General features: G+C 68.6%; 40 protein-coding genes and 2 pseudogenes (1 of these 42 running past the window's edge). 21 read left to right on the forward strand and 21 right to left on the reverse strand.

Annotation, left to right across the window (positions count from 1 at the left end; genetic code table 11):
* Positions 1-337 precede the first annotated feature (337 nt).
* On the forward strand, positions 338-523 hold the full coding sequence (locus F9C41_RS16615; protein WP_155387714.1) for a hypothetical protein: 186 nt from the start codon (positions 338-340) through the stop codon (positions 521-523).
* Complete coding sequence (locus F9C41_RS16620; protein WP_155387715.1) at positions 520-1683, forward strand: hypothetical protein; 1164 nt, start codon at positions 520-522, stop codon at positions 1681-1683. The genes F9C41_RS16615 and F9C41_RS16620 overlap by 4 nt, the downstream gene beginning before the upstream one ends.
* A 401-nt stretch (positions 1684-2084) precedes the next feature.
* On the opposite strand, the gene F9C41_RS16625 is transcribed toward F9C41_RS16620, so the two are convergent.
* Both F9C41_RS16625 and F9C41_RS16630 read right to left on the reverse strand, forming a co-directional pair.
* Positions 2085-4502: an NB-ARC domain-containing protein gene (locus F9C41_RS16625; RefSeq protein ID WP_155387716.1), complete on the reverse strand. Its 2418-nt coding sequence runs from the start codon at positions 4500-4502 to the stop codon at positions 2085-2087.
* Between the two features lie 331 nt (positions 4503-4833).
* The gene (locus F9C41_RS16630; RefSeq protein ID WP_155387717.1) at positions 4834-5007 is read right to left on the reverse strand and encodes a tetratricopeptide repeat protein; all 174 of its coding nucleotides are present in this window, start codon (positions 5005-5007) and stop codon (positions 4834-4836) included.
* Between the two features lie 229 nt (positions 5008-5236).
* Between F9C41_RS16630 and F9C41_RS16635 the strand changes: the two are divergent.
* Positions 5237-5536: pseudogene (locus F9C41_RS16635) on the forward strand (IS6 family transposase); the annotation flags it as partial.
* Positions 5537-5569: 33 nt separating this feature from the next.
* On the opposite strand, the gene F9C41_RS41295 reads toward F9C41_RS16635, so the two are convergent.
* Positions 5570-6172, reverse strand: a complete 603-nt coding sequence (locus F9C41_RS41295; protein ID WP_230689665.1) for an integrase core domain-containing protein — start codon at positions 6170-6172, stop codon at positions 5570-5572.
* 615 nt (positions 6173-6787) lie between these two features.
* Entirely contained in the window at positions 6788-10825 is a 4038-nt protein-coding gene (locus tag F9C41_RS16645; protein ID WP_155387718.1) for a P-loop NTPase fold protein, read from the reverse strand.
* Between the two features lie 306 nt (positions 10826-11131).
* Between F9C41_RS16645 and F9C41_RS16650 the strand changes: the two genes are divergently transcribed.
* The 3 genes from F9C41_RS16650 to F9C41_RS16660 all read left to right on the forward strand — a co-directional run bounded on the left by F9C41_RS16650 (position 11132) and on the right by F9C41_RS16660 (position 15875).
* A complete protein-coding gene (locus tag F9C41_RS16650) occupies positions 11132-12685 on the forward strand; it encodes an ISL3 family transposase (RefSeq protein WP_456236817.1) in 1554 nt (517 codons plus the stop codon).
* A 482-nt stretch (positions 12686-13167) separates the two neighbouring features.
* A complete protein-coding gene (locus F9C41_RS16655; RefSeq protein ID WP_155387719.1) occupies positions 13168-15048 on the forward strand; it encodes an outer membrane protein assembly factor BamB family protein in 1881 nt (626 codons plus the stop codon).
* Positions 15045-15875 (forward strand): hypothetical protein, encoded by an 831-nt coding sequence (locus tag F9C41_RS16660; protein WP_155387720.1) that lies wholly within the window; start codon positions 15045-15047, stop codon positions 15873-15875. Before F9C41_RS16655 ends, F9C41_RS16660 begins: the two co-directional genes overlap by 4 nt.
* On the opposite strand, the gene F9C41_RS16665 is transcribed toward F9C41_RS16660, so the two are convergent.
* From F9C41_RS16665 to F9C41_RS16685, 5 genes are all read right to left on the reverse strand, one after another.
* Entirely contained in the window at positions 15857-16639 is a 783-nt protein-coding gene (locus F9C41_RS16665; protein ID WP_155387721.1) for an RsiV family protein, read from the reverse strand. The two genes, F9C41_RS16660 and F9C41_RS16665, sit on opposite strands and share 19 nt — an antisense overlap.
* A gap of 456 nt (positions 16640-17095) precedes the next feature.
* Positions 17096-17752 carry a hypothetical protein gene (locus F9C41_RS16670; protein ID WP_155387722.1) on the reverse strand — a complete coding sequence of 219 codons (657 nt, stop codon included), beginning with the start codon at positions 17750-17752 and terminating at the stop codon, positions 17096-17098.
* A 588-nt stretch (positions 17753-18340) separates the two neighbouring features.
* Positions 18341-19258 (reverse strand): restriction endonuclease, encoded by a 918-nt coding sequence (locus F9C41_RS16675; RefSeq protein WP_155387723.1) that lies wholly within the window; start codon positions 19256-19258, stop codon positions 18341-18343.
* Between the two features lie 201 nt (positions 19259-19459).
* Positions 19460-20416: a DUF6615 family protein gene (locus F9C41_RS16680; protein ID WP_155387724.1), complete on the reverse strand. Its 957-nt coding sequence runs from the start codon at positions 20414-20416 to the stop codon at positions 19460-19462.
* A 1154-nt stretch (positions 20417-21570) separates the two neighbouring features.
* Positions 21571-22407 (reverse strand): IS5 family transposase, encoded by an 837-nt coding sequence (locus F9C41_RS16685; protein WP_155387981.1) that lies wholly within the window; start codon positions 22405-22407, stop codon positions 21571-21573.
* Positions 22408-22630: 223 nt separating this feature from the next.
* Here F9C41_RS16685 and F9C41_RS16690 point away from each other — a divergent pair.
* A pseudogene (locus F9C41_RS16690) lies at positions 22631-23611 on the forward strand (LLM class flavin-dependent oxidoreductase); the annotation flags it as partial.
* Positions 23612-23676: 65 nt separating this feature from the next.
* Here the strand turns inward: F9C41_RS16690 and F9C41_RS16695 are convergent.
* The 4 genes from F9C41_RS16695 to F9C41_RS16710 form a co-directional block, all read right to left on the reverse strand.
* Complete coding sequence (locus F9C41_RS16695; protein ID WP_155387726.1) at positions 23677-24252, reverse strand: YceI family protein; 576 nt, start codon at positions 24250-24252, stop codon at positions 23677-23679.
* 1103 nt (positions 24253-25355) lie between these two features.
* Positions 25356-25709 carry a hypothetical protein gene (locus F9C41_RS16700; RefSeq protein ID WP_155387727.1) on the reverse strand — a complete coding sequence of 118 codons (354 nt, stop codon included), beginning with the start codon at positions 25707-25709 and terminating at the stop codon, positions 25356-25358.
* 95 nt (positions 25710-25804) lie between these two features.
* Entirely contained in the window at positions 25805-27403 is a 1599-nt protein-coding gene (locus tag F9C41_RS16705) for a hypothetical protein (protein WP_155387728.1), read from the reverse strand.
* A 389-nt stretch (positions 27404-27792) separates the two neighbouring features.
* Positions 27793-30921 carry a putative bifunctional diguanylate cyclase/phosphodiesterase gene (locus tag F9C41_RS16710; RefSeq protein WP_155387729.1) on the reverse strand — a complete coding sequence of 1043 codons (3129 nt, stop codon included), beginning with the start codon at positions 30919-30921 and terminating at the stop codon, positions 27793-27795.
* A 188-nt stretch (positions 30922-31109) separates the two neighbouring features.
* Between F9C41_RS16710 and F9C41_RS40710 the strand changes: the two genes are divergently transcribed.
* From F9C41_RS40710 to F9C41_RS16750, 8 genes are all read left to right on the forward strand, one after another.
* Positions 31110-31337 carry a hypothetical protein gene (locus tag F9C41_RS40710; RefSeq protein ID WP_196279806.1) on the forward strand — a complete coding sequence of 76 codons (228 nt, stop codon included), beginning with the start codon at positions 31110-31112 and terminating at the stop codon, positions 31335-31337.
* Positions 31334-32113: a pirin family protein gene (locus F9C41_RS16720; RefSeq protein WP_155387730.1), complete on the forward strand. Its 780-nt coding sequence runs from the start codon at positions 31334-31336 to the stop codon at positions 32111-32113. Before F9C41_RS40710 ends, F9C41_RS16720 begins: the two co-directional genes overlap by 4 nt.
* A 142-nt stretch (positions 32114-32255) precedes the next feature.
* Entirely contained in the window at positions 32256-33917 is a 1662-nt protein-coding gene (mdcA, locus tag F9C41_RS16725) for a malonate decarboxylase subunit alpha (protein WP_155387731.1), read from the forward strand.
* Between the two features lie 4 nt (positions 33918-33921).
* Positions 33922-34785 carry a triphosphoribosyl-dephospho-CoA synthase gene (locus tag F9C41_RS16730; RefSeq protein WP_230689666.1) on the forward strand — a complete coding sequence of 288 codons (864 nt, stop codon included), beginning with the start codon at positions 33922-33924 and terminating at the stop codon, positions 34783-34785.
* 1 nt (position 34786) lies between these two features.
* On the forward strand, positions 34787-35128 hold the full coding sequence (gene mdcC / locus F9C41_RS16735; protein WP_155387733.1) for a malonate decarboxylase acyl carrier protein: 342 nt from the start codon (positions 34787-34789) through the stop codon (positions 35126-35128).
* Positions 35125-36936 carry a biotin-independent malonate decarboxylase subunit beta gene (gene mdcD / locus F9C41_RS16740; protein WP_155387734.1) on the forward strand — a complete coding sequence of 604 codons (1812 nt, stop codon included), beginning with the start codon at positions 35125-35127 and terminating at the stop codon, positions 36934-36936. Before mdcC ends, mdcD begins: the two co-directional genes overlap by 4 nt.
* Positions 36933-37592 (forward strand): malonate decarboxylase holo-ACP synthase, encoded by a 660-nt coding sequence (locus F9C41_RS16745; RefSeq protein WP_155387735.1) that lies wholly within the window; start codon positions 36933-36935, stop codon positions 37590-37592. Before mdcD ends, F9C41_RS16745 begins: the two co-directional genes overlap by 4 nt.
* Positions 37589-38536 (forward strand): ACP S-malonyltransferase, encoded by a 948-nt coding sequence (locus F9C41_RS16750; protein WP_155387736.1) that lies wholly within the window; start codon positions 37589-37591, stop codon positions 38534-38536. The genes F9C41_RS16745 and F9C41_RS16750 overlap by 4 nt, the downstream gene beginning before the upstream one ends.
* 93 nt (positions 38537-38629) lie before the next feature.
* Here the strand turns inward: F9C41_RS16750 and F9C41_RS16755 are convergent, their stop codons facing one another.
* Positions 38630-39529, reverse strand: coding sequence for an alpha/beta fold hydrolase (locus tag F9C41_RS16755; protein ID WP_230689668.1), 900 nt, complete (start codon positions 39527-39529; stop codon positions 38630-38632).
* A gap of 419 nt (positions 39530-39948) precedes the next feature.
* On the opposite strand from F9C41_RS16755, the gene F9C41_RS16760 reads away from it, so the two are divergent.
* Both F9C41_RS16760 and F9C41_RS16765 read left to right on the forward strand, forming a co-directional pair.
* Positions 39949-41367 carry a cytochrome P450 gene (locus tag F9C41_RS16760; protein ID WP_230689669.1) on the forward strand — a complete coding sequence of 473 codons (1419 nt, stop codon included), beginning with the start codon at positions 39949-39951 and terminating at the stop codon, positions 41365-41367.
* A 207-nt stretch (positions 41368-41574) separates the two neighbouring features.
* A complete protein-coding gene (locus F9C41_RS16765) occupies positions 41575-45795 on the forward strand; it encodes a CHAT domain-containing protein (protein ID WP_155387737.1) in 4221 nt (1406 codons plus the stop codon).
* 839 nt (positions 45796-46634) lie between these two features.
* Here F9C41_RS16765 and F9C41_RS16770 read toward each other — a convergent pair.
* From F9C41_RS16770 to F9C41_RS16780, 3 genes are all read right to left on the reverse strand, one after another.
* A complete protein-coding gene (locus tag F9C41_RS16770) occupies positions 46635-47453 on the reverse strand; it encodes a peptidase (RefSeq protein WP_230689670.1) in 819 nt (272 codons plus the stop codon).
* A complete protein-coding gene (locus F9C41_RS16775) occupies positions 47453-48733 on the reverse strand; it encodes a VWA domain-containing protein (RefSeq protein WP_407924704.1) in 1281 nt (426 codons plus the stop codon). The genes F9C41_RS16770 and F9C41_RS16775 overlap by 1 nt, the downstream gene beginning before the upstream one ends.
* 80 nt (positions 48734-48813) lie before the next feature.
* A complete protein-coding gene (locus F9C41_RS16780; protein ID WP_155387739.1) occupies positions 48814-49035 on the reverse strand; it encodes a hypothetical protein in 222 nt (73 codons plus the stop codon).
* A 38-nt stretch (positions 49036-49073) separates the two neighbouring features.
* On the opposite strand from F9C41_RS16780, the gene F9C41_RS16785 reads away from it, so the two are divergent.
* Complete coding sequence (locus tag F9C41_RS16785) at positions 49074-50321, forward strand: DUF11 domain-containing protein (RefSeq protein ID WP_230689671.1); 1248 nt, start codon at positions 49074-49076, stop codon at positions 50319-50321.
* 362 nt (positions 50322-50683) lie between these two features.
* Positions 50684-51085 carry a membrane protein insertion efficiency factor YidD gene (gene yidD, locus F9C41_RS16790; protein WP_230689672.1) on the forward strand — a complete coding sequence of 134 codons (402 nt, stop codon included), beginning with the start codon at positions 50684-50686 and terminating at the stop codon, positions 51083-51085.
* A gap of 250 nt (positions 51086-51335) precedes the next feature.
* On the opposite strand, the gene F9C41_RS16795 is transcribed toward yidD, so the two are convergent.
* Positions 51336-51815 carry a P-loop nucleotide/nucleoside kinase family protein gene (locus F9C41_RS16795; RefSeq protein ID WP_196279807.1) on the reverse strand — a complete coding sequence of 160 codons (480 nt, stop codon included), beginning with the start codon at positions 51813-51815 and terminating at the stop codon, positions 51336-51338.
* A 176-nt stretch (positions 51816-51991) separates the two neighbouring features.
* Positions 51992-52366, reverse strand: coding sequence for a low affinity iron permease family protein (locus F9C41_RS16800; protein WP_155387741.1), 375 nt, complete (start codon positions 52364-52366; stop codon positions 51992-51994).
* 105 nt (positions 52367-52471) lie between these two features.
* Here F9C41_RS16800 and F9C41_RS16805 point away from each other — a divergent pair, with 105 nt between their 5' ends.
* On the forward strand, positions 52472-52933 hold the full coding sequence (locus F9C41_RS16805) for a low affinity iron permease family protein (RefSeq protein ID WP_230689673.1): 462 nt from the start codon (positions 52472-52474) through the stop codon (positions 52931-52933).
* Positions 52934-53137: 204 nt separating this feature from the next.
* On the opposite strand, the gene F9C41_RS16810 is transcribed toward F9C41_RS16805, so the two are convergent.
* Positions 53138-53764 carry a hypothetical protein gene (locus F9C41_RS16810; RefSeq protein ID WP_155387742.1) on the reverse strand — a complete coding sequence of 209 codons (627 nt, stop codon included), beginning with the start codon at positions 53762-53764 and terminating at the stop codon, positions 53138-53140.
* Between F9C41_RS16810 and F9C41_RS16815 the strand changes: the two genes are divergently transcribed.
* Positions 53754-54521, forward strand: a complete 768-nt coding sequence (locus F9C41_RS16815) for a hypothetical protein (protein WP_155387743.1) — start codon at positions 53754-53756, stop codon at positions 54519-54521. The genes F9C41_RS16810 and F9C41_RS16815 overlap by 11 nt on opposite strands.
* Positions 54522-55521: 1000 nt before the next feature.
* Here F9C41_RS16815 and F9C41_RS16820 read toward each other — a convergent pair.
* Positions 55522-57671: the 3' portion of a BTAD domain-containing putative transcriptional regulator gene (locus tag F9C41_RS16820; protein WP_155387744.1), read on the reverse strand. 985 nt of this gene lie beyond the right edge of the window; only the last 2150 of its 3135 coding nucleotides appear in the window; its start codon lies off the right edge, out of view; its stop codon occupies positions 55522-55524.

Genomic DNA, 57671 nt, shown 5'->3' on the forward strand with positions numbered 1-57671 from the left:
CGGTGTCGAACTCGATCACGTCACCGTGTTGGTGGCGCAGCGATTCACGCCTCTGCTGTACGACGCACCAGAGTTTCGCCGGTGCCGTAACATGTGTATGCTTCACATCGGCCGGCAGGCGGCCTGGTTGCGGAGATTTACCCGGATCGGTCTCCGGAGCAACCGAAGGGTTCCGACTCCCTCTGCTTTCCCTAATGACACGATGCGTGTTTCCGACTGTTCGCCGACCGGGCGGTGAAGGACGGACTCCGCCGTGCTCCTCGCAAGCTTCGTCAACGCTGTCGCCACGCTCCTCGCCCGAAAACCGGGCGTCCCCCTCGTTGTTCAACTGGCATCGGTGCTGACGGTGGTGCTGGCCTTCGCTCTCATGGCACTGATCTTCTGCGCCTATCCGCTCTGGCACCACTCGATCTGCTGGAGCAGGTCGCAGTGCCCCTGCAGCCTGCTCACCGTGGTGCGCGAGCTGCGCGGTTGGAGCCGTGACGTCGTCGGTGCGACCCGCGCCCAAGGCGGTGGGCGGTGACCGCCGAACGGGAACTCAAGCAACGCATCCACCGTCGGTGCGAGTACACCGGCGAGAAGTACCAGACCGCGCTGCAGGCGATGCGGGCCGAGCCGGACGGCATCCCACCCATCCCGCCGGCGGCTGGCCAGGAACAGCGTGCCCTGGAGGCGGCGGTGTTCACGGCCCTCGTCTTAACGCCAGTGGAACCGATGCTGCCGCTGCCGATCACAGCGGTGACACCGAGGTCCGGAGGGATCGACCTGGACTTGACCGCGGATGGGTTGGATGCCTTCTGTACCGCCGTACAACCTCTTCTCGCCGGCCCGACAACAAGCCCCTTCGGGCCGTCGCCCCACCTGATCGCCACGGTGAGGAACAGGGATGTCCTGCTCCAAACGAAGGACTCTATGGCGACGATCAGGATCCGCTGCCAACCATTCCGGTGGCGCGACGCACTCCGCCGGAGCGGACAGCTGCCCACGGCGGATCCGCGGAGGACGCTGCCACCACTGACGGCGAATAGGGTGTGGCACCACGCGGGCGAGAACGCGCAGCCCAGCACCTCCTTCATCGCCAGCCAGCTACTGCGACGTCTGTACGCGTGGCGGCACCCCGAGGCCATCGACTGGCTGCGGACCTTGTCCCCCGTAGAGGGTGCGATCCCGTGGCCGTCGTGGCCGGTCTTCGCCGGTGGACAGTTGCTGCTCGACGAGGAGTTCGGCGTGGCGATCGCTGACCGGAGCTCGATGACGGACCCACTGCGGGAACTACTGGCCGACGCGATTGACTACTGGTGCGCTCGTGACCTGGCCGGAGAAAATCTTCCTTCGGACACCGTGGACCAACTTCCCTTTCCGATCGAATCACCCACTATCGGATTGGTCGACATGGACTCCCGCAGGTGGGTCTCGGAGTCGGCCACGTCATACGGCAGCTGGAGCCTGTTGAAAATTCGGGTGACTGGCACGATCGATGTGGCAGGCACCGCCGACAGAGACGACGTCCCTTCGGATTACTCCTACATCTCCATCTGGGACTCCGCGCCGGACAGCCCCACAGTGTCGATGGAGATCTCCTACCGCGCGACCATCTTCTTCGACGTGTCGGTGTCGGCTGACCGCGAGGCGATCCTCGATTTCGACATGGACGGCATCGACATCCTGGGGCCGCTGGGCTAAGGCGAATTTCATGAGCTGGATCAGAGCCAGTCGTTGATCGCAACGACGGGCGCCGTTGCGTTGCTGGATTGGCGAACGCGTTGACCCGGTGTCGCGTCCGTAGTCAGATCGCCATGGCGAGTTGGGCAACGCCGCCGCGACCCGTCGGGCCGGTGGGACGTCGATCGCGATCTCGCAGTGTCCGCGGCGTAGGTTCTGCATGAAGGCGTGCCCGGCGATGATCACCTGGGCGGTCTTGTCGGCCGCGCCGGAACGCCGAGGGTTCCATCACAGACGAAGGTCTGCGGTGACGGGGGGGGGTCCCGGCTAGGTGATCGTCCAGGGCTGGACATCGCTGGGGTCGAGGTCGAGTCGTATAGCTGGCGGATTGCCGGTATTCGGAACATGCGGTATTCGCCAGGTCATTGGGCGTCCCAAATCCCGGCCGTGCCGTCGAGGCTGGTGGTGGCGAGCCAGGTGCCGTCCGGAGCGATCGCACACGACAACACCCCGCCGTTGTGGCCGGTGAGCGTGTGGCGTAGGGCGCCGGTGGCGCTGTCCCAGATCCGCGCGCCGTTGCTGCCGGTAGTGATAAGCCAGGTGCCGTCCGGAGCGATCGCACACGACAGCACCCAGCCGTTGTGGCCGATGAGGGTGTGGCGTAGGGCGCCGGTGGCGCTGTCCCAGATCCGCGCCGTGCCATCGTATCCCGTGGTCGCGAGCCAGGTGCCGTCCGGAGCGATCGCGCACGACAACACCCCGCCGTTGTGGCCGGTGAGGATGTGGCGTAGGGCGCCGGTGGCGCTGTCCCAGATCCGCGCGCCGCTGCTGCCGGTAGTGATAAGCCAGGTGCCGTCCGGAGCGATCGCACACGACAGCACCCAGCCGTTGTGGCCGATGAGGGTGTGGCGTAGGGCGCCGGTGGCGCTGTCCCAGATCCCGGCCGTGCCGTCGCGGACCGTGATGGCCAGCCAGGTGCCGTCCGGCGCGATCGCACACGAGGACACCCCGCCGGTGTGGCCGGTGAGCGTGCGGCGTAGTGCGGGATCGTACGTGTTGACTGAGGTGCGGGGCTTGTCGCGCAGAAACTGGGGCAGGGTGTTTAGGTAGGTGTCGACGATGTGCGCTAGTTCGGGAATGCCCCAGAGGCGCTGGACGAGGTGGTCGGCCGCCCACCAGCGGTCGCTACCCGGCGGTGGAGTCAGCACATTGGCGTTCTGGCTGATGACCCGCCGCAGGATCGCGACGGTGGGGTCGCTGGTGCGGCCGAGATCGCCGTCGATGGCCGCAGGTCCATCACGACGCAAACGTGCTTCAGCCCAGCGCAGGTCACCCAGCAAGGCGGCGACTTCATCAGCGTGACCGGCTGCGTCAAGGTGTTCACAAAGGTGCTGCCACAGGTACCCGGCGTCGTCGGGCAGCAGCCACCACAACACCGGCTCCGCCTCACTACCGCCGTCGGTCGCCGGGAGCAAACCACGGGCAGCGCCGATGAGGCCGGCGTGAAGCGTGGGAAGGTCGCGGCGGGTGACGGTGCGCAGGTGCGCGCGGATGACGTCATGTAGCCGCAGCGAGCGGCCGGACTGGTAGTCGGCGACGAGGCTTAGGCCGGCCAGGCGCCGGCAGAGGCGGTCGACCTGGCCGACGCTGAGCCCACTGCTGGCGCCCCACAGCGCGCGCAGCAGGGAGATGTCGATGTCGCTGTCCTCGGCGAACACAGCCAGCTGCATGTACAGCTGACGTCCGTCGACGGGATCGTCATCGGTGGGGGCTAGCAGACGCAGGCTGGCGTTGATGCTCGCCGCGACGGCCTTGTCCCGGCTGGCCTCGTCGGTCAGCGACAACGTGTCCGGCCCCTCCTGCTCCAACACGTCAGCCAGCCGAGCTGCCGCTATGTCCGCTCCCAGCTCCGGGTCGAGGACATCGCGCAGGTGCCCATTGGCCAGCCGCAGCAACAGCGGCCACCGCCCGGTCAGACGCAGCAACCTGGCCATCTCCGGTCCACCGATCGGCGGCAGGCCCGCAGCCAGGATCGACCGGGCCTGTGCCGATTCAAGCTCGTCCACCCGCACCCCGCGCGCTCGCGCCGACGGAGGCAATACGTCAGGGCGCCGGGTCGTGACCAGCCGAGTGGCGCGGCGGCCAGCGTGCAGGAACGGGCGCAACTGCTCGGCACGCCAGACGTCGTCAATGACGATCAGCACCCGACCCGACCGGTCGAGTAGCTGACCCAGGTGCTGCCCGGCGCGGTCCGGATCGGTATAGCCGGGCCGGATGCCGGTCAGAACCTCGCATAGGTCATTGATCTTGTTGGCGAGGTCCGCACCCTTGACGTCCTCTCCGACCGTCACCCACACCCCGGCACGGAAAAGGCGCCGGACGCGACGGTCGGTGCACAGCAGTCGGGCGAGGGTGGTCTTGCCGAAGCCGCCCGCGCCGACCAGTCCCGTCGTCAGCCCGACTGTCCCACCGTCTGCCTCGGCCAGCTGGGTCCGGATCTGGTCGCTCAGCGCGGTACGCGCAAGGTCGCCCTCTTCCGGGCGTTCCATCGACCAGACCCGCCGCACGCCGCGTCTGGGGGCCGCCGTCGCGGCTAAGACCACGTCCAGGCCAATGAGCAGGACGACGGCCGCCACCGGCGGAACCGGCACCCACGCCAACCACGACGGCCACGCAGGCGGTGACGCGGTCGCGGCGTTGATCGAGATCGCCGCCAAACCAGCCACCAGCGTTATTCCGCCTGCCAGCAGTGCCGGACCGTATCGCGGCCAGCCACGGTGCCGCATTAACCACACCGCGCCCAGCCCTGCAGCCACGACAGCTGTGGCCAGCAGCAGCATCCCCACCGAAACGGGTAGCCAAGCGGGCCGACTGGCCGTTGGAGCACTCACCACGAACACGCCCGCACCAGCCAGTACAGCGGCCACGCCTACCAACGCCGGGCCTGACCAGCGACCTTGACCCACCAGCACCTCACTACGGCGACCCGATCAGACACCTATTGAAGTACGTGAACGCCAATATGGCATCCGCCTGCTGTGCAGAAGCCACGGCCCAACGGGCAACGCGTCCTTGCTTCCGCGGAAGCGCTTCGCCTGGACCGACTACAGCTGTAAGTCTGCTCGTATAGCTGGTGCAGCGTCTGTATCCGGAATCTGCGGTTTTCGTGGATCAGTCGGCACCGTCGTCTCGGCCGCGTGCCGTGTCGACGTCGCCCGCGGCGCGAGCGAGCACGCCCAAGTTGTGCATGCCCACGGCGTGGCCGAGGTCGGCGGCGCGCTGGTACCAGCCGCGCGCCGCGTCGACGTCGCCCGCCTCGTAGGCGAGCAAGCCGAGGTTGGTCATGGCCCCGGCGTTGCCGAGGTCGGCGGCGCGCAGCTGGTGCAGTGTCGGTATTCCGAACCTGCGTTATTTGTGAGTCAGTCGGGGCAATCAGGGGGCGAGCTGCCATGCCGAGGTTCGCCTGCATCGTGGGCTAGCACGCGGAGGTTGTTCGGTCTGTTGCGTTAGGAGTTCGGACGGACCGAGGGGTCAGACTTGAGCGGTGAAGTCGTCGCCCCGTTCACGCTCCTGGTTGCCCGCGAGATCAGCGTTTGCCGGGTTCCGGTCCCCTCCGGAGGTCATTGTGGTCGCCATACGGTGGTACCTGCGCTACAACCTCTCCTACCGCGATGTTGAGGAGTTGCTGGTCGAACGTGGCGTTGAGGTCGACCACGTCACGGTCTACCGGTGGGTGCAGCGGTTCACCTCGCTGTTGGCCGACGCGGCACGGTTCTGCCGGCACGCACCAGGTGGCCGGTGGTTCCTCGACGAGACGTACGTCAAGGTGGCCGGGGTGTGGCGGTACGTGTACCGGGCCGTCGACCTGTGGGGTTCCAAAAACCCGTCACGCGGCTGAGTTGGGCCTTCACGCAGCGCGTTCGTACTCGTTGATTAACCCGCCGAGGACCGGCCGCCGTTTGGTCCGCTCCAGCGTCAGGTCGACGACGGGCCGGTCGGAGCGTGGCGGCTGCAGTCGCAGCGCCCGGTGCGGGTGGCGGCTGTTGTAGTGGCGGGCGTAGCGGTCCATCGTCCGGTGCAGGTGCCACTCCTTGGCGATGAGCATCCGGTCGGTGACCTCCGCGCGGACCGTGCCGACTAACCGCTCCGCGTACGCGTTCGCCCGGGGGCTACGTGGCGGGATCCTGCACACGGTGACGCCGGCATCGGCCAGCACCGCGTCGAACGCGGCGGTGAACTGCCCGCCCCGATCCCGGATCAGGAACCTGAACCGCTCGGCCCGTTCGCCCAGGTCCATGAGCAGGTTGCGGGCCTGCTGCAGCGTCCACGCCCCATCCGGGTTCGCCGTGACACCCAGGACGTGCACGTAGCGGGTACCGACCTCGATCACGAAGAAGACGTACAGGCGCTGCAGCGTGAGGGCGCAGTCGACGCGGGAGAAGTCGCACGCCAGCTTGCTCGAGGCCTGGGTGCGCAGGAATCGCCGCCACGTGGTGTGGTCGCGGCGCACTGGTGCCGGAGGGACGCCCAGGCGGTTGAGGATCCGCCGGTCGTCGACGTCCCGACATCGTGGCCGAGGCCGCGTAGTTCGCCGCGGATCCGCTGGTAGCCCCAGCCGGGGTTGTCCCGCGCCATCCGCTCGACGAGGCGAGCGACCGCGACGTCGACCGGCGGGCGGCCCGGCCGGCGGGGATGGGTCCAGTGGCGGACGACCAGCCGCCGATGCCAGCCGAGCACCGTGGCCGGGGCGACCAGACGTTGCGCGCGCAACGCTCGGGGCAGCAGCCGGATCAGACCGGCGAAGATCGCGCGGTCGGCCCAGTCCAGTCGCGGCGTCGGGTTCGTCCGGCGAAGCGCCACGTTCTCATGCCGCAGGACCAGGATCTCCACATCCTAGGCCGCGATGGTCGATCTGAGCAGCGTCAGCCACCCGAAGAGGCGGCAGAACACGAGGTACAGCAACCGCAGCACCATAGATCACGATGATGCCCGACGTGACAGCACGACACCCGATCATCGCTGGCCAACCGTCATGACGCCTTTTGGGAACCCCACAGGCGATCTAACCGCAGGTCCGACACAGGTCCAGCACGTCCCGCGATCCCGTAACGCAACGGCACCGGAATCAGCTGTATGCGTTCTGGACCACGCCGCCGCAGAGCAGTTCCTCGGCCAACTCGACGACACTGTGTTCGGGCCTGCAGGCATAACGGCGCAGCACTTTGACCAGGTGGGGGCCGAGCGGCCGCAAATCCTCCGGCAAGAGGGGGTCCAACGTGACCTCCGCGTCGCCGTCGGCGACGGTCTTTACCATTATGGACAGAACTGATTGAGGTTCACCGTCCGTAAGATGCCACTGCGTCAGAATCGACACCATGGAGGGCCATCGTGTAATGATCTCTGCGAGGGTCATGACATCACAGGCGTGCTGACGGGTCGAGATCGGGGCTGACAATCCCAGCCTAGCCCGCTCCCGCTTTAGCCGCATTAGGAAGCCCCACATCGTGAGCATCCGCTTGGTTTCCCGCATCGACTGATAAGGCCGTTGCGCCAGCAGGTTGCTCATGTGGTGCGTAGGAACAGGTGCTCCAAAGTAATACGCTTCCGCGCGCTGCGTATCGTTCGATGCGGACCCGCGCTGCGCGATGACGACCGGTTCGCCGTCCCCCGCTAGGTCGCCCAGCCCCGGCTCGCCCAGAGGCGGCTCAAAGCTGGCCACAGGTCTGGAGGCGGTCTGCCCACCGGCGGTATTCACCGTCGCCGTGCCCGACGAATCAGCCTGCACGTGCGTGGCCCCTGAGGTGCCTGCTTCGCCCGACTGCACGCTGGCGCCTGCGGGCAGGTGCTGGCCCATCAGCCGGGCGGCGTGGCTCACCGGGGTAGGCGGCAGCACCACCGACAGCTGCCAGAGCTTGCGCAGCGTTGCCCAGCCCGCACTCGGGTCATCGGGGTCAATAAGGCTCCGCGGTATTGCAGATGCCACGTTCTGCCCTCCGGGCCGCGCGGATCGGGCCTGGTCGGACTGGTCCAGCAGGTGGGCGACGAGATCCGGGTCCAGTCCGAGTATGAAACGCACACCGGTATGGCCGTTCTGATCGAATCCGCGGCTGTCGTACTGGTCGGACAGGATGCCGCTGACCGCCTCGAATACCTCCTGGGTCGTGGCGGCGGCGCAGCGGTCGAGATCGTCGATGAAGACAACGAGCTGTACCCCGCGGCGGTTGAGCTCGGTGACCAGTTCGCTGACATCGCGCTGCAGCCAGAACAGCGCACCCGAATGGGTGTGCGGGGAGTTCTCCCGGCCCAGGCGTGACTGCCACTGGTCACCGAGGCTCAGCGCGGGCGGCAGCGGCCCGTCGAGCAGGTCCTCGGGCAGGTGCGCGGCCGCTGAACCACGCCAGTAACGGTATGCGGTAATGCCGAGCAACGTCAGGCCGAGTGCCGCAAGCACACTGCCGGCGATGAGCGCCGCGTCCTGCCAGCCCGGTTGCCGAGGTTGAAAAGCCTTGATCGCGTTGGGGTTGCGTGCCAGCACCGTGACCAGGGGGGCGATCAGAGCAGTCACGGTAGCGACCGCCGGTGCCCAAACCCTGGTGCGCAGCGACCGGGCGATGCGCCCGCGGTCAAGCCGGGACAGGTTGTGTCCGAGCCAGAAGCGCTGACGGTCGGCAGGGTTGGGGCCGAACCGATCCCTGGTCTGCTCGAACATGGTCCATGCCAACCCGGACCAGACCTGCGGTGAGGTCTGATGCGACCAAGGATTGAACCAGACTGTCGCGATGTCGGTCATGGCCACAGCCGACGTGGTCGGCATGCCCTTGCGCAAGATCCGCAGAGCCTGGCTCGGGGTGATCTCCCGCTTACTGCCTCTCTGCTGGGGTGGCAGCGAATCCAGCTTGTCCTGGAGCATCCGCATGAGCGAGGTCTTGCCGGATCCCCACCGGCCCTGGATGGCGATTACCTTGGGGCCTGAGGCGGTGTTAGGCGGCGCGGTGTGGGCCAATCCAGGCTCCGCCGAGGGCAGGCGCAGCGTGTCGACCAAGGCATCCACCAGTGGCATGCGGTCGAGCATCTCTACTCGGGCGGGACGGTCTGCAAATCCTCGACCGATGGGTTCGAAACTGCTCCAGGGGAAGATCCGCCCGCCCTGTAGCGGCCAGGACCGGACACTGCCGTCGGCCCCACCGCTGATAAGCGCCGTCGACGGCCCGATGGTCTGGAACGCCAGCGCACGGACCCAGTTGCTATGGACTCGCCCTAACTCGTTGTACGGTTCCTCGGGCTTGCTGACGTCCCACAGCCGGATGACGCCATCGGAGCCGCCGGAGGCCAGGAGCGACAGGTGCGAAGGGGACTGCGTCGACCCCGGCGGCAGCGCTGCCAGCGCGGACACCACTCCGTGGCCGGAGTCGATGACAATTGTGGCTTCGACTGCGTCCCTGTCTTCGGCCGACCGCTCGGAATCGGCCAGCGCCCAGTCCATGTTCCACAGGCGGATCAATCCGTCGTCGCAGCCTGCGGCGAGATAGGTCGCCGCAGGCGTCTGCACAGTGACGAGTTTGCGGATCTGGCACTGATCCGGGGTCGGGGCGAGTCCGACCGGGCAGGGCTGCCAGGTGCTCATGTTCCACAGGTGGATCCGTCCGTCGCTGTGGGCCGCGGCGAGTACCGATCCGCCCGGCAGCGCAACTGTCGCGAGGCTGCGCACCACCTGTGATTGGGCGGAATCCGTGGCCGCGCTGGCGGTCATGGTGTGAATCGGCGCGGTGAGGTCCTGCGGATCCCATACGTTGATGTCGCTAACCTCGCCGGCGCTGATGAGGACGGTGTTCCCGCCTACCTGAGCGCTGATCATTGTGCGAATCTGGCGGCTCGGTCGCCCCGTCTTGACTGGCAGGTGCCCCTGATCGCCGGGGCGCGTCCATAGGTCGATCCTGCCGGATTCGCGACCGGCGGCGAGACCGCCACTGGGCAGAAATGTCAGCGCCTGCACTGCGCTGAGGTCCTCGATGACGGTCGGCAGGGTGGTGGCTGCGCCCGAGGCCCTGTCCCACACCCGGACCTCACCGTCGTCGGAGGCTGTGGCCACCAGCGGGTGTGACTGGCGGGTGGACGCGGCGAGTTCCACTGCCACGGCGTTGACCCAACTGCGGTGTTGGATCTGCTGCCTGCGGACCGTGGACTGCAACTCCTGACGCAGCAAGTGGACGAATCCCTTGTTGGTGCCAACGGCCACGAGGGCGGAGCCATGATCGGAGTTGAAGCCGCTCATCGCCGTTATCCGGTGCCCGCGCTGAGCGGTGAGCAGCAGTGCGCTGGTGTCGGTGTACGGGTTCCATACCCGGATCTCGTCCTCGTGGCTCGCGATCAGTAGCAGCTCGCCGTTGCGCCCGGTGACGGCGATGACGCGGGAGACGGCGTGTCCGCGGGCGAGCGAACCCAGCCTGCTGCCGGTATGGGCATCCCAGATCCGAATCCCGCGATCGCCGCCGGTGACGAGAACAGGCTGGTCAAGGGGGTCGTAGTAGGTGGTGGCCGTATGGTCGTCGCCGGTGCCAAAGCTGCGTAGGAGTTGGGGGACGCGCTGGCTGAGGTCGAACAGGGCGATTCCGCGGGGCGCATCGCGGACGGTGACCAGCCACTGCTGGCGAGGGAAGATCCGGATCGCATGGATCTTGCCGTGGCGTTCGTCGATCTCCTCGTCGGGCAGCGATGTGATCTCACCGTCGTCAACGTTCCACACCCGCACTTGTCGGTTGTCGGCGCCAACGATTACGGCCGCGGTACCATCGTGCCGCCGCATGGCGGCTACGCGGTGGAGGCGTTCACCGGGCACGCGAATCCTCTGCACGGTGTCGCTGTCGCCAGCGTTGTAGAGGCGAACCTCCGACCCGCCGCCAACCGCGCCGATGCCCTGCCAGCCCTGCCGTTGCGACACGGCACAGATGTCACCGATGGCTATACCGCTCTCCATAACATTGAGCAGCACGGGCACGTCTTCGGTGCCCATCGGCGGCTGCCACAGTTTTAGATCCAACTTGGCGTCGCCGACGGCAAGTGCGGTCGAATGCCTGTGCCCACGTATAAAGGTTATCGAGGTGATCGGCGAGTGGCAGGCGCGCCACGAGCCGACTTCGGCAAACTCGGACTTCAGCTCGTGCATTGGCGAAGCTCACTCTCCGACCGGTGGCAGAGAACAGAGACTATCCGTCGCCAATGCATGGCAGAATCGACTGCCGGACGATCGATGCCGTTCGTTCGGCCATCCGATGAGGTCGCTGGGACTGTTGCATTGAGCGTTGGCATCATCGAGGCAGACTCGAGCAGTGAGGCCATTTCAGCCTGACGGTCGTGCATGTGTTGGCTGGACCGAGGTCGATCGGGTCTGATGCCCCTATGTCTGTCAAGCCGTTCGGGGACTGTGTGACAAACGGCTCTGGCGCACTTCCGGTGGTGACCGTAGGTAGCGATCGTCCATGTTGGATACTCGCTCGGTTGTAAACCTGATCAAGTTGTCAGCGTGGTGTTCGCCGGGTTGTCGCCGCTGGTCGTGGAGGAGGTCGCGGACGAGGGTGCATGGATCAGGATTCGTGCGCGCACCAGAACGCAGGCGGTTTCCTGCCCGGACTGCGGCGCATCCACTGGACGTGTACATAGCTATCACGAGCGGACCGTGAACGACGTCTGCGTCGACGCGCGCCAGGTGGTCATCGTGGTGACTGTCCGTCGGTTGGTCTGCCCGACGCGCGGGTGTCGGCAAACGTTCCGTGAGCAGGTGCCCGGCGTGCTGGAGCGTTATCAGAGGCGCACATCGCGTCTGGCCGGGCAGGTCGGCGCGGTGGCCAGGGAGCTGGCCGGGCGCGGTGCCGCACGGTTGCTGTCGGTCCTGGGCGTAGGTCTGTCGCGGCACACCACCGTCCGGGCGCTGCTACGGGTTCCTGTCGTCCGGTTGCCGGTGCCGCGGGTGCTGGGCGTGGACGACTTCGCGTTACGCCGGCGCCACCGCTACGCCACGATCCTGATCAACGCCGAGACCCGCCAGCGCGTCGACGTACTACCCGACCGCAGCGCCGACACCCTCGAGGCGTGGCTGCGTGAGCATCCCGGCGTGCAGGTGGTCTGCCGCGACGGTTCGGGCGCCTACGCCGAAGCGGTCCGCCGCGCATTGCCTGACGCCGTGCAGGTCGCCGACCGGTGGCACCTATGGAACAACCTCGGCAAGGCCGTGGTGAAGGAGGTCGCCGCGCACAGTGCCTGCTGGGCCAAGGCCAGCCTGCCGCAGGACGGACCGCGCGCGCAGACCACCCTGCAACGATGGCATCAGGTCCACGACCTACTCCAGCAGAAGGTCGGCCTGCTTGAATGCGCACGGAGGCTGAACCTGTCGCTCAACACCGTCAAGCGCTACGCGCGCGTGGCCGAACCTGAGCGTCTGCAGCGTGCTCCGCAGTACCGGCCCACCCTGGTCGACCCCCACCGCGACCATCTGCGGCAACGCCGCAGCGACGACCCCGCCGTCAGCGTGCTGCGGCTGTTCGAGGAGATCAAAGCCCAGGGCTATCAGGGCAGCGTCAACCTTCTCTACCGGTACATCACCCAGGGCAGAGTGGAAGGCGACCGGCCATCCATCTCGCCGCGCCGCCTGGCCAGGCTCATGCTCACCCGCCCGGACAACCTCACCGACAAACAGCGCGCCGTCCGCGACGACCTCACCGCCGCCTGCCCCGAGATGATCGACCTGGCCGAACTCATCCGCTCGTTCGCCGGGCTGCTGCAGCCGCAGCACGGCAACAGCGAACGCCTCGACGAGTGGATCACCACCGCCCGAGCGGCCAGCCTGCCCTGCCTGCACTCCTTCAGCCGTGGCCTCGACCAGGACCGCGACGCCGTCCACGCGGCCGTCACCCTGCCTTATCACAACGGCGGGACCGAAGGAGTGAACACCAAAACAAAGCGGATCATGCGCCAGATGCACGGCCGAGCCGGCTTCACCCTGCTACGCCACCGCATCTTGCTCAGCTGACCTCACCCACGGTCACCACCGAATGTGAGACAGAGCCGAATGTGAGACAGAGCCGTTAGTCCGACAGACCCCAGATCCCCTGTGGGGTTCCAACCCGTCGCTTAGCCTGAGCTGGGCGTTTCGCAGCGCGTTCGTATTCGTTGATCAGCCCGCCGAGATGGGTCGTCGTTTGATCCGCTCCAGCGTCGGGTCGATCACGGATCGGTCGGAGCGTGGCCGTTGCAATTGCAGCGCCCAGTGCGCACGGCGCCCGATGTAGTGGCGGCGTATCGGTCCAGCGTTCGGCGCAGTGAACGCCTTCGGACTCAGCCCGGGAGGCCCGCAGCAGGCGACGAAGGGCGATAGCCGACACGCTACGAATGCGCTCGCCCCGATACTCATCGGATCCTGTAGCACTTCACCACTCAGCCGCTCAGACCAATCCGCGTGTGCCTGATTTCTGGCTGATAGTCGCGTGACGAGTGCGTCACGTACCGCTGAGAATGGTGCAGTACGGGCGCCATGACGAAAGCATCACGACTGCGACCGATCTGGGGGTGCCGGTGCCGACGGCCGCGCTTCGCATCACGTCCTGCCTGGTCGTCGCAGTTCTCGCCTTGTCGGGGATGGCCGGTGATGACGACGCGTACCGCCGTAGTCGACTCCCCGCTGGCGGGCTGGTCACCCTGTGGGACCTCACGATCGACGACTGGTCGACGTATGGCTACGACCGCAGGTCGCAAAGCATCGCCCTGGTCGACTTCCGTGCGGACCCGAACGAGCCCGACCGGGTCGAGGTCGTCGATGCCAGGCGTGGCTTCGTCCGCTGGCGCCGCACCATGGATGCCCAGTGGATGATGAACGCTGACGGTACGCTCGCCGCCACTGCGAACGGCATCGCCTTCCTGAGCGGCAACGGCGAGGATGCCCGCCTGCTCGGCGTACGGCTCATCGACGGGGACATCGTCTGGAGCCTGCCCGGGAGCCGGGATGCGCACCTCGTAGGCGGTCGCATCGTCACACGCGATGAGCTGAGCGTGATTGCGCTGGACCCGGCCACAGGAGACGAACGCTGGCGCTGGCAGGCACCTGGGACCTGCGACGACTGGGAGTTGCACCACGGGGGCGGCGAGGCGATGCTCGTCAGCTGTGCCGCTGCGGTGTACCGCCTGCGCGCACACGACGGCGCGGAACTATGGCGGTGGCCCGTCGCCGGCGACTGTCGTCCGCAGTCGATCGGCACAGCCGCGCTAATCGTGGCGCTCACCGTCACGTGCGACGACGCCAGTCAGCACCTTCATGTGCTCGAAGGCGACAACGGCCGGGAGCTGTGGCGTCAGCCGATCCCATGGGACCCACAGACCGCGGATCCGGCCGATCCCGCGCGAGGGGCGGCCTACGTCGCCATGACCGGCGGGTCTACCCCGGTGATCGAGGTCCACAGCGCCGACCGAGCAGAGGTCTATACGGCGAACGGCCAGCGGCTTCAGCTCGACACCGATGCGACTACGCTCACCACAGTCGACGGCTCGCTGCTCTATCGGAGCCAGCCACGTGGCGGTACCACCACCCTCGGGTCTGTCGACCTCGACACCGGACAGACGCGTTGGACTCGGGTGGTTGCGGTAGACCCGTCGGACACCCAGGGCATACGGCTGATGGACGGAGTTCTGCATATGGTCGCCACCCTGGACCTGATTTGGCCGTCCGTCATCCTCCTGATCGACACCCGGACCGGAGCGACGACCCTCACCGCCGTCGACCGCCCTGGTGGCGCAATCGTAGATGTCGATCCCACCGGCACGATCTACGCGACGGTTTCTGTAGGGAACGCGTCGCGACTCTCGGCATGGCGGGTCACCGGTGACTCTGAAAGCTACCTCGGTGGTTCGATGAAGCCCAGCGCGTGGCCCGACGCCTGCACCCTGCTCACCGACGAACAATGGCAGCGGGTCTATCCCGGCGCCCAGCCCACACGCAGGCCAAAGAAGCTTCCCACCGGGGAAATCATGCTCGTTGCGCCTTCCCGCTGCGCCTTCCTGCCCGCCTCCACCTCCGCGACCGAGGTCACAGTCGGCCTCGACTGGTTCGCGGACTCCGCCGAACAGGCGCTGCTTGCCGCAGCCGACGGCTTTCGCCTGCTGCGAACGGAGCGGGTCGGCCGGGCCGGCTACGAGGCGTGGCGCTGGAACGACACGAACACGGGTGTCGACCTGGCGCCGCGTCTGCGCCTGTCGTTCGCCGTGGGCATCTGCGTCGTCCACGTGGAGACGCTGGGCGACGACACCGCCCTGACCATACTGGCGGGGTTCGTCGCCGACAATCTGACCGATGCGGCGATCACCTCGGCATGCGCGACCCGAGACCGTGGGGGGAACCGATGAGCGACTACGAAGCAGCGGCTGAAGATGGTCGGCCCGAGCATGGTCGCGGCCGCCTGTCCACCCGTACCAGATGGATCTCAGGCCTTGTCACGGCGGTCGTCGTCGCCGCGGGCGGTGCCGTGGCCACCGGACTTGTCAACGGCCTGTTCATCGACGAGCCCGCGCCGGTCCTGCCCGGTGGCGGATTCACCGCCGGCGTCTCCGCGGTGTATGCGTGCGGCCAGACGTATGCGCTGGCTGGCGGGCTCGACCCGGACACCGGAGCCGGGCCGCTGTACGAACTGGCAAACGCGTCACGGCCGCAGATGGCGCAGGTGCTGCGCGAGCAGGGCGGCGCTGCGCAGACCTCGGTCACCGTGGAGCTGATCCTCACCGGGACGTCGACCCGCCCCACGAGGATCCTCGGTGTCGACGTCGCCCGGCTGAGGACAGCGCCGACCCTCGACGGCACGTTGCTGCGTACCCCGTGTGACGGAACCGAAAGCGTCATTCCCGTCAGCGTCGATCTCGACACCGCCCCACGCGCCATGATGAGCGGCTCACGGCCGTACTTCGACGGGCGCAACCTCGACGTCAGTATCGACGACCGCGAGACACTGCGGGTGAACATGACCGCGAAGCAGCACAGCTACAGCTGGATCTTCGCGATCCGCTATATCGACAGCTCCGGCGCGACGGCCACGTCGTATCTGGACGCCGACGGGCGCATCCACACCGACCCTGACAACGTGCTGCGGGATGCCGAGTTCACCTTGACCGGCCCAGCCAACCGGTACGCCTACGTCTATCGTCAGAGCGGCAGCAAGTTCTATCCAGAGCGCGAGTGAGCTACCGCTCCGGACGACGGAGCACCGAGTTCACGAATCCACTCGCGTGCCCGCGCCGTCAGCATACTCTGCAGCCCGTCCCAGGCGATCACGATGCGGACTCCTCCGCAGGCTCCCTGCGCGACCTCATACTTTTCGAACCCGATTACGAGGCCCTCCGGGGTGAGCGCGAAACGGCCGTACTTTTCTGCGGTGTCCCAGTCGCCATCCACTGCCTCGCCGATGGTGCCGACACAGACGTCGGCGCGCAGTCGTTCCTTGGCCAGCCTCTCCAGCGCCGCGAATGCAGCCGCTGGATCCTCCAGCAAATCCTCGATCATGACTCGCTCGGCGGATGGCACCAGCACCGTACGAGCGAGAAAGCCGCTGTGCGGGTTTCCACCCGGTAGCCCGTGACTCACCGGAATCAGCACGCTGACCAGATCAGTGTTAGCGACGACATCGGCCCGCGCACCACCGACCTGGTAGGAACCGGGGTACTCCGGCACCGTCTTGGGCGGCGGGAAGTCCCGCTGGTGCCGGCGCAGGTCGTCGAGCACCAGATCCCGGAGTGCAGCGTTGACGTCAACGAGTTCGGCCGGGCCCGAGAACTGCAGGTAGCTTCCTCCGCTGTCGTAGCCAGCTCCATACTCCGGGATGGCTACAAGGTTGCGTTCCAGCGACTGAGGCGGGCCACTCGCGGAGCATGACACCACACCGGCGGCCACCGCGACCCAGAGCGCGACGGCAACCGACCGGCTCGCAGCTGAGTTCCTGCCTCTCATCCTCCCGTGCTCCTCCGCTTCGCGTCAGCGTCCCAGCTTAGAAACGGCCCGCCACGAGACGTCCGCCGTCGCCACGTCGGCGATACAGGTACTTCCGTACCCTTAACCAACTCTGCCATGACGCGGCAATCGTACGTTGACAGTCGAGGAACGGCTGCCATCCGGACTCCCACTGAAAAGCAGCGCCCGCCGCGGGCGCTACCCGCCGATGTGAACCCGCACGCCGTGCGCGACGAAGTGAGCCGCCGGCTGCGTCGGGCACAGTTGGACATCCAAGCCTGGATCGTCACGCCGCCAAGATCGCCGCATTCGCACCCCCCGGCAGCGGCACCGACCTCACCCAACGCGCGGCTACAGCAAATCGTCTGGCCCGACACACTGCACCACCCGCCATGGGACAGCAAGTTCGACGACGGATTGGCTGCCCCTGAACATTGAATACGCCCAAACGGAAAGCTACTCGCAACTCGTCCCCGGTGCCGCCACCTCCTCGCAGAACTGACGACGAACCTGACGGATGCCGACATCGACAAGTTGGATAATGAAATCGCGATCGAACTTTCCAAAAGCGGTCTCGAACACCTTAGTGGCCGTTTCGAACTCAGAGGAGGTTGGATCCGTCGGCTCGATTGCTGGCGGCCGTTTGCCGTTATCCACGCCAAAGAGTCCGCCCGCATACCAAAGGTGCAACAATGGCGACATATCCCTATAGGAGAAATCACATTGTTTCATCACTTCATCGCGTGCCGAGTTGACGTGCGCTGTGCAGTAGTCAATCTCTGGAAAGGTTGACAGAATCAAGGATGCACGATTCATGAACTCCGCAGAACTCCAAACAGTGAGTTGGCCGTGTATCCTCTGCACTCTCATTCGGTCAGTCGCATATTGGCGTGGCGCCTGTTCACATTCAACAGATTGCCCATCGCGCGCAGTGACCGTAGTTATAGTTAAGAACACCTGAAGGGGAGGTGCGCCAATCGAATCCGTCACGCATCGTTGCAGGCTTCTAAGTGAGATCTTGAGATCATACAGACTGTCGAGGAAGTCCGTATAGACACGCCCACGTGCCTCGCGGATCTGAGCCAAGCGGTCAACTTCCGCTTGCGTGCTCACAGCCGTTATCTGTGCTTCGATGGTTGCCTGAGTCGCAGCTATAGTAAGGAGCCCACCTACGAGTGCCCCGACTAATGAAGAAATAATCGACGTCACGGCAGCGGAACCGATCGGACTACGCATCCACATGACGACACGGGTCGCCCGTGTAGGCTGCGGCCCGACAGAGCCCGTACGTTGCGAGCCTGCCGCCTTTGCCGCTGCGGACTCATCGGGCGCGGCGTCGCCCACGCTCGCCGAAGAAGACCTTTCCATGGCTGGCTAGAGTATCGGCCCGACGCAAGGAACCTATCCCGGCCAGCAGGCATGTGGCTCCATCCGCGTTGTCGTGTTGTCGGATCTCCGGACATGTGGATCTGTGACGGGGCAGTTTCGGTGGTCTGATGCCCCTATGCTGCTATCTCGCGTCACGGAAAGTGCTGATGCTTGATGTTTTGGAGTAGGCGGTAGAGCTTCCTGGCGATGATCCTTTTTGGGGCACCGTTCCGCTTCGCGGAGGGCCTTGCACTCGTTGATTCGGCGGGCGATGTAGGCGCGTGTGTCGGGGTCGGTTCGGCCGCGTGTCAGCACGATGGTGTGCAGGGCCCGCTACGCGGCCTCGATGAGACGCCAGTTCAGCGGCCACCGCGGCCCCAGATACCGGTCGAGCAGGTCGACAAGCTGCCGGCCGTCGATCAACTCAAGCCTGTGGTCGGCGCCCAGCCTGATCGCCCCCGCCGTAAACGACGATGTCGTGATGAGTACGCCCCTGGTCGGAATCTCTGCGGCGACGACCCCCAGCAACTGGCGGACCAATTCGACGCCGACCGGTTTTCCGACCTGCTTGCACTCGATGAGCAGGCGCTCGCGCCGGCCCAGCTCGACGGAGGTGGCAACCACGTCGCGACCGCCGTCCTTGCTCGCTTGGGTCAGTTCGACCTCGTAGCCCATCCGCGAGTACAGGCGCGACACGACGATCTCAAGAGTTCGAGGGCTGACGCTGCGTAGAGTGCGGAGGTTTTCCTCGGGGTCCTGCGGCACGCCGAGATAGCGGGCCTTGATCAGCGCGGCGGCGTCCTCGAGTGCTGCCCAGCGACCGTCGGGCAGGACCATCGCATGGGCGCAGTGGTAGGCCTCCAGGCCCTGCAGTGCAGTCTCAGCGTCCGCTGGAAGCAGGTCGAGGATCCACGTGATGCCCTCCCAGGGCGGTGCAACACAAGAGGTGCAGTCATGGGTGGACTTGTGCTCGTAATAGACGTGCAGTCGCTGGGAGTATTCGTTGTAACTCTTGCGGCCGTTGTACTCCGGGGAGTCCAGCCCGAGCTGCATCGTCTGCCATCGCGACTCGTCAACGCCGAGCGTGCCGGACTGGATCAGCAGCCGTCGGATGCGCGCGCGAGCCGTGGGCTCGTCCCAGTCTCCGATGTCGTTGATGCAAGCGCGCAGCGCATCCTCATCCCGGAACCCTCGTGCGTGGAACCACTGCTGGTCGTACTCGTCGTCGCTGAGCTCGGCGAACGCTGTCATGACCTAAATCCCTGCGGCGTGGAGCGTGGTCGCAGGACTCTACGACACTGGCCGATGTCGGCACCAATGAGCGCTCCGCATTCCGGCCCCGGCCGCCTCCGGCATGACGTCAATCGGGAGCATGCCGAGCCTATGAGGCCGTGTCGTACCCACTCGTGATCGCGGCCAGTACCTCGACAACGAGGCCGAAAGCCTGACGCCCTACTCACAGTTGAAGACCGTCACGGCACCTACCCGCGACGGCAGCCGTACGGTAGAGGGGCTCTCTGCTTCAAGCAGCTGTCGAATGTGACGCGGTGGCTGCGCGTGCGGTGTTACCGGAGCCTCCAGAGCCGCCCGCATTGTTTCGAAGCGCTGCTCTTCTGCGTTCAGCTCCGTGGGCGGCGCGGCCCACAACCGTTCACTCAGGGACTCGTATCCCGCCCGCTCCAGCCTCTCGATGGTCCGGGCCGCCCGGTGCGCCAGACCGACTGGCACGCGGCGCCCACCGCCTGGCGTGCCTGACGGCGCCGATGGCGGGGCACACCCGGTCATCGGCCGGCCACAGTCGAACAGGCATGACCACGGCACGCTGTACTGGGCGACCGTCGTCCAATCCACCGTTCCCACGTTGGCCAGCAACCGGGCCACACTGGCAGGCAGTAGGCTCACGCCAAAGAAGCCCGCGCTGGGTCGCAGCTTCTTGCAGTTCCACTGGACGCCGTCGACGTCGAGATCCCGACCGTTGTAGAGCACGTAGACCGCCTGCATCTGCGCCTGCCGTGCATCGGCGATGAGGGCATCGACCTGACGTGATTTGCTGCGGCCGGTGCGGTAGCCGAGGTCGTACCCGACAGTTCCGTCCTTGAGCCGCTTCAGACGTTTGGCCTGCACCCGCATGCCGAACCAGCTGCTTCCACCGAACCACCACTCCCACTGCCAATCGGCTCCGGTTCGCGCCTCCTGCCGACGGGTGAATGATCTGACCGTGGTCATGGGCAGCGCCAGGCTGATGTCGAGGAGAAGGTCCTGGGTGATGGTCTCCTCGTGCAAGTCAAGTCGCGCCCGGCCTGCGTCGGTCACCCGCTGATGGACCCACATGGCACGGTCCAGGAACACCTCCGACAGCGCCTGCTTCAGCATCCCGGTGCGAGCCTTCTCACGGGCGGTTCTGGTCACGCCGAATAGCATGTCACCAGACCGGCACCCCCACCTCCGACGATCGGGCAACCCCAGCTTCGCGACCATGTGCCTGTCAGCATGTGGCAGAAGCTTCTGCCTTACGTCAGATCCCGCGGGCAGGAGAAGATGTTGAACCGATCGGCGATCGTCTCAGCATGGAACCAGGGCAACCACTACCCCACCGGCGCCGGCTACGGAGTCAAGCTGTCAGTCGCCGACCGTGAGCGGTTGTTCGATCGGGCGTGGAGAGACGTCATCGTTGAGTTGGACCACGGTCCCGTTGTCGTCACATTGTCGCCGTCGTTCTGGGCTACGTGCAGTGAACTGCGAAGTGCGCACATTGGCCGGTGGCTGATCAGCGCAGGGCTCGCGCCATGGCGACGCGGATCGCCACCGCGACTGCGACTCGAGTTGTTGTCCGACAATCGTTTCCGACTCAGCACGTGAGACGAGTGTGGGACCGTTCGCCAGCCCGGACGGTGTCCGCGATCTTGCGCTCCCAGTTCGCTCCCACGGTAATGAGTGTCCGACGATCCGCTACTTACCAGCGAGATCCCGGGTGCCCCTGACCTGGTACTTTCCGATCTGGATAAGGCTTCCGTTGACGGTGGCGTCCAGCCCCCCAGTCAGGTGCGCTACCAAGCTGCGCTACAGCCCGTTGCCGTGTTGATCTCTCACCGCGGCAGCCCGTACAGCGTAGCGCACTCTGACCCGGGGCACGCACACGGCCCCCGCGTCCGATTCATGCCGGTTCTACTGGGCGATTTTGCCCACTTCGTCTATAGCATCCTAGGAACCTGACTCACCTGGCGCGGCCAGGGCGCGTCGACCCGGACGCGCTGCGTAAAAGCGCCATTGACCCGCTGACAACGGTCCACAAGACCGAACGAACCATGATCAACGCCGATCGGCGTCTGCTCAGGGAGCGGTGCTCCCACTTGCTCTTCGCTCCCCAGCAAACGGTCGACGCGGCCGGACGGTCGGCCCAACGAGCCTGCACGTGAAAGGTGAGCGTCGTCGGGCGAACTGCTGCTCAAGACGGCGTGGGAGCTGATCGAATGGGCGCAGGCGCACGCCGGCGACATCGCCGGAGCGCGCCGTCGCTACGACTCGACCGTGGGTTGACCCGCGCGGGCCGTCCTCAGTGCCCGTTAAATAGCGAGGTCAGCCGGTACGGAGTTGCGTGCCCGGTGGTAGCGGGCCAGCCGTCGGGTCATGACGATGACCATGGCCCACTGGACCATCGCGGCGTGGTGTTCGGGGTGGCGCTCGTAGTCGCGGACGGTGCGCCGGCAGCGGGTGATCCACGACAGAGTTCTCTCGACTACCCACCTGCGGTGCAGGACCTGGAACCCGACCTGGTCGACGAGCTCGCGGACGATCTCCACGGCCGGGCCGAGCGCCTGGGTGGCCCAGTCGACGAGCTGGCCGGCGTAGCCGGCGTCGGCCCAGACCTTGATTACGCCGGTGAAGCAGGTGCGCAGTGCCCACAGCAGGGCGCGGGCGGCGTCGCGGTCCTGCACCGCGCCGGTGGTGACCAGGACGATCAGCAGCAGGCCGGTGGTGTCCACGACGATGTGGCGCTTGCGCCCGTTGACCTTCTTGCCCGCGTCGTAGCCGCGGCTGGTCTTGGCGACGGTCTCGGCCGCGCGCATTGACTGCGAGTCCATGATCGCCGCTGTCGGGGTGGCGTTGCGGCCCTCGGCAACACGGACCTGTTCGCGCAGGCCGTCGTGCAGGCGGGTGAGGGTGCCGTCGCGGGTCCAGGTCCGGAAGTAGTGGTAGACCGTGGGCCAGGGCGGGAAGTCGACGGGCAGTGCCCGCCATACGCAGCCGTTGTGGGCCAGGTAGCGGATGGCGTCGACGATGTCGCGTCGCGGGTAGGACACGGCGCGGCCGGTGCCACCGGCGGGTACGTACCGGGCCATGACCTGCCATTCCGCGTCGGTGGTGTCCGAGGGGTACCGGCGTGCGCGGCCGGTGGGCAGGTGCTGGACCTGCGGTGCCGGGGGTGCGGGATCGGCCTGGCCGCAGACCAGGTAGAAAGACACTGTGGGCCTTCGGGAGGGCTTGGCGTAGACAACCAAAGCCATACCCGAAGGCCCCACCCACGTCAGCCCGCCACACCGAAACGGGCTCAGATTCGGCTGCACCTCAACCGGCGACCAACCCGCTGACCTCGCTATTTAACGGGCACTCAGCGACGGCGGCAACAGCGCGCAGGCCCTGGCCGACACCACCGAACTCGCCCGGCACGCCGACGAGCTGGGCTACACCCGCTTCTGGGTCGCCGAACACCACAACATGCCCAGCATCGCCAGCACCAGCCCACCGGTCCTCATCGCCCACCTGACCGCCTCCACCCGCCGCATCCGCATCGGATCCGGCGGCGTGATGCTGCCCAACCATCCCGCACTCGTCGTCGGCGAGCAGTTCGCCATGCTCGAAGCCCTGCACCCCGGTCGCATCGACCTCGGCGTCGGCCGGGCGCCCGGCACCGACCAGCTCACCGCCGCGGCACTGCGCCGACCGCCGGCCGACAGCATCGAAAGCGAGTTCTCCCGACACCTGCTCGACGTCCTCGGCCTGCTCGGCGACCCCCGCACCACCAGCGGCATCTGGCAGCGCGTGCACGCCACCCCGCGCGCCACCGGCAACCCGGCCGTGCTGCTGCTCGGCTCCAGCGAATACAGCGCCCAGCTCGCCGGCAAGCTCGGCCTGCCGTACGCCTTCGCGCACCACTTCGACGCCGGCGACGTCGAGCGGGCCCTGGACCTCTACCGCGGCAGCTTCACCGCCTCGCCCACCCTCGACCGCCCGTACGCCATCGTCACCGCGAGCGCGCTCGCCGCCGACACCGACGAGCAGGCCCGACGGCTGTCCGCGCCGGGCATCGTGATGCGGGTCCTGGCCCGCCAGGGAGTCTTCGCGCCGATGCCCCCACCGGACACCGCCGCGGCTCACCCGCAGGTCGAACCCGCCCGCCGCAGCCGCCCGAACCTGATCACCGGCGAGCCGCAAGCCGTCGCGGACCGGCTGGCGGAACTGGCCGCGCGCACCGGCGCCGACGAGATCATGCTGGACACCGAGACCCACGGGCTGGCCGAACGCAAACGCAGCCTGGAACTGATCGCCACCGCCTGGGGCATGTCCCGGAACGCCGATCTGCCGGTCGCGGCCGGACGCGCCTGATGCACCGGCACGCCTCAGCCGGGCAGCGGCACCATGAGGTGGCGCTGCCCGGCCGACGCGTGCGCTCAGGCCTGCCGGATGGCCTCGCCCTCGATCTCGATCTTCAGTTTGTTGCCCAGCATCAGACCGCCGCCGTCGAGCGTCTTGTTCCAGGTCACATTGAAGTCCTCGCGGTCGATCTCCGTCGTGGCGGAGAACCCGATGAGCTCGCGCCCGAAACTGCGCTCGATGCCGCCGAACTCGACGGCGAGCTCCACCGTCCGGGTGACGTCCTTGATGGTCAGCTCGCCGGTGAGGGTGAACGTGTCGCCGGACACCCCGGACACGCCGGTGCTGCGGAAGCTGATCGTCGGGTACTTCTCGATCTCCAGGAAGTCACCCGAACGCAGGTGGCCGTCGCGGTCGCCGACGCCGGTGTCGATGCTGTCGGTCTTGATGACCGCGGTGACGGTCGTGTCCTGCGGCTCGTCGGCGATGACGATCTCCCCGGATACCTCCCGGAATGCCCCGCGCACCTTGCTGACCACCAGGTGCCGCACCACGAAGCCGACCCGCGTGTGCGCCGGGTCCAGGTGGAAGGTGCCGGGCGCAGGAATGGACAGGCCCTGCCAGGTACGGTCGACCAGCTCGCCAGTGCTCATACTATGACCTTTCCGGATATACAGGTATATGACTGTTCAACTATACGTATCCGGATCAGTGCGTCAAGTGTCCGATCAGGACACTCGGCATCGCAGAAACACCATGGCGACACTAGACCCCTGAAGGGTCGCAATTGCTAACAAAACATTGCAGAGCTGGCGCGCCCGTCACCTGGGCCCGAGCGCACACCGCACCGGGCCCGGCGAGTCGGCGAGTCGGCGACCAACTTCGCGGCCAGCACCCCGAGCAGCGGCGCGAACTTGAAGCCGTGACCGGAGAGCCCGGCCAGCACGGTGACGCGCCGTGCCGGTCCCCTGTGCCATCCGGCGCCTGGCGATGGCCTGATCGAGACCATGATCGCCCATTACCAGCAACGGCTACGCCACCCGTGAGCTACTCGAACACCCAGGCATAACCACCCTGCTCAAGCCCATCGGGCCGCCACCCTCGGCGGGGTCCGCCAAGCGAGCGCACTCGGCAGCGAAGACATCCCCAGGCAGCTACGCGCCGAGATCGAAGCCGCACTCACTGCCGCAAATGACGTCATTACTAAACGGGCCAGACCGGCCGACGGCGGCCATGACAGTCAATGAACTAGTTGCGTTGCCGCTGTGTTGACAGTTCAGCGTGCCTCCCGCCTCGACCGCGTCAAATGCTTTCTGCAGGTAGGCCCAGTCGGTTGCAGGAGGGCAGGATGCCAGCATGTTCAATGAACGGCATCCATAGCTGGTCGGCCAGCGATAGCCAGGCCGGGTGTGCATCTGCGCCCGTGAGGCGAGGGGCAGGACGGCCATCGGAGTACGCCACAACCGTCAGCCGCTCCGAGCACCAGCCGTGATCGGCAACCCCACCATGTGCGCCACTCCCGGGGTACCGCTGGCGTTACCCCGGCGTCGCTGGTCGCGCAGTTTCCCTCCGACACCCGCGATGCGGAGTGGCAGGTCATGAGGCGCCAAGTTCCCGCAGGCGGTGCGCCCCGCCGAGACCGTCGCACGCGCGCAGCGCAGCTTCGACCCCGGTGGGAAGATGAACGGCCGAAAGCGGCACATCGCCCCCGGCTGGCTCAAGCAACCGCTGCCCCACCGGCTGATTTAACGGGCTCCTATTGATCCCGATGGTATTCTTCGCCGTCCGCGATGTCGACGATGCCGCCGTTGCCTTGCACCACCACACCGTTGCCGCTGGCGTGGAACCTTTCGTGCCGCTTCGTGAAGCAGTATCGTCGCGGCGCGGGCGGCTCGACTTGTCTGGTGATGCGAACCGTCTTCCCGTCACCCTGGACCACGTACTTGTTTCCGTGGGCGCCGAAGTCGGATCGGTTCGGCCCGATGGCTCCGCCCTGTCGTTTCGGGTCAGCCTCTCGCCTGTCTGCGCGATAGCCCAGTGCGGCGACGGACAGGCTGAGTGCGGCCAGGGCAAAGCTGCCGATGCTCGCGTACGCCTCCAGCTCGCCCACGGGCTTGCTCGCCAGGAGCGTTCCGGCTGCGCCGAGCACGGCCGCCAGGACGGCAAGAGCGGCCCAGCGCCTCGTCCGGGGTGCTCTCATGCCAGCTACCAGCCGCCGGTCAAGCCGTGTCCGCCGGCCGCGTTCGGCGGTTGCGGGCGCGGGTTCTGCTGTGTCCACGTGGTCATCTCCGTTCGCTCGGGTCGCAGTGGGTCGACTGCGCGGCGCAGTTGCTTGGCATCGAAGCCGGGACGCCGGAGCCGGGTATCGTTCCGCAGCTCGTTGCCGGAACCGACGACGACCAGATCCGCGTCGCTGACCCTGGCGGTGCTGAAGAGCTCGAACAATCGCGCGTCGCCGGCCTCGAACATTCGAGCGCCGCGGATCAGGATGTGGTCATCGGTCTGCCGCAGTACTGTCAGGGTTCGACGCAAGAACGCGGCAGTCGCCTGTCCGGGCTGGTCCTCGAGCAAGGCCTCCCTGAGCAGCCGACATAGATCAGCGTCCCGGATTAGCAGGTCGTGAAGCGGCAGGATGGAGCGTTCCAGCATGACGGTCTGGTCGATGCCCGTTCGGTTGTCGTCTCCCATATGGACGTAGCGGCACCGACGGACGTCCACCTCATGAGTGGCCTTGATCTCACGGTTTGCCTCCGCATCACCGGGATTGCCGAGGTCCGCCGAGGAACGTAGGCTTCGTTGGAAGTATGCGACCGAACCGCCATTGAGGAAATGCGCCATCGCGGCGCCGGCTTCGGCCACCAAGGTGTCGACCGATAGCTCGAACCTTCGGAGCCTGATAACCCTTTTCAGTTGGATCACACCGTGGTCTCCGGCGACGACGGTGCCGGAGCGACGTATCCGGACAAGTTCCGGCGGGAACCACGCAAGGCCGGACACCCGCACGGTCCCGGCCGGACGAGCCACGACAGTCAGCGTGGCCGAGCAAAGACCGTCCTGCTGCGGAGCATCGCTGACCTGCGCAAAGTGGGGAGCTTCCGGCTTCCCAGCCGCGGGGCACAGTTGCGGCACGGCGAAGAAGAGGTCTGTCGTCGCGCGCGGACGGGCTTGGTCATGTGCTGGTCCGATTCCTGCCGTTGACGCAACTCGCGGTGTGGCGACCCAGAGGGTGTCGACGTCGACGAGCGTCGTGACCGGCGGGCGGCCCGACTCCGGCCGCCGCACCGGGCGGTCGGCCGGGCGGGAATCGATTGGCGATAGCGGGTGGTTCGGGAGTCCGGATTGCGGGAATCCGAGCCCGATCTGCCTCTGACGGCTCCACGATGCCCGCCGCCATCGACCCACACGCCAGCGGACATCGAGCCAGAGGCGCCGGTGAAGTCGGAGCCTGTGGACGCTCAAGGCCACCGCGGCGGCGGCCGCGACCGACAGCAAGGGCGTCCAGTACCGGGGGCCGCCGGTCACGGCCAGCCACAGCACGCCCGACGCCGAGGTCGCGACCGCCGCCACACCTCGTCCGATCCGTTTGCGCGGCCTGTCCCAGACGAACGCGAGGACCAGCAGATGCGTCGCGAGGGCAGCCAGCAGAAAGCCGCGCCAGGACACATCAGAGGCGATCCACGCAAGCAGGCAGAGCGCGACAAACGCAGTGGACCATCCTAGGCCCCAGGACATCGCTATCCAGACGATCAACCAGACCGTCCACAGCGTCAGCGCGGCGATCGTGAGACCATCCAGCTCTGCCATGCATCGATGGTAGTGACCGAGGGCCACACGATGATGCTCGTTAACCCGATATCACGCCCTTCGGCATCGCCGGCACCCTTGCGTCGCTAGGTCGACCGCCGTTTGACGGCGGAACATACAGACGACACTGGTTCCGAGTTGCGGGGGCCGCGTAGATGAGGCCATCGTTCACCAACGGCGCCGACGCCTGGCCGACGCGGCGCGCCTGTTCCTGCTACACGAGCGGACGATCGAAGCCTTCCTCGGCAACAACGTCCCGGTCCTAGCGGACGCGCTCTTGAGCCGCATCCTCCGCCGATCAGGAACCACAACGGCGAGGGCTCGAAGTGACCCCCTGCGACCGGGCATAGACCCAGACAGTCACCAGCGCGAGACAACCGGAGTCGGGTTCATCGAGACTGCCAAACCCTGGCATCTTCGACGGTGAGTGGTTTGGAATACAGGTAGCCCTGGCCGTAGCGGCAGCCGGCGGCGCGCAGCAGGTCACGTTCCCGGGGCTGTTCGATGCCTTCGGCGACGACCTCCAGGTCCATGGTCTCGGCCAGTTTGATGATGCCGGCGACGAAGTCGGCCTGCTGGCTCGACGTGGTGATGGTGGAAATGAACACCCTGTCGAGTTTGAGGACGTCCAGTGGCATGTGGCGTAGGTAGTTCAGCGCCGAGTAGCCCGTGCCGAAGTCGTCGATGGCCATGCGCACGCCGGTCCGTCGTAGCTCGCCGAGGTCATGCCAGACCTGTTTGTCGTCGGCGAGCAGCAGGCTCTCGGTGATCTCGAGCATCAGCCGGTCCGCGGGCAGTGCCGCGTCGGCGAGCGCCTGCTGTACGACGTCGGCGAAGCCTTCGGCGTGGAACTGCCGGACGGACACGTTGACGCTGACGTAGGGTGCCGTCTGGGTGTTCGTGTGCCACGTGGCGGCGGTGTCGACGGCCTCCCGCAGCACCCACGTGCCGATCGTGAGGATGGTGTCGGACTCCTCGGCGATGTCGATGAACTCCGCTGGTCCGAGCCGTCCCCGGGTGGGGTGGTTCCACCGCACCAGTGCCTCGAACCCGACGGTGACGGCGTCGGCCAGCCGGACGATGGGCTGGTATTCCAGGAACAGTTGCCCGTCGGTTGCGGCCCGCTCCAGTTCGGAGCGCAACTGCATGCGCTCCACGGCGTGCGCGCCGAGGCTTGCGTCGTAGCGGCACCAGCGGCCCTTGCCATCGGCTTTGGCGGCGTACAGCGCCAGGTCCGCCTGGCGTAGCAGTTCCGTGGCGTTGGCGGCGTCGGCGGTGCAGGACACGCCGATGCTGGCGCGGCCCGACAGCGGCCGACTGTCGAGCGTGAACGGTCGGTCGAGCGCGGCGACGAGGTCCTGTGCGGCTGTTTCGATGCTGCTGATGTCGGGTGCGCTCTCGACGAGGACGGCGAACTCGTCGCCGCCGAGCCGGGCGGGGGTGTCCTGCGGCCGGAGTGTTGCCGACAGGCGTTTTGCCACGTCGCGCAGGAGGCGGTCGCCTGTTTCATGTCCCAGCGTATCGTTGACGATCTTGAAGTCGTCGAGGTCGACGAACAGCACCCCGGCCAGCAGGCCCGAACTGCGGGCTTGCTCGGTCGCCTCCTGCAACCGGGAGCGGAACGCCACCCTGTTGGCCAGGCCGGTCAGTGAATCGTGGTAGGCCAGGTAGGTCAGCCTGCGTTGCAACCGCCGCTGCTCGGTGACGTCGCGCAGGGTGACCACGATGCCGGCGACCGCCGGCTCCTCGCTCAGGTCCTGACATACCGCCTCGACCTGTAAGCGCGCGCCGTCGCCGGCCATGACCCAGTCCGACGGCTGCGGGGTGTCGACGGTGGCGCTGCTGAGCTGATCTCGGACGGTGTCGCGGCTCTCCGGCGCGACCAGGTCGAGCAGGGGCCGGCCGAGCGGCATCCCGTGCCCGAACAGGCGGGCGGCGGACGGGCTGGCGTAACGCACCCGCCAGCTCGCGGGCTCGACGATGAGGATCACGTCCGCGGCGTTCTGTACCAGCGCCCGGAAGTACTGTTCGCTGTCACGTCGGGTGATCTCCGCGGTGAGGGTGAGGCGCTCCAGCGCCTGAGCTGCCGCCGAGGCCAGGGTCTGCATGGGCGCCTGGAGCACTTCGAGCTGCCGTCCGGATGATCGCAGGATCAGCATGCCCAGGTCGGCGTCGCCGAGCCCACCCTCGTCCAGGCGCAGCGAGCACAGCAACGCGGGCATGGCGGACCCGATCAGCGGGTCGACGTCCGCCGGCAGTGCGCCGCTCGCCACGATCGGCACGTCGTGTTGGTGACGCGGGGTGAACATGTCGTGGTGGCCGCCATCGTTGATGATCACCTGGACGGTGTGCGGCGTGTGGCCCGCCGCCAGGCGCTCGACCCCGTCTTGCAGCGCGGCGCGCACCGCGGGCACCTCGCGAGCCGAGGCCAGTCGTACGCTCGCGGCCCGCACGATCTCCGTGCGGTCGGTATGGCGGCGGTGATCGGCAAGGAGCCCGAACAGCCGTATCGCGAACAGCAGCGCGGTGAGACCGGCGGCGAAGGCGATGGCCGACGCGTGCGGCACACGGCCGCGTGCCGCCTCGAACACCAGCAGCGCCTGCGGCAGCAGGCAGGCCGCCAGCAGCGACACCTGCCGGCCGATGCACACCTCGGCGGACACCACGCGGGCCGGTCGGGTGAGGTCTGCCATCGAGGGGTGCAGCGCAGCGGCAGCCCAGCCGCCGTAACACAGCAGCCAGGCGACCCTGGCCGGCCAGCCCGCCTGGCCGTGGCCGTGCAGCTGCTCGGTCCCGTACGCGGTGTCCGCGACGAGCAGCCCGACCGCGCCGACACACAGCAGCACCACCGCGGGGCTGAACCCGTGCACGATGACCAACCGCGCCACGATAGCCAGCACCAGCAGATCCCCGACCGGATAGGCCACGATCAGCACGCGCTGGAGCAGAGACAGCCCCGGGTCGAACAGGTGCGGAGAGATCAGGAAGACCCACGACAGCAGACCCAGCCCACCGAGGATGACCATGGCGTCCGCCGGCAGCAGCGGCACGCGTGTTCGGGCCACGCTGCGCGAGAGCCCGAGCATCCCGGCGACCAGCGGCGGGTACATCCCGAGATAGAAGACATCCGCCACCGACGGGTACGGCCCGCCCACCTCGCCCGCATAGGTGAGGAGGTCGTATATGGCCTCCCCTGCGATCGACAGGAACACCCCGGCGGCGATCAGCAGCCAGGGCCAGGTCCGCGCAGGACGGTTGCGCCGCACCCCGACCACGATCGCCACGACGCTGATCAGACCGATCAAGGTCCAGATGACGTCGGCGACCCGGTCCGGCACCCAGAACACCGCCACCGAGCCGGCCAACCACACCAGCGTGTAGACCACCAGCGGCACGGTCAACACCCGCCTCGCCATCTGCCCAGCCGACCCGCAATCGGATAGGCACCGGCCGCTACCTCGGCAAACACTCAGATGATCATAACTTGTACCTGTCGCCTCGCGGACCACTTCCGTCACGGTCGCGCACGACCCCCGCGACCACGGCGAGCACCCCCATCACCGCGCTGCGGAACACCTGAGTCGTCCAGGTGTCGCTCCAAACTGCATAGGTTTCGGCTAAAAGGTCCGATGTCTCCCGTTTCCTGTTAGCGTGCGATCCGGGCCTCGTGACGCGAGTGTCTTGTAGGCGCGGCCACGGGGGCAGCATGACCGACTTGCGCTATCGGATGATCATGGCTTTGAATGCCATCGACCTGGGCAACCCGCTGTGCGAGCAGGTGGCGTCCGTCTGCGCCGAGATCTCCGAGCAGTACTGCGCCGAGCTGCACATCGCCTCCGAGGTCGAGCAGATCATGCTTTCCCACGATCCGCTCGCAGGCTCCGGCCGCACCCCGGGCGACGGCCCCGGCACCACGGTCCGGATGCCGGCATGAGCGCGGCACGGGCCAGTTTGACGCCGTCGGTGGACGTGCGCCGGGCCGGGGACCGGTTCTGGACCAGGCTCGGCTGGCTGGACTCGAAGCACTCGTTCTCGTTCTCGCGCCACTACGATCCCCAGAACACCCACCACGGGCTCCTGCTGGTCAACAACGACGACGTCGTGCACGCCGGGACCGGCTTCGAGACACACCCCCACGAGGACATGGAGATCGTCACCTGGGTGCTCGCCGGGTCGCTGGTCCACCAGGACTCCACCGGCCACTCGGGGATCATCTATCCGGGCCTGGCGCAGCGGATGAGTGCCGGCACCGGGATCCTGCACTCGGAGAAGAACGACTCATGGCGGCTGGATCACACCACGCCACACCGCGAGCCCGTGCACTTCGTCCAGATGTGGGTGGTGCCCGACGAGGACGGCGTCACCCCTGGTTACGAGCAGCAGGAGATCCCGGACGAACAACTGCGCGCCAACCTGGTGGCGGTGGCGTCGGGCATGGACAAGCACGCCGACAGCGCCGCGATCCGCATCCGCAACCGCCATGCCGCGCTGTACGCGGCACGTCTCGCTCCCGGCGAGAGCGTCCCGTGCCCGCAGGCCCCGTTCGTGCACCTGTTCGTCGCGCGAGGAAAGATCAGCCTGGAAGGCAGCGGCGAGCTGTCCACCGGAGACGCCGTGCGGATGACCGCGACCGGCGGTCAGCAGATCACCGCCGTCGAGGACGCCGAAATCCTGATCTGGGAGATGCACGCCGCAGTGCGAATGGGCTGAACCGCCCGCTCTTCCGACTGCCGTACTGCTGATCTCTTTGCTGCTCATGGTGCCGGCTCCCCCGGATGCTTGGTGCGCACCATGGGAGGTCGATTCCGGCAAGCAACCACGGGGATCCATGCCGGATCGCTAGCGTGATGGTGTGCGGACTGACGGGGCATCGGCCGGTCGGGTCTGGGACAGGCGGCGCACCGACAAGGCCAGGCGCCTGGCCGAGGCGGCCGGGCACGTCGACGGCAAGCTGATCCGGCCCGACGCGCTCGGCCAGGTGCTGGAGGCGGTGATCCGGCCCGGGGACCGGGTGGCGCTGGAGGGCGACAACCAGAAGCAGGCCGACTTCCTGTCCCGCACGCTGGCCTCATGCGATCCGCGCAAGCTGCACGATCTGCACATGCTCATCGGTTCGGTGTCGCGAAGCGAGCACCTGGACCTGTTCGAGCAGGGCATCGCCACCAAGCTGGACCTGGCGTACGCGGGGCCGCAGAGCGTTCGCATCGCCCAGCTCGTCGCCGACGGCACGGTGTCGATCGGCGCCATCCACACCTACGTCGAGCTGTACGCGCGCATGGTGGTCGACCTGCGGCCCGACGTCGCGCTGCTGTGCGCTTCGGCGGCAGACGAGCAGGGCAACCTTTACACCGGCCCGAACACCGAGGACACGCCGATCATCGCCGAGGCCGCGGCGTTCCATGACGGCGTGGTCGTCGTGCAGGCTGACGAGATCGTGAAGGTCGGAAGCCTGCCGCGGGTGGACATCCCCGGCGACTGGGTCGATCTGGTCGTGCAGGCCGACCGGCCGTTCTTCCTCGAGCCGCTGTTCACCCGCGATCCGAAGGCCATCGGCCCGGTGCAGATCCTGCAGGCGATGATCGCCCTGCGTGGCGTCTACGAGCGCCACCAGGTCGTGTCGCTCAACCACGGCGTCGGGTTCAGCACGGCCGCGATCGAACTGATCCTGCCCACCTACGGCGAGCAACTCGGGCTGCGTGGCAAGATCTGCCGGAACTGGACGCTCAACCCGCACCCCACGCTCATCCCGGCTATCGAGTCCGGCTGGGTGGAGACGATTCACAGTTTCGGCGGCGAGTCCGGCATGAACCGGTACGTGGCCGCGCGGCCGGACGTGTTCTTCACCGGCGCGGACGGGTCGCTGCGGTCCAACCGGGTGCTGTGCCAGCTCGCCGGCCAGTACGCGATCGACATGTTCATCGGCTCGACGCTGCAGATGGACGCCGAGGCCAACTCGTCCACCGTGACCGAGGGCCGGCTGTCGGGCTTCGGCGGCGCGCCGAACATGGGCCACGATCCGCACGGGCGGCGCCACTCCTCCCACGCCTGGCTGGATCTGAGTCACGGCGACGGCGCTGACCTGCGGGGCCGCAAACTGGTCGTGCAGATCGTGGAGACGTTCCAGTCCAGTGGCGTGCCCACGTTCGTGGAATCCCTCGACGCCATCGAGGTAGGACGCAGTGCGGGCATGCCCGTACCGCCAGTGATGATCTACGGTGACGACGTCAGTCACGTCGTCACCGAGGAGGGCGTGGCATACCTGTACAAGACCGATTCGCTCGCCGACCGCAGGCAGGCGCTGGCCGCGATCGCCGGGGTCACTGCCCTGGGGCGCTCCGCGGATGCGGACGCGTTGGCGCGGATGCGCCGCGACGGGCTGGTGGCGCTGCCCGCTGATCTCAAGGTCGACCCGACCCTGGCGACGCGGTCGCTGCTGGCCGCACACAGCATCGGTGACCTGGTGGCCTGGTCCGGTGGCCTGTACGAGCCCCCGGCCCGATTCCGGAACTGGTGACACCGTGCTCGCCGTCGGCAGCGCCCGCAGGACACCGGCCGAACTCGCCGAGCTGTTGGGCGCTCTGGCCGGGCAGGCGCTGCACGATGAGGCGACGCTGACGCCCAAACCCGGACTGGTCGACGCCCGCGGCGGCGGCGCACACCACGACATGGACCTGCCTACGCTGCTGGACTCCGCTGCGGCCCTGGTCGCACCGATCGCGGCGTGCGCCGCGGCCGCCACGTGCCTGCCGCTGGGCCGGGACCTACGCGCCGTGATCGGCGTGATCGGCCGTGACGGCGAGCAGCGGATGCTCGCCGCCACCGGTGGCGTCAACACCCACCGCGGCGCGCTGTGGGCACTGGGGCTGCTCGCCGCGGGGATCGCCGCGACGGGCACGGTCGCCGGCGCCCGTGGTTTCGCCGCACGCCTGGCTGCGGTCGCCGACCCGGCGGTCGAAGCTCGGGCGACATCGCACGGTTCACGGGTGCGCCGTGTCTTCGGTGCCACCGGGGCCAGGGGCGAGGCCCGCCGAGGCTTCCCGCACGCCGTCGATGTGGCGCTGCCGATGCTGCACGCCCGCCGCGCGGCACGACGTGATGAGCACACCGCCCGCACCGATGCCCTGCTGGCGTCGATGAGCAGCCTTGAGGACACCTGCCTGCTGCACCGCGCCGGACGACGCGGCCTGCAGGCGGTACGTACCGGCGCGGCTGCGGTGCTGCGGGCGGGCGGCTCGGGCTCCGCCGGCGGCGGTGCGGCACTCGACCGGCTGGACCGGCTCTGCCGGCACCGGCGGCTGTCGCCCGGCGGCAGCGGCGACGCACTCGCGGCAGCGCTGTTCCTCGACGCGGCCGGCCGCCTGCTCACCGAACGGAGCAGCTGACATGCGCACGCTTCAGTTCACCTTCCCGGCCGTGTCGCGGGCAGCCCACCGGGCTCATGTCGGCGTGGTCGGCTCCGGGGACCTGGAGATCCTGTTCGAACCCACCGGCGCCGCCGGGTCGGCCACGGTCAGGGTCCGCACCAGCGTCGAGGGATTCGACGAGGTCTGGCAGGCGACCCTGCAGCGGTTCTTCGCCCGTGTGCCGCTGGAGGGTTCCTGGGAGCTGAACGACGCCGCCGCCACTCCGGCGCTGGTGACCCTGCGCCTGCAGCAGGCGGCCCAAGCTGCCGGCGGCGGCGCGAGCACGCCGTCGGCGCCCACGGGCACCCGGGAGGCGTCATGACGGGCGACAGCGCCACGGTGCCCGCGACCGACACCGCCGCGCTGCTGCTCGGTGCCGGCGTCGACGGCGGCCCCGTCGACTGGACCCGGGTGCTGCGCCGCCGCAGCTTCCTCGAACTCGACGCGCTGGCCAGGGCCGAGGCGCTGCTCGACGGGCCCGGCAGCCGGGTGCTGTGCGGGCCGTTCGATCGTCTGGAGTCGCCCTGGCTCGCACCGCAGGAGGTGACACCGCAGGCCGACGACGGCGTCGTCGTCGCCCGAGGGGTGATCAGCGGCACGGATGCGGTCGTACTGTCCATCGAGCAGGCTTTCCAGGGCGGCGGTGTCGGCGAGGTGTCCGGCGCGAAGATCAGCCAGGCGCTGCGACTGGCCGCCGCCGACAGCAGAGCCGGTCACCCTGTGGCCGCAGTACTACTGCTGGAAACCGGCGGAGTCCGGCTGCAGGAGGCGAACCTTGGGCTCAACGCCGTCGCCGAGATCTGCGCCGCGCTGCTGGAGTTGCGCCCGCTGGCACCGGTGATCGGTGTCGTCGCCGGGTCGGTCGGGTCATTCGGTGGCCTGAGCATCGCCACCGGCCTGTGCACCCACGTCATCGTCACACCGGAGGCCCGGATCGGGCTCAACGGCCCAGCCGTCATCGAGCAGGAAGCCGGCGTCGCCGAGTTCGACTCCACCGACCCGGCCCTGATCTGGGCCGTCGACGGCGGCGAGCAGCGCTACCGCACCGGGCTTGCCGACACGCTGGTCATCGACGACGCCGATGCCGTGCGTGATGCGGTCCGCGGCGCTGTGGCCGCGGGCGTGACCCCACCGGGCCGGCATCGCAGCGAGCGCCTCGACGTGCTCGACACCCGGCTGGCCACCATCGACCCAGCCGACCCTCCCGAGCCCCTGCGGCTGCGGACCCTGTGGGGCCAGGCGTACGAACCGCCGCCCGGCCCGGCCGTCACCTCGCGACGCGGCCGCGACGTGCAGCCCCACGCCGGTGCCACGCAATCGTCGATGGTGCCGGGCGAGCGCGGCCTCGCCTGGACCGTCGCGCTGGCCGGCGCGCCACCTCAGCCGGTGATCCCGTCGGTTTTGCGCGCCGACCGCGACGACACCGTCTTCCTGGCCGTGGTGCCCGATCCGGACAACCACTTCTACCGTGCGCGGCAGGGCCAGGTAGGCCTCACCGAATGCGCCGCGCTGGCCCGCACGCTGCGGGCGATCACCGCCGAGGACCGGCTGCGCGAGCAGCGCCGCCCGATCGTCGCGATCGTGGACCTGCCCAGCCAGGCATACGGGCGCATCGAGGAGATGGCCGGCCTGCACCAGGCGATCGCGGCGGCCGTCGACGCCGCCGACGCGGCCCGGGTCGCCGGGCACCCGCTGGTCACCCTCGTCGTCGGCAAGGCGTTGTCGGGCGGTTTCCTCGCGCACGGACTGCAGGCCGCGCAGATCCTGGCACTCGACGATCCGGGCGTGGAGATCCACGCCATGCACAAGGCCGCCGCCGCACGGATCACCCTGCGCACCGTCGAACAGCTCGACGAGCTCGCCAAGTCGATCCCGCCGCTGTCCTACGACGTGCGGCAATGGGCCACGCTCGGCTTCTGCGACGGCCTGCTCACCGTCGAGAACGCCGACAATCCCACCGACGCCGACGTGCGCACGGTCCTCGCCGCCATCGCCGACGCGGTGACCCGCGCCCGGCCCGGATCCGTCGACCTGTCCAACCGCCTGGACTCCGCGCAGGCGGTAAAGGTCCGGGCCGCCTCTCGCGCCGTGCGTGACGCGCTCGCGGCACAGTGGCCGACCCCGCGATGACCGCCGTACGCCCGCACGACCTGGTCCGACTCGGCGCTCCCGAGGTCCTGCTGACCGGCGACGCACCCGGCTGGGTCGGCGACGCACTCGCCCGTGTGCCGTGGGTCGTGGTCCGCCGCGCCACAGCCACGGCGGGGCTCCTGGCTGTCGGGGTCCGCGGCACCGGCCGGCACCAGCGTCACGCCGCCGAGGCGCCGCCTGCCGCCGTCACCGGTGTCGCCGCGCCGGAGCGGTTGCGGTCCCCACCGCGCCACGGCCCGGCCTGCCGGACGCCGGCCCTGGTCGCGCTGCACGACCTCGGCCCGGCCCTCGACGCACGGAAGCTGGTCTGGGGCCCGGTCGGCAGCGCCGGCTTCGAGCTGGCCACCGGCCAGCCGGCCACCGGCACCGAAAGCGATCTCGACATCATCGTGCGGATGCATGAACTGCCCGATCCAGGCTGGGCCGCCGATCTGCTCACCGGACTCACCGACGCGGCGGCCCGGGTGGACTGCCTGCTGGAGACGCCCGCCGGTGCCGTGGCCCTGGCCGAGCTGGCCGGCGGGCCTGCCCTGCTGGTGCTGCGTACCGCCGACGGCCCCCGGCTCGTCACGCCCGAGCAGGTCCAAGCGATGTGCGCCCGGCGTACCGGCACTGTGGGCGACCACCTCCGATGAGCACCGCGCTGCTGTTTCCCGGTCAAGGCTCGCAACGCCCCGGAATGCTGACGGACCTGCCGGACACCCCGGCCGGCAGGCAGACGTTGCAGCAGGCACGAGAAGTGCTGGCCACACTCGACGGTGTGCCGGAACCGGTCGATGACGCCGCGGCGCTGCAGGCGACCACCAACGCCCAGCTCGCACTACTGATCGCCGGGGTCGTCACGGCCCGCGCGCTGATCGACGACCACGGGCTGCGCGTGGCAGCGGTGGCGGGGCATTCCGTGGGTGCGTTCGCGGCCGCGGTCACCGCCGGGGTCCTCGGCCTCGACGACGCGCTGCGCGCTGTCGCGGTCCGCGGCCGGGAGATGGAACGCGCCTGCGCGGGCGAGGACTGGGGCATGGCAGCGCTGACCGGACTGGGCGAGAGCGCCGCGCGCGCCCTCGTCGACGCGGTGGCGACCCGGGACGCGCCGCTGTGGCTGGCCAACCTCAATGCCGCCGACCAGGTCGTGGTCAGCGGCACGCGGCAGGCCTTGGACCGGCTCGCGGTGCAGGCCCCGGCGGCCGGCGCGCGCGATCTGCGACTGTTGGCGGTGTCGGTGGCCTCGCACTGCCCGCTGCAAGCCACGACCGCACAGGCGGTCGCGCGAGCCCTGACCCGCGTCACCCCGGGCACGCAGCGATGCGTCTATTTCGCCGACACCACCGGCCGGCAGCTGGCCGCCGCGCCCGCACTGGTGCTCGACGACCTGGCCGCAGCGGTGGCGCAGCCGGTCCGCTGGTACGACATCATCCGTCTGATGCCCGAGGTCGGGGTGACCGCCACGGTCGAGGTGCCGCCGGGCCACGTGCTGTCCGCCATCAACGCCCGCCAGAACCCTGCGATGACCACCGTCGCCGTCGACGAGGTCGGCATCGCCGCGGCACTGCGCCGTATCGACCGCGCGAGCATGACGTAGACGCGGCGGCGAACCGACCTGCACTGGCGGCTGCCGTTCACGGCGTCCGGCGGCCCGAGTGCGGTGAGCCGGGCCGCCGGACGCCACCGCTGTTCAGTTGCCGGCGCACACGGCCCGGGCCGCGGCGAGGATCTGGTCGGTGACCGCGTCAGGGTGGGAGATCAGCGTCAGGTGTGATCCGCCGGGAACCACTTTGACCTGCGAATTCGCGCGTTTTGCCATGGCCGTCTGCGACTCCGGTGTGATGATCTTGTCGTCGCCGCCGATGACGTACCACGACGGGATCGTCATCCAGGCCGCCTGCGCGCTCGGGGTCGAGAATGCCGTCCTGGTCGCGGGACGCTGACTCGCCCAGAGCACCTCGACCAGCTGTTCGGGCAGGTCAGGGGCGAACGACTCCACGAAGACGTCCTCCAGCAGGTACAGGTCGGCGTCGCCCTCGGGCGCGTTCGGGTACGGGACCGCGTCGAACAGCGTGTCCGGATCGGCGTTCAGGACCGAAGTCTGCCCGCTGGTCTGCGCGCTGGTCTCGCCCACCGCAGGTGCGCTGGCGTCGACGTACACCAGCTGCTTGACGGCATCGATGCCGGCGGCCGCGTTGCTGATCACCGATCCGCCATAGGAGTGCCCGACGAGCACGATCGGACCGGACAGAGTCTTGAGGAAGTCCGCGACCGAAGCGGCGTCACCGGTGAGTCCGCGCAACGGGTTGGCGACGGCCCGGGCCACGTACCCGGCATTCTGCAGTCTCTGCACCTCGCCGCTCCAGCTGGAGGCGTCGGCGAACGCGCCGTGGACCAGCACCACCGTCGGCTTGACGCAGTCAGCCCCGGCGGGCATCGGACCGCCGCCGTCCGAGCGTGACGGCCAGACGCGAAGGCCGGAAGCGGATGCCTGCGCCGGAGCGCCGCCCAGCCCGGTGACGGCCACCGCCACCGCAGTCAGCGCGGCAAGCCAACTGCTGCGGCTACCGCCGATCGAAACCATCTTCATCGGACCCCGTTTCGTAAGTGGCACAGCCCCGTCCGCAGCGGACCGCGACCAACCCGGACGGCTGCCATGACCGAATGGTGATTCCGAATGCAGACTAACCAGCAGCAATCGGCGCCGGATGGTTAATCGACTGCGACAGCGGAGCACCACGTCGCAGGTGCGCCGGCGGGCTGCCCCATCCGACTTCTCCGACATTTCCCCAGCTCCCCGGCATATGCTGTTTCGCGGTGGTTGCCTGCGTGTCGCCGCGGCCCTGGCCGGCGGGGTTGCCGCCAACCGCGCGACCCTGGCCCGGCCCGTCGGAAGGGGGTGCCGGGATGGCTGGTCGGTCAGCGGGCAGCGGTGCGGAGCCCGCAGCGCGGTCTCTAGCACAGCCGGACGCGCCCGCCACGAATGTGCCGTGTTCGGCGGCGCCTCCTGTGGGGCTCCTGCCGGCGGACTTCGAGGCCGACTACGTCGGCGGGGCTGTCGCACCGTTCCTGTTGAGCAGCGAGTTCGCCGGGGAGACGCCCATGCTCCCCATGATCGATCTCGCGTTGACCAAAGAGAACGCCCTGGCGAGCCATCTCTGGGGCCTGCTGTACGACGGCTGGACGCCCGACTCCGACCGGGCGGGCGTCTCGGTCTTCACCCAGGGCTACGAGAAGCGCGGCCCGCACAACGCCCGCAAAAAGATCTTCATGTCGGCGACCACACCGGACCTGATCGACACCCGATACCGCGACAGACTCCGGCGCTTCCACGAGCTGCTGCTCGCCGGCGAGCAAGCCGGCGAGCCCCTGATGCGCCGCTTCCTCGACCTGTACTACGAGCTCTTCTGGGATCTGCACGTCGGCGCGACCGGCGAGCCGCTGCCCGCCGAGGTCCGCCGGTTCACCGCGGACTTCACCACGGTGCTGGGCTTCTGGTTCCCGACCTCGGAGACCGTGCACCGGGCGTACATGCGCGCACGCGCCGACCGGGCCGCACTCATGGCCTGGCTGGACGCCCGCGTCCAGGCTCTCATCGACGGCACCGCGCCCGACCCCGAGAACACCATCGTTTACTACTGGCTGAAGAACGGCGAGCTGGGCGAGAACTTCAGCCGCGACGACCTCCTGATCGAGTGCCTGCACGATCTGATGGCATTCCCCCAGTGGGCGACGATGGTGCACCACGTGGCGAGCAGACTGGAGCCGGCGCACGGAGACGCCGACGTGCGGTCCTGGTTCGACAGGACCATGCGGGCAGGGCCGGACGAGCCCGACGGCGGCCCGTTCACTCCCCTGGACCGGCTGGTGATGGAGCTGTTTCGGACGATATCCCCGAACCCGGGGAGCCTGTCGACGCTGCGGCGCAAGCAGGCGCTGCTCGGCGGGGGTTTCACCGGTGTCGTGACGCCGCATGTCGCGGCGAACACCGATCCCCGGAACTGGGCCAACCCGGCGGAGTTCGATCCCGACCGCTACCGGACGGCCCCGACGAGTGCGGACACCGACGACGCGAGGTGCCGGCAGGCCGGGCTGGCGCGCTGCCCGTTCCCGAGGGAGGCGTTCGCCGTCCGGGACGGCCGCGCGGTGCGGTTGGTCAACTCCGGGTACGGGGCGGTCTACAGCGAGGTCGACGGGACGCCGCATCCGGTGTGCGACACGGCGGGCTATGCGGCGTTCGGGTTCGGCTACCGGCGTTGTCCCGCCGAGCATCTGTCGGTCGAGTTCGTCAAGGAGTTCCTGCGCAAGGTCTGGCAGGACGGGATCTCGTTCGTGCGCCTCGACGTCGAGGCTCCCGAGCGGGTGCCCGTGAACCCGGGGACGGTCGCCGACGACATCAGCTTCCGCCTGCCAGCCGGGCCTAGCTGACCAGCCCGCGCCACGATCGGGGGCGGCAGCGGCCGGTGCGGCCGTGGTCGCCACACTGGCCGCGGCGGCACTGTCCCATGGCGGACCTGCGGCGTGCGGGCAGTTCGACCACCGGTGGAGACCGCTTCACCTTCGGCACATACATTTCCGGCATCACCAGTTCCGGGCGGGCCCGCACCCGCACGGAGGGATATCGGGAGTTTTGTCATGAGTTCCACCAGCCTGGGCGGCGGCACCATCCCGCCAATCGTCCACGAGTCCACTGTCGACAGGGTGCAGGCCGGTCACGTCGTCGTCTCGTACGCCCCTGACGACGAGGGGCATGTCGAAGCCGTCCGGGACCTGTGGATCCTGCTGCGAGCGGCAGGCGTCGACGCGAGGCTGGCAACCACATCGGTCGGCTCGCCCGCCGAGGTGCGGCTTGCCGCCGCCGTCGTCGTGGTCGGCTCGCCGCTCTACCGGGAGGTCGCCGCCGCGGAGCCGGTCGGAGGACACACGCAGCTGTGGCAGGCGGCCCGGTCGATCGAGGACCTGGCCGGCGGTGACGAGAAGTCCGCCGCCGCCGTACTGCCGGTGGTGCTGCCCGGCGGCACGGTGGGCCACCTGCCGGCGTTCCTGTCCGCGCACACCGCTCCCCTGTTCCGGCTGCGCACGCTGAGCCGGCGCGGCGTCGCGACCCTGGTCGCCGCACTTCACGAGCGCTGCGGCTCGGCGGATCCGACACCGCGCCACGAGCTGCGCCTGGCCGTGAGCGTGGCGGACGGCAGGGTCCGCTGCGCCACGACGCTGTCCGGGACGCTGCTGTGCGAGCGGGACGAGTTGCTGCCGTTCGGCCGGGACGAGGTCTGGTCGCTACTGGACCTGCCCGACGCGCAGACGCGGCTGGCGCGGCTGGGTCAGCGGCTGTCCGAGGCGCTGTTCGACGCCGACTGCCTCGACCAGCTCACCACCCTGGTCACGAAGTCCGCCGAGGGCACCGTCGTCGACGTCGTCATCGAGGCCGACGGTGCGGCGCACGAGCTTCCGTTCGAGCTGATCCAGCTCACCGACCAGCAGGTCCTGGCCACCGTCGACGGCGTACGCCTGACCCGGACCGTCACCGGCGTGCCGGCCCGGGCCCTTGCCCCGTCGCCGGGTCCACTGAAGATCCTCGTCGCGGTCGGGGCACCGGAGGTCACCGAGAACCCGGCGCTGGACGTGGAGGCCGAGATGCAGGCCATCGTCGGCGTCGTCGGTGGACTGGGCCGGGCCGAGGTGACGATCCTGGAGACGGCAGGCCCGCAGGAGATCGCCGAGGCGTTGCGTCGCGACGCGTACCACGTGTTGCACCTGTCGGCGCACGGATCTCCATACGGGGTGGAGCTGGAGGACCGGGACGGCAACGCGGTCGACGTGCAGGCCGAGGACCTGGTGCGGGCGCTGCGCCGCGGCGGCCGGGCGCTGCCGCTGATCGTGCTGTCCAGCTGCGGGGGCGCGTCGGATGCGGACGCGGGCCTGGCGGTGACCCTGCTCCGGCACGGCGCCGAGCGGGTCATCGCGATGCAGACCACGGTCACCGACGTGTACGCGACCGGGCTGATCACCCGCGTCTACCGTTCGCTCGCCGAGCAGAACACCTCGGTCGCCGAGGCGCTGGCCGAGGCGAGGTCGGCGCTGTTCGACGACGCGCAGGGCAACCGGACGCTGCAGCGGCCCGAGTCTGCGGTGGCGGCGCTGTTCGCGGCCGGGGACGGCCCGCTGTGGGACACCGCGGCGGCGCCTGACCCCTTGAGCAACCCGACGGAGCTGCCTGGCGGCGTGGACGTGCGCGACCTGTCGCTGGGCGAGCTGGTCGGCCGGCGCGCACTGCTGCGCACCGTGTCGCGGGTGCTGCGCGACGAGGTCCCGTCCGGCGGCAGGTCACCGCTGGTCAACGGCGTGATGCTGACCGGCGCGGCCGGGATCGGCAAGACCGCCCTGGCCGGCCGGGTGGTCAACCGGTTGCGGGACGACGTCGACGACCCGTGGGCGATCGTCGTGCAGGAGGGCCTGTGGAATCCGGAGCAGCTCATCGCCGACCTCGCCGCAGCCGGAACCGACGTCGACGGCCACGGCGACCAGGCCCACGCCCTGGCGGCGATCACGGCCGCGCTGCGTACGCGGCGGCTGCTGATCGTGTTCGACGACTTCGAGCAGAACCTCACCACGGGCGGCGCAGGCTTCGCCGACCCCGGGTTCGAGCAGGTCTTCACGGCGCTGTGCGAGGCTGCGGAGCGCGGCAAGATCCTGGTGGCGAGCCGCTACCCGGTGCCGGTCGAGGTGCCGCTGCTGCGGGCCGAGGTGCCGCCGCTGGGCGACGCCGAGCTGCGCCGGATGCTGCTGCGGCTGCCCGCGCTGCGCGAGCTGTCCCCCGACGACCGCGAGACGGTGCTGCAGGTCGCGGGTGGGCATCCGCGGCTGCTGGAGTTCGTCGACGCGCTGCTGCGCGGCAGCGCCCGGGCCCGGCTGCCCGAGGTCACCGAACGGCTGCGCAGGCTGGCCAGGCAGGAGCGGGTGCCACTCGCCCGCTCCGCCGGCGCCGCCGAGGCGACCCGGCAGGCGGTGGCTCTGGCGGCCCGCGACATGCTCCTCGACGACCTGCTGGGCCTGCTGTCCGAGGTGGAACGGGAGACGCTGCTGCAGGCCGCGGTGTGCCGGGTGGCGCTGTCGCCGGGCGACCTCGCGTTCGCGGTGCGGGGCCGGGAGGCGTCCGATGAGGAGCACGCCGAGACAGCGGAAGACGTCTCCCGGCTGCGGGACCTCACCCTGGTCACCGGCAGCGAAGCTGTCGCCGTGGAGCCGTGGCTGCGGGAGGCCCTGACACCGTTGCAGGGCGTTCAGCGCCTCGACCGGCATGAGCGGGCCGCGGCCACATGCCGCCGCATCGCGGCCGAGGGCCGGGCCGACTTCACGACCCTCACCGAGGCCGTACGCCATCTCGCGTCCGCCGGCCGGTTCGACGAGCTGGCGGAGTTCGCCGATGCGACGCTGCCCAGCCTGGGCGGGCAACTCACCGTCGCGGCGTTCCTCGGCGACGTCACCCCGGCCCTGCCCGACGGCCACGCCGCATACCCGGCGCTGCTCAGCCGAGAACGGGACGCGCTGGAAGCCACCGGCGCCACCACCGCGGCCGCGGCCAAGGGCGAGGAACTGGTCGCACGGGCAGCCCAGGCGGTCGAGGCCGCACCGCAGGACCCGGCGGCCCTGCTCGGGCTCAGCGCGGCGCTGGACGGGCAGGCGCGGCTCCTGCACCGGCTCGGCGACACCTCTCAGGCGCGGACCTACTACGAGCAGGCCCTCGCCATAGATCTCGGGCTGTCCCAAGCCGAGCCGGACGACGTGCCGTACCAGCGCAACCTGGCCCTGAGCTTGGAGAAGGTCGCACGGCTGGCCCTGGACAGCGCCGACACCGGTGCGGCACTGGACGCGGCTCGCCAGGCCCTGCAGATCCGGCAGCGCCTGGCCGACGCCGAACCCGGCGAGCCGGCGCTGCAGCGCGACCTCAGCGCGTCCCTGGACACCACCGCCGCAGGCCGGCGCGCCGCGGGCGACACCGCCGGAGCCCGGGGCCTGGTCGAGCAGGCCATGCAGATCCGGCGGCAGTTGGTGGAGGCCGACGAGGGCAACGCGGTCCTGCTCGACGACCTGCTCGACAGCCTCGGCGACCTCGCCGACCTCCTCGGATTCTCCGGCCCGGACACCGAACTGGCCCGGCAGCTGACCACGGAGGCCGCGTCGGTCGCGGCCGCGCTCGTCGAGGCTGACCCGAGCAGCGTCGGATTCCGGCGCAAGCTGCTCGCCTCCCACTGGCGGCTGGGTGCCATGGACGTCGCCGCCGCGGACCTGTCCTGCGCGCATGAGCATTTCGTGAGCGCACTGGCGCTGGCCCAGCAACTGGCCGACACGGACACGGACAGCATCGACGCGCAGCGCGACCTGGGCACGGCGTGGCGGCGCATGGCCGACTACGCCCTCGCGAACGGCCGGCCGGAGGAAGTCCGCGGCCACCTCGAACGGGTCCTCGAGGTCGCGCAGGGCCTGGTCCACCGGCTGCCGCGGCACCGCCGGCTACACCATGACCTGGCCGAATCCTGCCTGCGCCTGGCCGACTGGATGCGCGACATGGGCGACGCGGTGACAGCCCGCACACTGTTCCGGCAGGCCCTGGCCAGCCGCCGGCGCCAGGCCGTGCTCGACCCCGGCGGCACCGAGGCCCTGCTGGGCCAGGCCGAGGTGCACGGGCGCCTGGCGGAGCTGGCGCAGACGGTCGGGCATCCCGGCCGGGCACGAAAGCATTGGCAAGACGCGCTCACGCTCGCCGAACAGGCCCACCTGGTGGCGCCGACGGATGCCGGGCAGGAGCAGGTGACGCTTTATCAGGAGCGGCTCGACGCGATGCCGGTGCGTTGATCGGACGGGCTGCCCGCCGGAGGCGGACCGAACGCGGGCAGCCCGCACCGAGTTCGGGCCATGCGCCCGTCGGCGCAGTCCGGTCCGTTAAGGCCGATCGGCTTTCACGACGAGGACGACAGGAACCTCCTACGAGCTGACGGGCATGGCGTAGATCGGGAAGCAGCCCCGCCGTCGGGTACCGCGACGCTGCGGCTCCTGCCAGGCACCGCCACCAAGCGCTGACGTCGGTCACCGGGAACAGCCAGCGCGGGCCTGCTGCGGTCCGGGGTGGACGCCCAGCGGCCGGGTGAAGTCGGCGACGGTGACGGGACGTATCTGTGGGTCGACGGCAAGCGCGTCCACGCGGGTGACGCCGTCGGTGAACGGCCACCTACTGCCGAACCGGTTTCTGGCCGCGACCAAGAAGATCCACGGCAATAGTTGAGCTACAGTATTCGCTCGTCTCCCGTGTCAAAGAACGTATTGATGTACGTTTCCGCATCGGAGGAACTGTCCCTGAGCAATGAATACACTTCCTCGCCGGCGTCTGGCCTAGAATCGCCAATATGGTAGCCCTGGGCGATTTCAAGATATCGACTGATGCCTGCGGACTCGACATATTCTCGAGCTTCGTCTTCCGCGAGCTGAATGGCGGAGTCAAAGAATCTGCCGACCAGAGCGTGATCCGCTCCTCATAGAGACCCGTTTCCCACTCGAAAACGCAACGTACAGCAAACCTGTGCCCGCCGGGCCCGCTGCCCCCACCGCCTAAGTCCGAACTCGCCGCGATGGTCGAACCGCTTGTAAAGCGTGACGGCGCCCCTTCCTCCGCATGCTGGAGAGGAAGGGGCGCCATTTCACTTGCGGCGGCGCCAGGTAAGAGAGAACCCGACGACACCGGCAGCAGCGGCCAGAACACCGCCGACCGTGGTCCAGATCCAGCGGGCGGACAGGTCGGGCAACCAGTCCAGCGCCTCGGTCGCCTCGTCGGGCGTCGGGCTGGGGCTGGCCGAGGGATGGACCGATCCGGCTTCGGCCATGACCTCGCCGGGCTTGACTCGCGGCACGAGTGGCGCCTTGAGCTCACCGTCGTCGGCGTTGGAGTCGCCGTGGGCGCCGAGCAGCATGTCGACCTGAATGGGCAGGCCGAGATCCGGCTCCGGCAGGTCGGTGACCGAAAGCCGGATGTAGTACGTGCCGGGCAGCGGATCGCCCGACCACGGCTCGGCCCATGAGCGCACTCTCCGCAGGCTGCAGCCGAGACTGACGGAGGTGGCGGTGGCGGCGGCGATCGGCGTCTGCACGCCGGCCGTGCATGCCTGGCGGCGGCGGAGCCCGTCGAAGACATCCACGGTCCACGTGGACGCTCCGGTCCGCTTCCCGGCGGGCGGAAGTGAGACGGTCAGCGCGATCTCGGTGATCTGCCCGGCCGCGGCGCTGAACGACCAGTAGAGGTAGTCACCGGTGGAGGCTGCGACCTGAACCGGCTGGCCGACGCCGACCGCAGTGGCGGTGAGAAATGAGGTTCCCGACCGGTTGACGGTCGCTGATCCGGGTGACGGGCTTGGTGCCGCCGCGGCCGCGGCTGGCAGCAGGGCCGCGCAGGCTATGGCGAACGCGGCGGCCGCGAGGCGGTTATGCAGACGGACGTGTCCCTGCTGGTGATGGATGAGCATCAGTTTGTCCTCCAGGTAGCGACCCACCAGCGAGTCAGCCAGCCGGCGAGCGCGCCGGTGAGCAGGCCGGCAACGGTCAGCACCAGTAGTAGGAGCCAGCCTCGTCCCAGGCCTGGCGCGTCCGGTGCGGGCGAGGTGGCGACGACGTCGATGGTCAGTTCGAAGGGCAAGCCCGGTGCGTCGCTGGCCGTCGAACTGGCGAATGAATTGCTGATCACCAGGCAGACGTGCGTCGGGGTGGTGGGGCCGTCTGTCGACGGGTCTGACTCCACGTCAGGCTCCAGGGCCGACCAGCGCAGGCCGGTGGACAGCACGTCGGTGCGCCCGCTGCCTGCGTCCGTGCCGCGGACGAGCTCTCGGCCGTCGGCGGCGGTGGCACGCAGCAGCACGCCGTAGTCCCGGTTGACCTGGCGATCCAGGGCGATGCTCACGGAGGCGCGCAGTTCCTGGTCTTCGCGGACCGGCACCCGGTACCAGCGGTGCTCGGAGATCTTCTCCCGATCGGTGTAGACGCCGGGTGACAGCAGCGGCGCTCCGGCGCATTCCTTGCCGCCCGCCACGAGCGCGGGAGTTTTGACGGTGCTGTCCTTGGCCCGGTCGACGAGCTGCTGGATCCGATGAGTCAGCTCCGCTGGTGTCTGCGCGGAGGCGTACGTCCCGCCGGTGGCTGCGGCAATGCAGAGCAGCTGTCGGCGTACCTTGTCGTCCGGTGCCAGGCCGAGCGTGTCCACCACCAGATGGGTGCCCTTGGCGGCCAGCTCGCGGGCGACGTCGCAGGGGTCCGGCGGGGCGCAGGTGTCCTCACCGTCGGTGATCAAAATGATCCGACGGGTAGCCTCGCCGGTACCCAGGTCTTGGGCCGCGCCGCGCAATGCCAGCCCGACCGGGGTGAACCCGGTTGGCCGCAGGGCGGCGATGGCGGCCTTGGCGGCGGCCCGGTCCACCGGAGCCACCGGCACGATCTGCTGGGTGTCCGTGCAGCCCTTGGCCTTGTCCTTGCCCTGGTATGTCGCGCCGAGCACACGGATGCCGAGTTCTGTTCCGTCCGGAAGGGCGTCCACCACCTCGTTGAACGCCTGCTGTGCGACGGAGATTCGGGTGCGACCATCGATGTCCGCGGCGCGCATCGACCCGCTGACGTCGAGGACCAGCTCCACCCTCGGTGGTGCGGCAGTCTCGACGGGTTCGTTCTCGTCGGCGTGGGCCGCTGTCGGGATGATGGTCGACAGTGCGACTGTCGGTCCTATAAGGATGGTTCGTAACCATCTACTGGTGCTCACTGCGATGATCTTACTTACCGCGGCAGGCCCGCAGACAGCGCCGCACCGCATTAACGATCATCCCTACGCGACAGTCCTGTTCAGACTGCATCGCTCGCCAGCGTCGAACATCCCACGCCGGTCGCATGCTCGCCCGGTAGGTCGACACCAGAGCCTTGGCCGCCGCGCTGCACCGAGTCCGGCACCTCGCGGATCGCCATCGTGCGAACGGCGTACAGCATGAGCAGGGCGACATTGCGACCAGTGCATCCGGTGATCGCCACTTCCGGGCCCAGCTTTGCGGATCGAACCAGAAGCGCCACCCGCCGTTCCGTGCGAGAAGCATATTGCTTAATTTCAATTGATCGAACTGATGACGGAGATGAGTGGCATCGTGTGGCGGCTTCGAGTCTTGCCGGTGATCGTTCTGGTACTGACAACGCTTATCGTTCCAGCACAAGGCGCGTTCGCGTCGGGATCGCAGGCTCCGTCGCGCACACTGCCCTGGCCTAGTCTCGGCGATCCCGATACCAACATAAACGGGATGGCCGTGCTCAACGGCGATCTGTTCGTCATCAACAACTATTCCGGCGGCGGCCGCATACACCGGCTGAGCACGGCTTCCGGTGCCCTGCTTTCCTCGCTGCCGGCAAGCGTCGGCTACCAACCCGCCTCAGACATCGCCAGCGACGGCACCTGGCTGTATGTGATCGAGGCGGCTCCGGTTGAAGGCCGCATCCATCGCCTCGATCCGGTCACCGGCAGCGACCTGGGCGTCATCACCCCGACCGGGATCACCATCACCGGCGGTGCGGGCGGGCTGGCCTACACCCGCGGCCAGCTGCACATCGTCGTGGCCACGGTGGAATGCGCCGGAGTATCGATCGTGCACCTCAACATCACCGGCGAGGCAACCGGGTGCGTCAACGTCGACACCCTGGGCATCAACCGGCGCGAGCTCGACCAAGCCGGGCAGAACCTCCTCTACGGCGCCACCTCCGGACGCAACGGGCCCTACCTGCTGCACACCCTGGACGCCAACGACACTGTCATCGACGTGACCGAGCTGACTACCACCAGGCCAGACAGCATGTGGGGCCTGGCCTGCGGCACCGGCGAACTATTCGCATCCGACCGGGCAGCCCAGGTCATCAACGCTTACACCTTCGCGAGCTGCGCGACGTCCGCCCCGAAAGCCGACATCGACGTCGATCTCACCGGCGCACCGCGGCTTGGCATCCTCGTGCCCTCCCTCCAGTTCACCCTCACCGCTCGCAACCTCGGGCCCGATCAGGCCACCGCCGCGACGCTGACCGCCACGATCCCGCCCGGCGTTGTCGCAACCAGCCTCTCCAGCGGCTGCACCCAATCGGGCAACACCATCGCCTGCACGTACGGCGCCATGGCAAACGGCACCAGTCTGGACAAAACCTTCCGGCTGCCGCTTTCCGTGCTCGGCCTCGGCACCGTCAACGTCACCGCCACACGCACCACCTCAGCACCAGAGGATCCCCACGTCGCCAACGACTCTGCCACGGCCAGCTGTACTGTCGTCTCCATCCTGCTCGTCACCTGTCAGCAGTCCGAGACGGCGGCTACCCAGATGTAGGGCCTTCGCCGTCGTGGCGTTCGAGCCAGAGATGGTGACTGCCCAGACTCCGTCGACCGGTTCCAGGAAGCGGGTCGTGGTGTCGGGCGGCGCTTGCGGCGGGTCGCAGCCATCCCAGGATAACGGTGTGGCGGCTACGCGAGCGCTGGCGGCCGGAGAAGATCGCGGCTGGGCGGGCGACCAGCCGCTACCAGGCCACTGTCGATCTCGTCTAGACCTTGGACTGGCTGCGCGCCGTATCGGGCGGACATGATCCGCGAGACAGAATCCAGCGCCCGCCTGATCCGCCGAGATCCTCCACACAACCTGCACCGCTCCCGGCGACCCGCCCGCTAACTTTCTGCGTGAGAATCGACAGGGGGATGGCCATGGCTGCTCTGGAACCGCCGTTTCCGGCCTGCTTCGCGTGCTGCCCGGGCGGCATGTGCTGCGGCGGAGGCGGCGATGACCTGGCCGCCTGGGCGCACCTGCCCGAGGTGGTGCTGCGGGCGGCGGCGGCGCTGTTCACGGCCGAGCCGGCCGACGGGCCGCGGCTCGGGATCTCCGCCCGGCTGGCCGAGAACCTGATTCGCGAATATCAGCGCCGGATCTCCGCGCGCACCGCCGCCCGCTGCCGGTTCAGCCCCAGTTGCAGCGCGTTCGGCTTGGAGGCGGTGCGTCGCCACGGCGCCCTGGTCGGCACCCGGATGATCTGGCAGCGCCTGTTGCGATGCCGCGCCACCGTTGCCTACGGCACCGCTGACCCAGTTCCCTCAGCAGCTTGAGCGGCACACCGACCTTTGCTGTGTGGGCTGGCTTGCGTCAGGTCTTGGTCGGTTATTCAATGGGCGATCATGATGTTCGGTAGATCTTGAGTTTGGTGATGGCGTCGAGGAAGACGGGGAACCGGCCGAGTATTTCGCGGTAGCCGGTGGCCAGGATTGTTGGCCGCTTGGTACGGCTGGTCAGGTTTGTTGGCCGACTTGCTCGCGGTGGGCGCGGCAACTGAGTCCAACCGAGGTCGCCGCGGTCGAGTCACGGCACGGGGTCGAACAGATCGAGCTCAGCACGCGTCGGACGCTCGCGCTGGAAGAAGTCCCACGCCTGATCGTGCTCTTCCCTCGTAATCCGAAACACGCCCGGCGCCGGCGAAGCGTTACGGCGCTCCAACCGATCGAGAATCTCCTGTCGGGACGGTTCCAGCAGGCACAGCACCACACGCGCTCCGATCGCCTGGGCCTCCGAGCGGTAGCGATCACGCTCCTCCCTCGCCCACAGACCCCAATCCAGCACGACATTGCAGCCCAGCTGCAAGACGCGCATGGCTGTCGCCCACTGCAGGTGTTCTACAGAGTCCCTGTGAAGGTCAAGCTCCGGCTCGGACAGTTCCGGATGCAGCTGACGGAGCCACTCATCCGCAGTGAGCCGCAACGCGGCATGCTCCTGCTCCAGCCGCCTCGCGAGCGTTGTCTTACCACTTCCCTGCAGACCACACGTCAAGAAGAGCACAGGCACCACCAGACGATAGCGAACAGCGCGGCGTCATCGAACTTCGCGATCATGTGGCCAAATACGGTGACCGGTGACGAGAATTCCCTACGGCTTCTCGGATCGGCACCCCCTTCGACTGGTTGCACTGGTGGACCGACCCGAGCCGGCAGGACGTCGCGGCCGATCAGCACATTGGCGGTTCAGGCCTGCGCTTCGGCTTGCAGGCGTTGTTCCAGGCGCTCCTGCTCGTGCAGCGGCTGCTGCTCGGCGGCGATCAGCTCATCGCGGGCCCCGCTGGTGGCCCGGACCAGCTCGTCGAGTTTGAGCAGCACCGCTCGTGACTCCCGGCCCGCGGTGTGCTGGATGAGGAACACCATGATGAACGTGAAAACGGCGGTGACCGCGTGCAGGACGGCGAGCCACTGATGGCTGAACCCGCTCAGTACGCCGACGATCAGCCACAGCGCCGAAAGGGTCACCGCCGCGACAGCTGCCCATGCCGATCCGGCGAACTCCACGATCCACCGCGTCGCCGCGGAGACGGTGCTACGCGCGTGTGCTTGCTCTGGTTGCACGGCAGGCTCCCCTCAGGCCGGTGGGAGTCACCGGTGTCCGCGTCATACCCACCCGTGCGGGCAGCCACACGTTTCGACCAGCGCCTTCGCAGGTATGCCCAGGTCATGGCAGTCACTCCCGCACAGCCGCACCGCGGCCACTCCCCCGGCGACGGCAACACCAGTGGCCCACCGCCGCGTATGCCCACCGACATCACCCCAGGTCTGGGCATGTTCGACCGGTTCGCCACCCACGCGTCGAACTTCTTCTCCAAGGCCTGGTTCTTCTCCATGTGCGTCGTACTGGTCCTGGTCTGGGCACCGTCGTACTTCCTCATCGGCGAGCTGGACACCTGGCAGTTGATCATCAACACCGCGACGACGATCGTCACGTTCCTGATGGTCGCGCTGCTGCAGAACACCCAGACTCGGGCCGACAACGCCGCCCAGCACAAACTCAATGCGATCGCCGACGCCCTGGCCGACCTGATGAGTCATGTCGCCGAAGCCGACAACCAGCCCGGTCTGCATACCGACGTCGAGCAGCTCAAGGCGGCGGTGGGCCTGGAGACCCGCGAGGGCTCGTGAGCCCCCGCAGTGCCGGGCCTGGCCGAGGTATGGCCAGGCCCGGCACCACATGCCGCTGTCGTCGGTGGCCAGGAATCGGCGCTGCGTGATGCTCGGGATGGCGCCTGCGCCCGACACGATTACTCCTCGAAGAGTTGCAGGCGGCGATGACGCGCAGCACCCGGTGATTTCGACGGCGAGAACGGGCGCCGGACGGCGGTCAAGTCAAAACCACTTCCCGGATCGGGTATCGCGGATGAGGCTCCAATAGCCGACGTTCGGCTTCATCCCGGCGCGGCGGTTGGTCCGCAGGATGGCCTCGTTGGTGTCGGCGTTGTGGGTGACGAGCGCGGAGGCGCCGCCCCGATGCGCCTGCAGCAGCGCGGCGGCCTTCAGCGCCCCGGCCATGCCCCTGCCGCGGTGGCCGACCGCGACGCCCGTGTAGTTGGTGTACCAATCGGGGGTGCCCGCCTGCGGCGTGATGATGGTGATGCCCAGTGCGCGCTCGGCGGGGCGGTTCTCGGCCAGCAGCACGACCGCGTCGTCGGGGATCGTCCGCCGCGCCTGGGTGAGATCCACCTGCTGGTAGCGGTCGCCTGGCAGCGGCAGCCCGGCCATGCTGCGACCCATGCAGTCGAGGATATGGTCCTGCTCGCGGTGCAGGCGTGCGCGTCGGACGCGCACGCCTGCGGCATTGGCGGCCGATGTCGCGCGCACTGCCAGGGCGACCAGGTCGACGCCGGGAGCGGTGAAGTCGAACCGCCAGCCGACACTGTGCGCGGCGACGTTGAGGTCGTACCGCTCGGCGAAGCGCCGCCCGCGGTCGAGATCGTCGCGCAACGTGCTGGTCACCAGTAGGTCGGGCCGCAGGTGCCGGGCCGCCCAGCCGGCGAGCTCGTCGGCCAGCGCTGTTGCCGATGCCCTGCCCGCGATGCTCGGCGGCGACCGCGACGAGCGCGCCGACCGTGCCGGGGAAGGCCGGTTCGCTGGTCAGGTGCTGGTGCGGCTGGAGGCGCTACCCGAGTCCAGCCAGCGGATCGTACGGATCGCCGCCGAGAGCGGCACCGTAGCGAGATACGCGCTGCTCAAGTCCGTGACCGGCCTCCCCGAGGACGAGCTGATCGAGGGCCTGCGCGCGGCGGTGCTCGCCCGGATCCTCGTTGCCGGCAGCCTCGTCCCGGCCGACGAGCTGACCGGCCGTCTCGCCCGGCACTGGTTCGCGGCGCACGACGCCGTGAAGGCGCTGCGGATCGGAGTCCGAGCCGCCAACGACGCCCAGCGGCGCCATGCCTATGGCGAGCAGCTTCACATGCTGGAACGCGCGCTGCAGCTCTGGGACCGCGTGTCGGATCCGGTGCGCCTGGCGCTGCCGGCGCTGTCCCTGCCGGACGGATACCCGCGCCGCGGGCACGGATCGGACGGCGTCGGACTGCGGGGCACCGATGCCGCGCCGGCGAGCATGTGGTCGCCGCTGCGTGAGCTGGTCGACGGCGCGCTGGCGACATTGCGGACACTCCCCGAGGACGCGCAGGTGGCCCGGGTGGGCACCATGCGCGATGCAGCCCTCGACTGCAGGCTGGACCTGTACGACATACTGACCACCCGCTGACGGCCGCACTGCGGCCACAGCCGCAGGACAAGGGCCGATGCGCACATGCCAGCCGCATGTGTACCTGTAGTGAGCCCCGAACCGCGTTCCGGGCCCACCACAGGTCGGCCTGAGCCTGGTGCCGGCACCCCTCCACCGCACAGAAGCGTCCGGTGGCGTCCGGTTTCCGGTCCACCCCACAAGGCCGCCACCAGGACATCGCCTGACATCAATCCGGAATCCGTCGGCATCCGCCACCGACGACGCCCAGCCCCAGTTGACTAAAGCCACGCGGGCAACGGATCCACGACCCGCGCCGGCCAGGGCACATCGACCCCCGGCCCGCCAACCCGGCGAGCTGCGATATCCATCGAGATTTCAGGAGGTCTCATGCGTAAAGTCCTGCACAGGATCGGAGTCGGATTCGCGGCTGTCCTGCTAGCCATCGCCGGCGGTTTGATCGCCGCCTCACCTGCGTCTGCGTCAGTGACGTGCGGGCCGCCCGCGCCAGACTACGACGCAGGGTGGACACAAGTGATCAATCCGGTCAGCGGCTATTCTGGTCCTTCGATGCGGACAGGACCAGGTCACAATTGCACTATCCTTACCCGACCGCCATGGGGTGCCTGGATCGACATGAACTGCTTCCGGTATGGCGACTCGGTCAACGGCGTCTCCACTTGGACGGCTGTCCGTTGGAACGGATACTTCGGCTGGGTCTCCGACTATCACCTCTCTGATTATGGATCCATGGAACCCTGCTGACCGTCTCAGATGCGCAGCCATGGCCCGCCGGCCATGGCTGCGCATTGCGGCTGACTTGTGCGCGGTCAGACCGTCCCACACCAGGAGGATCGGCGCCTTCAGTTGATGATGCGCGGCGACGAGCAGGCGGGCGAAGTCGTTTTCGCGGAAGCCTTTCGGTCCGTTCGATGCGACCGCGGTGCGTCATGGTGCGGTAGATGAGCCGGCTGGTGCCTCGTGATCGCACTTGCCGGATACCTGTGGGCGCGCTCGACGTTCACGGAGCGAGCGTGACCTGGGCCAGCTGACTCCAGCTGGTTTCGATGCCCTCCCGAGCCGCCTCGGCGAACTTCGTGTCGCCGAGGCGGCTTCGTGCTGCGCGCTCGATCCGGGTCGTGTCCGGCAGCGCCCGATCCGGCAGCCCGCGTACGGTGTCGCTGGACGCGAGCAGCCGTACGGCCTGTTCGGGCTGGTCGCGGCGCAGTGCCAGGTCCGCGAGTCCGACAAGGACCTGCGCGACCATGGGCGCGTGCCCGGCCTCGGCCGCCGCCTGGTATGCCCCGGCGTGATAGTCACGGGCACGGTCCAGGTCGTCGGCGAGGTAGCCCAGCAGGTCGTGCGTCACGGCGCGGAGCTTGTCGGCCTCGTCTCCGAGCATGGCCGCCGCGATGTCGAGTTGCCGGTGAGCCTCGGCGGCATCCCCGCGCCAGCGGGCCAGTTCCGCCTTCGACAGGGCCAGTTCTGCCAGCGCCTCCGGCCAGGTGACCCGCTCGGCGTGCCGTTCGGCCTCGGCGGAGACCGCGTTGCTGGCGTCGGAGTCACCGAGCAGCCAGTACAGCTGAGCCTGCCGCGACCGCATCCGGATGACATCCTCGACGGCGCCGAGCTCGGTCACCGCCGTGATGGCCTGCTCGTAGTACCGGCACGCATCGGCGAACTCGCCGCGCGTGGCGATGCGGTCGGCCAGTTCGGTGAGGGCGAACGAGATCCCGAACCGTTCGCCCACCGCACGGAACTCGGTGAGCGCCGTTTCGAGGTCGGCGTCGGCGTCCGTCCCGGCGTGGCCCAGCATGATCCTCGACTTGCCCAGGTGCAGCCGGGCGAGCGCGCGGACCCAGCGGTCGTCGTGGTCGAGCAGTGACTGCCATGCGGGAAGGATCGCCTCCGGTCCCCGCAACATGTGTTCCAGCGGGACGACCAGGGACAGCATGGGGTTGCGGGACCGGCTGCGCTGGGCTAAGCGGTACGCCTCATGGATCCACTCCGCGGCCTGCTCTGCGTCGGAGGCGCGCCCGGCGCTGGCGAACGTCACGGCGAGCGCGTACACGGTGGCTCGGATCTCGTCGCCCACCTCGCCGGGTAGCTCAACGGCAGCGGTGATCAGCTCCATGCCTTCGGCTCGGTGTCCGCTGAGCCACCAGTACCAGCCGGTGCCCGCGGCCAGCCGCATCGCCGCCTGGGCGTCGCCGGCCGCGAGCGCACTGCGCATCGCGGCGGTGATGTTGTCGTGCTCGGCGTCCAGGGTGGCCAGCCAGGTCAGCTGCCCGGCGCGGCGAAGATGCGGGTCGGCGGTCTCGGTGAGTTCGGTGAAGAATGCCAGGTGCGCCCGGCGGGCCAGGTCCGACTCGCCCGCCTCGGCGAGCCGCTGCTCGGCGTACTCCTTGATGGTGCCGAGCATCCGGTAGCGCGGCGCGCTGTCGCCCTCGGCGACCAGCAGTGATTTCTCCACCAAGGCGATCAGCAGCTCGAGCACGTCCTCGGGCTCGACGGCGTCGCCGACGCAGACCCGCTCGGCCGCTTCCAGGCCGGCCCCGCCGGAGAACACCGACATCTTGCGCAGGACCAGCCGTTCGGCGTCGGTGAGCAGCTCCCAGCTCCAGTCGATCACCGCACGCAACGTCCGATGCCGAGGCAGCGCGGTACGGCTGCCGCCGGTCAGCAGCCGGAACCGGTCGTCAAGCCGGTTGGCGAGCTGGTCAATGGACATGGTGCGCAACCGGGCCGCGGCCAGCTCGATCGCCAGCGGCATCCCGTCCAGCGCCCGGCAGACACGCGCCATCGTCGCCAGGGTCGAGGTGTCGACCACGAAATCGTTGCGAACCGCACTCGCCCGGTCTCGCAACAGCCGGACCGCCGGTGCGGACTCGATCTCGCCGGGGCCCGCGTGCTCCGCGGGCAGGACCAACGGCGCGACCGGCCACAGCGCCTCACCGGTGATGCCCAGCGGTTCCCTGCTCGTGGCCAGGATCCGCAGCCGACGGCACTCTCCCAGCAAGCGATGGGCAAGCTCGGCCGCCGACTCGATCACATGCTCGCAGTTGTCCAGGATCAGCAGCATCTCCCGCTCGCCGATCGCAGCGATGAGCCGATCGGCCGGCCCGAGGTTCGACACCTCACCGAGCAGCGCGTCACGCAGCTTCAGCGCCG

The organism is Catellatospora paridis, assembly GCF_009720365.1.
GTDB classification, from domain to species: domain Bacteria; phylum Actinomycetota; class Actinomycetes; order Mycobacteriales; family Micromonosporaceae; genus Catellatospora; species Catellatospora paridis.

Excerpts from the sequence above, each read along its gene's own strand:
- F9C41_RS16695 (WP_155387726.1), bottom strand. The coding sequence starts at position 24,252 with ATGAGCACTGGCGAGCTGGTCGACCGTACCTGGCAGGGCCTGTCCATT.
- F9C41_RS16625 (WP_155387716.1), bottom strand. The coding sequence starts at position 4,502 with ATGCTGCTGCTGGCCACAGCTGTCGTGGCTGCAGGGCTGGGCGCGGTG.
- F9C41_RS16705 (WP_155387728.1), bottom strand. The coding sequence starts at position 27,403 with ATGGCAGAGCTGGATGGTCTCACGATCGCCGCGCTGACGCTGTGGACG.
- mdcD (WP_155387734.1), top strand. The coding sequence starts at position 35,125 with ATGACGGGCGACAGCGCCACGGTGCCCGCGACCGACACCGCCGCGCTG.
- F9C41_RS16745 (WP_155387735.1), top strand. The coding sequence starts at position 36,933 with ATGACCGCCGTACGCCCGCACGACCTGGTCCGACTCGGCGCTCCCGAG.
- F9C41_RS16630 (WP_155387717.1), bottom strand. The coding sequence starts at position 5,007 with ATGACCAACCTCGGCTTGCTCGCCTACGAGGCGGGCGACGTCGACGCG.
- F9C41_RS16645 (WP_155387718.1), bottom strand. The coding sequence starts at position 10,825 with ATGCACGAGCTGAAGTCCGAGTTTGCCGAAGTCGGCTCGTGGCGCGCC.
- F9C41_RS16770 (WP_230689670.1), bottom strand. The coding sequence starts at position 47,453 with ATGCTCATCCATCACCAGCAGGGACACGTCCGTCTGCATAACCGCCTC.
- F9C41_RS16765 (WP_155387737.1), top strand. The coding sequence starts at position 41,575 with ATGAGTTCCACCAGCCTGGGCGGCGGCACCATCCCGCCAATCGTCCAC.
- F9C41_RS16660 (WP_155387720.1), top strand. The coding sequence starts at position 15,045 with ATGAGCGACTACGAAGCAGCGGCTGAAGATGGTCGGCCCGAGCATGGT.
- F9C41_RS16655 (WP_155387719.1), top strand. The coding sequence starts at position 13,168 with ATGGTGCAGTACGGGCGCCATGACGAAAGCATCACGACTGCGACCGAT.
- F9C41_RS16750 (WP_155387736.1), top strand. The coding sequence starts at position 37,589 with ATGAGCACCGCGCTGCTGTTTCCCGGTCAAGGCTCGCAACGCCCCGGA.
- F9C41_RS16755 (WP_230689668.1), bottom strand. The coding sequence starts at position 39,529 with ATGAAGATGGTTTCGATCGGCGGTAGCCGCAGCAGTTGGCTTGCCGCG.
- mdcC (WP_155387733.1), top strand. The coding sequence starts at position 34,787 with ATGCGCACGCTTCAGTTCACCTTCCCGGCCGTGTCGCGGGCAGCCCAC.
- F9C41_RS16805 (WP_230689673.1), top strand. The coding sequence starts at position 52,472 with ATGGCAGTCACTCCCGCACAGCCGCACCGCGGCCACTCCCCCGGCGAC.
- F9C41_RS16665 (WP_155387721.1), bottom strand. The coding sequence starts at position 16,639 with ATGAGAGGCAGGAACTCAGCTGCGAGCCGGTCGGTTGCCGTCGCGCTC.
- F9C41_RS40710 (WP_196279806.1), top strand. The coding sequence starts at position 31,110 with ATGACCGACTTGCGCTATCGGATGATCATGGCTTTGAATGCCATCGAC.
- F9C41_RS16675 (WP_155387723.1), bottom strand. The coding sequence starts at position 19,258 with ATGACAGCGTTCGCCGAGCTCAGCGACGACGAGTACGACCAGCAGTGG.
- yidD (WP_230689672.1), top strand. The coding sequence starts at position 50,684 with ATGGCCATGGCTGCTCTGGAACCGCCGTTTCCGGCCTGCTTCGCGTGC.
- F9C41_RS16720 (WP_155387730.1), top strand. The coding sequence starts at position 31,334 with ATGAGCGCGGCACGGGCCAGTTTGACGCCGTCGGTGGACGTGCGCCGG.